This window comes from Microbulbifer sp. S227A (assembly GCF_049800935.1).
The window spans coordinates 514332-568183 of record NZ_JBNAFZ010000003.1 but is presented as its reverse complement, the minus strand read 5'-3'; the positions used below and the strand labels follow the sequence as shown (position 1 = coordinate 568183).

Below are 53852 nucleotides of genomic sequence, written 5' to 3'. Positions count from 1 at the left end.
TAAAGCAGTTCCAGTTTACGTAGAAGCATATCCGGCCTCGCAAAAGTAGTTCCAGCATTCTTGCGGGGTGTAGAGGTCACAGATTTCACTGAGGGCTTCGAACAACCCTGTGAATGAGCGCGCTCCAATGCGTCTCAGGTGGGCTTTGAGTTTCGAGAAGGCCATCTCGATTGGGTTCAGGTCCGGGCTGTAGGGCGGCAGAAAGAGGAACCAGCAGCCGTGTTCGCCCAGAAGCGCCTCGGCCTCCTTGTTGCGGTGCGTGGCCAGGTTGTCGAGGATGACGGCGGTGCCGGGTTCGATCTCGGGGATCAGCACGTCGCGGATGTAAGCGACAAAGGCGGGGCCGTCCATCGCCCCTTTAATGACCCATGGCGCGATCAGGTCGGATGGCCCCAGTCCGGCGATCAAGGTCTGGGTTCCCCATGACCCAAACGGCGCAGATGCCGTCAATCTCGTCCCGCGCAGGGAGCGCCCCCGGAGGCGTGTCAGGTTCGTTTTGACGGAGGTTTCGTCAAGAAAGACAACGCGTTCAGGCATCGCGCTGATCGCCGGAACACGATGGGCAAACCAATCCGCCCTTGCGCGTCTTACCTTTGCGCGCTTGCGTTCATCCGCAATGAGGCTCTTTTTTTGTACGAGTATCCCAGCCGCCTGAGCGCTTGATCGATACCAGAGACTGATGCGCTCACATCATGTGCATCGGCCAAGGCCCCCTGCAATTCCCTGAGCGTGATGTCCGGGTCCTGATGGATCAGCTCGATGAGAAAATCGAGGTGCGGAGCCAACCGCCCATGACCGGTATTGCGCGGGTTGTCGGCGGGTGTCAGGCGCAATCCGCGTTTGAGCCTTTGAGACAAACGCGAGGCGGAGGCCGCCGAAATCATCAGACGGCGCGCAATCTCGCGGCCCGTAAGGCCTTGAGCAAAGAGCACCTCAAAACGGGCACGAATATCGGCGGAAAGCGGGTTAGGCATGAACTGATCCTCCTGAACAGGATGAATCAGAAAACTCACCTCATGGGAACCCCCTTTGATTCAACAAAAGCTGGAACTGCTTTAGCCAAATTTAAACGGTGTCTTCGGTTTTGATGGGGGCACCCCGCCCAGCAGGACAAAAGGCGCTCAGCGGGCCGCTCAGCGCGTCACCCAAAAAGGAGGGGCAGCGCGTTTCTGCGCCGCCCCTTGAACTTGTCCTGATCCCTTCGGTCAGGCGACACGCGCCTTCATGGATTTCAGGTCCGTGATCACCCTGGGCGCGGTTTCCTTGCGAAGAAATCGCAGGCTGGAAGTTTTCCAGCAACGCTCAAGCCACTTGTTTAGCTCGTCTTCCCCGGCCCTGCCGCGCGTGTATTCCTGCCAGAGCGTCCGGATGAACTCGATCTGGCCAATGGTGGCCATGCCGGGCCGGTCGCCATAGCTGCGCCCCTTTGGCGTGACCGGATCAAAGCCCAAATAGGCGAAAAATGCCAGGAGCGCCTCAAAGCCATCCGTGTCCAGTTCGGTCAGGCTGGCCACCCCGCCGATCTGCACGAGGGCGGCGCGGTATTGCTCCTCGGTCAGCCGCTGTTTCGCCCTGGCGACAAAGACCAATTTTTGCTGATTACGCGTGATCTGCATGGTGTTCTCCTTTCCCTTCGTCTGTTGCGTCCTCGCCCTGCCCATCCGCGATGAAATGCAGGGCTTGTGCGGTGAAATACGCCACTGACGGGGCTTCCTGCCGATCAAAGCGATCATACGCAATTGCATCCACAATCCGCGCGGGCATGATAGAGCGCCCGCTGCAACTCCTCGACCCGGTTGTACTGGTCCTGACATTCCAGAGGGTCAACCTGAACGATGCAGCGGGTGCCAGGCTGAATAGTCATCGCACTTCCTCCCGGTTCCGCAATTCGTCCAATCTCGTAGACAACCGGTCAGCTGGGCTCTCACGCGACAGGGCACAACCGATCAGTTCAAGAACACAGGACAGATCGTCCGTGACGATCTCTTCGCTCGCCCGAGCCAGATAGCGGACAGCACCCGCCGCAAGCGCACCCCAGAGAACAACGTCCTGGACTTGATCACCCAAGTCAGACAGTTCGGCTTGTGACAAAACGATCATTGCAACCTTCCCTTTCGGCCTTCGGCATCGGTAATCTTGGCAGTTTCCAAGACCGAACGCAGGGCATTGCGAACCATTTCCGCTCGCATAGCGTCGTTTCTCAGCCCGGCCACAAGCTCGGCCAACTCCCGGCCGTCTTCGGGCGTCGCCTTGGCCTTCGAGAGCAGTTTCTCGATCTCCAGGGCGTAGTTGTATGCGATGGTCGGAAATTCACCGGCCCGCGCCAACCATTCCCGCGTGGTCTCGATCTCCGACGCCTTCATGGTGACAGTCACCTTCATTTCGCGATCCTGCCTCATCGGCCCGCCTTTCCCAATTCGAGGAATTCCATTGCGGCCTTTACGTCTTCAAGGCATGGCCTGGAACCGCCGGACATGTCATTTGCCGTGACCAGCACTTCCGATACATCACCCAACCCACCAAACCGCTTGGCCATTCGTGCAAGCTCCAATTTCCTGTAAGCGCCTTGTGTGCGTTTTGGGGGCAATTCCATTAGCGTTGCACCATGCATGGAGACTTGTGCCTGAAGCTGTGAAGCCTGCACGAACACGCAACAAGGTGTGGTTTTTGTCCTGACCATCCTGTAATGCAGACACGCTGAGAACCTCCTTGTGAGGGTTTCGGACACCCAAATTAGGAGGCAACCAAGGGGGTTGTCGTGACCGAGGATTTTGCAGAGCGCCTAAGGACGTTGCGAGAAGGTCAGGGACTGACCGTGCAAGAGATGGCTAATCGGACAGGCGTTCCGAAAAGGTCACTTGAAAAATATATGCTGCGAACCGAAGCAAATACGCCCGGCCTCGACGCGCTAGTGAAGCTATCAAAAGGGCTTTCGATATCACTTCATTGGTTAGTATTTGGCGGCAAATCGACTGGTCAAAACGCCGGAAGGCTCGTGAGGCAGAGCGCTCGCGCCGCATCGCTACAAGCCTTCCAGACGATTCTGGAAGAGTTCCAAAGCCAAGGTTCGGCCATCTTCTCCGAAGGTACAATACTTGGACTTTCGCCGGAGGAATGGGCGGCGGAGATCGGTTGGGACGCTGGGGAGCGGGCCGGAGCAATCACATCTCGGGGAACGTCAAACGACACCTTGCGCATCGCTGACATTACACTGGAACAGGGTCTGGCGAGTTCGCGATTGCGTGCGTCATTGTCCGATCAGAACTCCCCAAATCCGGAATTCAATCTGAACGAAAAGTCAGGCGGCTAAAGTAGTGCGTCACAATCTTAACTAATTGTCTGGCTCTTAATGTCGTGGGTGGTGCGGTGTCTGCCGCACGACGCTTTTCGATCCGCATTGATTTTATTGAAAAAAATCTCCGGAGCGTTTTCCTATTTTGGCAAAAAAGCCCACGAAAACGCCCCAAACTGTCAAAACCCCTGCAATTCGCCACCAACTAACCCATTGATTTTATTGATTCGGGTATTTTGCAGGGTGTCAAAACCAATTGTTCGCGCTCACTGGGGGCGCTGCCCCCGCCGCCCTGCGGGCGTCTCCCCCGGAGTATTTGACCAAAGATGAAGCCCCCCGGGGATGTGGGTGGCGGCGTGGGTCGGAGGGAAAAAAGGGGCCGATCCGATCTGGATCAGCCCCTTCAACGTTTGCGATCGGCCGGGACCGGCTGGATCAGCCCACCAGTTCGAGACCGGAGAAGAAATAGGCGATTTCGACCGCGGCGGTTTCGGGAGCGTCCGAACCGTGGACCGAGTTTTCACCCACCGACTCGGCGAATTCGGCGCGAATCGTGCCGGGGGCCGCGTCTGCCGGGTTGGTGGCGCCCATGATTTCGCGGTTCTTGGTGATGGCGCTTTCGCCTTCCAGGACCTGAACGACCACCGGGGCCGACGACATGAAGTCGCACAGCTCGTCGTAGAACGGGCGTTCCTTGTGGACTTCGTAGAACACGCCGGCCTGGGCCTTGGTCATGTGGATACGTTTCTGTGCGACGATGCGCAGACCGGCGTCTTCGAACTTGGCGTTGATCTTGCCGGTCAGGTTGCGGCGGGTGGCGTCGGGCTTGATGATCGAAAAGGTGCGTTCCAGTGCCATCGGGCATCTCCTTGCAATTCGGCCGCGCGAGCGTCGACCGGGTAATGGATGGCGCGCGCCTAGCATGGGCTGGCGGGTTTGAAAAGGCGCGTTGGCGGTCTGTGGCGCGCATTTTGGCGACTGTGGCCCGGGTGGCTTCAGCCCGCGTCGGGCAGCGGGTCGATCCGGTCGCACCGGCGGACATAGAGCGCCGCCAGCAGGCCCAGACCGCTGATCAGCGACATCAGGCCCAGCACCGCGAACGGGGCGTTGCCCGTGGTCACGATTGCGCCGGTGCTGCTGGTGAGGATGGCCCCGAGCCCGACCGCCAGCGCGCCGGACAGGCCCGATGCCGTTCCCGCCAGGTTTGGGCGTACCGATAGCAGTCCGGCGCTTGCATTAGCGATGGTGAGGCCGTTGCCAAAGCCAACCGCGACCGCAGCGCCGAAGAAGACCCACAGGCTGCCCTGGCCGAACAGGAACAGCGCGAGGCCGATCAATGGCCCGGCGGTTGCGGCGCTGCGCCCCCACAGGATCAGTGTCATCAACCCGGTGCGGGCCGCCATGCGCCCGGTGACGAAGTTTCCGGCCATGAATCCGGTGGTGATGATCCCGATTCCGAGGCCGAGCATCGCCGGGCTGAGATCGAACCAGGCGGAGGCGACCAGCGGGGCACCGGTGATAAAGGTGAAAAAACCGCCGACAGAGAAGGCGATGCAAAGGCTGTAGCCCCAGAAGCGGCGTGACTTCAGCAGGAACGGATAATCGTGCAGTTGCTGGCCGAACCGGGTCGTGCGGTTGCCATTGGTTTCGCCGAGATCGACCCACAGCAGGGCAAGGATCGCGATCCCAAGGAGGGAGAACAGGGCAAAGCCGGCGCGCCAGCCCCACAGCATGTGCAGCGCGCCGCCCAGCACCGGAGCCAGCATCGGGGCGAGCGCCATCGACATCGCGACATAGCCCATCAGGCTCGCGGCCTTGTTGGGGGGATGCATGTCGCGGATGATGGCGCGTGACAGGACCTGTCCCGACGCAATGGCCCCCTGCACCAGCCGGCAGACCAGGAACAGGCGGAACTCCTGCGCCAGCAGGCACCCGAGCGAGGCCAGCACAAAAATGCCCACCGACACGAGAAGCACCGGGCGGCGTCCGTACCGGTCGGAGAGTGGCCCGATCAGCAGCTGCACCACCGCGGTGATCGCGAGATAGCCCGAGATCGCAAGGTTCACATAGCCGTAGGACACTCCGAATTCCTCGGCCATCTGCGCCAGCGATGGCAGGATCATGTTCAGGGTGACCACCGACACCCCGGTCAGGATCACGAGGGTAAACAGGTGCGGGGGGCTTTGCGCGGGACGCATGTGGATCTCGGCATCATCTGGGGGCGGAACATTGCTGCGCTAACACGTCGCGGACAGGCTGGCCATAGGCTCCCGGCCTCTGCTATGAGCCGCGTCATGTTACGCATCAATGATATCACCTATGCGGTCGAGGGACGCCCGCTGTTCGAGGCGGCCAGCGCCACAATTCCATCTGGTCACAAGGTCGGCATGGTCGGACGCAACGGCGCTGGCAAGACCACGCTGTTCCGGTTGATCCGGGGCGAGCTGGTGCTGGAAAGCGGCTCGATCAGCCTGCCCGCACAGGCCCGCATCGGCGGTGTCGCGCAGGAAGTGCCGGGCAACGAGGTGTCGTTGCTGGACACGGTGCTGGCGGCCGATACCGAGCGCGCGGCGCTGTTGGCCGAGGCGGAAACCGCCACCGATCCCGGACGAATCGCCGAGGTTCAGACCCGGCTCACGGATATCGATGCCTGGTCCGCCGAGGCGCGGGCCTCGTCGATCCTGCGCGGGCTTGGTTTTGACAACCAGGAACAGCAGATGCCATGCAGCGCCTTTTCCGGTGGATGGCGGATGCGGGTGGCGCTGGCGGCGGTGCTGTTTTCCGAGCCCGATTATTTGCTGCTGGACGAACCGACCAACTATCTCGATCTGGAAGGGGCGCTGTGGCTGGAGAGCTACCTGGCGCGCTATCCGCATACGGTGATCATCATCAGCCACGACCGCGAATTGCTGAACCGGGCGGTGGGGGGGATCCTGCATCTCGAGAACCGCGGGCTGACCTATTATACCGGTAATTACGACCAGTTCGCCCGCCAGCGCGCCGCCAACCGCGCGGTGCAGGCGGCGGCGGCCAAGAAACAGGATGCGCGGCGGGCGCATCTGCAGGCCTTTGTCGATCGGTTCAAGGCCAAGGCGAGCAAGGCGAAACAGGCGCAGAGCCGGGTCAAGATGCTGGAAAAAATGGAAACCATCCGCGCGCCCGAAGATGCGGCCCGCACGGTGTTTTCCTTTCCCGAACCCGAGGAATTGTCACCGCCGATCATTGCCACCGAAGGCGTCAAGGTCGGCTATGGCGATACCGTGGTGCTGCGCAACCTGAACTTGCGCATCGACCAGGATGACCGCATCGCGTTGCTGGGCAAGAACGGCCAGGGCAAATCCACCCTTGCAAAAATGCTGAGCGACCGGTTGGCCCCGATGGAAGGCCGCATGAGCAGTTCCGGCAAGCTGCGCATCGGCTTTTTCGCCCAGCACCAGGTTGACGAGCTGCGGGTTGATGAAACGCCATTGCAACACCTGCTGCGCGAACGCCCCGCCGAGGGGCAATCCAGGTTGCGCGCCCGGCTGGCCGGATTCGGGTTGGGCGCGGATCAGGCGGATACAGAAGTCGGGCGCCTGTCGGGCGGGCAAAAGGCGCGCCTGTCGCTGCTTCTGGCCACCCTGCCCGCGCCGCATCTGCTGATCCTGGACGAACCGACCAACCATCTGGACATCGAGAGCCGCGAGGCGCTGGTCGAGGCGCTGACCGCCTATTCCGGCGCGGTGATCCTGGTCAGCCATGACATGCACCTGCTGTCATTGGTCGCGGATCGCCTGTGGCTGGTGTCCCAGGGCACCGTGACCCCCTATGAGGGCGATCTGGCGTCCTATCGCGACCTGCTCTTGGCGCGGGACAAGCCGGCGCGCCAAACCGCCGATGCCAAGCCCAAACCCAAGCGCCCGTCACGCGATGCCATCCTTGCGTTGCGCGCCGAGGCCCGCAAAAGCGAGGAACGGGTGCAGAAGCTGAACGTCATGCGCGACAAGCTTGCCGCGAAACTGGCCGATCCCGCCCTGTATGATGACGGCAAAAAAGGCGAGGCCGAAGTCTGGCAGCGCAAATATGCCGAAGTGATGGACGGGCTTGACCGCGCCGAGGCCCTGTGGTTGAGCGCGCTTGAAAAACTCGAACGGGCGGAGGCCTGAGCATGGATACCGCGTTTCTGATTACCGCCTTTGTCACGCTGTTTGTGGTGATCGACCCGATTGGCCTGGCACCGCTGTTCATTGCGATGACCCAGGACACCAGCGCGCAAAAGCGGCGGGCCATCGGCATTCGCGCCTGCGTGATCTCGATCGCCATCCTGACGGTGTTTGCCGCCTTTGGCGAAGCGGTTCTGAGCTTTATCGGCATCTCGATGCCCGCCTTTCGCGTCGCCGGGGGGATTTTGCTGTTTCTGACCGCGCTGGACATGCTGTTTGAACGGCGCACCAAGCGCCGCGAGGGACAGGCCGAGGAAGACGAAGGGCCCGACCCGTCGGTCTTTCCGCTGGCGATTCCGCTGATCGCCGGTCCGGGGTCGATTGCAACGGTGATCCTGCTGGCCGGGCAGAAACCGGGGTTCGAGGGGCTTGCCGTGGTGATCGGCATCATGATCGCCGTGGTCGCGCTGGTGTTTCTGCTATTCCTGCTCAGCGACGTGCTCGCCAGGGCGCTCGGCAAGACCGGGATCGTCGTTGTCACCCGCCTGCTGGGCATGTTGCTCGCGGCGCTGGCAACCCAGTTCGTGCTCGACGGGCTGCGCAATTTCGGCTTTGCCGCCTAGCAAGCGCGCGCAGGCTGCCTATATGCTGGGGGTGATCTGCGAAAGGTGTCCATGTCGTCGTTTGAAATTGGCAATGCGCTCTACCTGGTCCTGCTGCTGATCATGGTGCTGACCTGGTATGTCGCCCAGAACCGCCAGTCGCTGGGCCGTGTCGTACAGCAGGCATTGGCCTGGGGGTTGATCTTTGTCGGTGTCATCGCGGCCATCGGCGTCTGGGATGACATCCGCCAAACCCTGCGCCCGACACAAAGCGTCATCACCGCAACCGGGCAGATCGAAGTGCCGCGCGCGCCCGACGGGCATTATTATCTGACCTTGCGGATCAATGGTGAACCCATAGATTTCCTTGTCGATACCGGTGCCTCCGAAATGGTCCTGACCGCCGGCGATGCCGACCGGGTCGGGCTGTCCTTGGACGAGCTGGTCTTTTCAGGGCGTGCCATGACCGCAAATGGCGAGGTCCGCACCGCGCTCGCCCGGCTCGACAGCGTGGCGCTTGGCGACCATCGCGACCTTGATGTGACCGCATGGGTCAATGAGGGTGAAATGGAGCAATCCCTGCTGGGCATGGCCTATCTGCGCCGCTGGAGCCGGATCGAGATCAGTGACAACGCGCTGGTTCTGACCCGCTAACGCCATGCGGCGCACGTGAAAAATCGCCTTGGCCCGCGCCCGCAATGATGCATAGATGGTCCTGACGCTGACCAACGCCGGGGCGCGGCATGGAACATTACCTCGTCTACATCGCCTTGGCGATGCTGCTTTACTGCATGTACTCGGCCCGGATCGGGGCGCTTGGCATCACCATGCCCATGGTCAGCCTTGCCCTTGGCGTGCTGATCGGGAGCGGCGGGACCGCGCTCGATCTCGAAGCGGCCACCACTTTTCACCACCTGGCCGAGATCACCCTGGCGCTGCTGCTCTTTGCCGATGCCACCAGCCTGCGGCGCGACACGTTGAGAAAGATCGGCCAGCGCACACAGCGGATGCTGCTGATCGGCCTGCCCTTTGCCATTGCCATCGGCGCGCTCCTGAATTGGCTGATCCTGACCGACTGGCCCTTCTGGGAGGTCTGCCTGCTCGCCGCGCTGCTGGCCCCGACCGATGCAGCACTTGGACAATCCATCCGCTCCAATGACAGCATCCCGCAGGATTATCGCGACGCGATGAATGCCGAAAGCGGGCTGAATGACGGGCTGGCCCTGCCCTTCGTGATCTTTTTCGCCGGGCTGGCGGTGGGAGAGTCCGGGTCCGCCGTGGGCGACGGATCTCTGGTGATGCTTGTTGCCCGTGAAATCGGCATCGGCGCGGCGGTCGGGCTGCTCGGCGGGATTGTCATCGGCAGGCTGCGCAACCACGTGATGGAACGCGGCTTGATGGATCCGGAACTGGGCCAGGTCGCGGTTCTGGTGCTCGTCGGGTTCATATATTTTGCCGCCGAACATCTGCACGGCAACGCCTTTGTCGCGGTGTTCGTTGCGGGATTGGCCTATGCCAATTCGGTCAAGACATCGACCCTGCCGGCCCGGCACTTCCTCGAAGGCGATGGCCAGTTCCTTGCCATGCTCAGTTTCTTCTTCATTGGCGTGCTGTTCGTTCCCGAAGCCCTGGATTACCTAACCGGCGCCGGGCTGGTGGTGATCCTGCTGTCACTGCTGCTGGTGCGCCCAGTTGCCATCTGGCTGTCGCTGCTGGGCACCGCGACCGGCGCCAATGAACGGCTGTTCTATGGCTGGTTCGGACCGCGCGGGCTGGCCACCGCGTTGTTCGCGGTTTTTGTCGCCATGGATTTCGAAGGCATCGTGATGGTCCACCAGATCGTTGCGATCGCCATCACGGCGGTGCTGATCTCGGCCTTTGCGCATGGGTTCACCGCGAAATACGCATCGCCATTGTTCCGGCTCGACGGGCCCGGCGGCAAATAGCCCGCACACCTCTCAGCGTTCGGCCTTTTTCTCCCAACGGCCCGATTCTTCGGACCAATACTGCGCCGCGCAACCGGCCCCGGTCAGTGCCTTCCATTGATCGCGCGCCCGTTGCACCGCCGCCGGATCGTTGCCGTCAAACAGGATGCAGGCCCGCTCCAGATCGGTCACGTCCTGCGGCTCGATGTCGGCCCCGTCGATCGTCATCAGGCAATCGGGCGCATTCGCGGCCCCGCCGGTGGTCAGCAATATCGGCTGCTCCGCATCATGCGGCCCGCCGACGATCCCGTGTGGCAGAAATCCGTCATCCGGGCGCAACCAGAGCTGTTCATCCAGCCAGTTCATGCGCGTGCTGTCGGTGCCGCGCACGGCGACACGCCACCCGGCCTGCCGCGCCTTGCCCAGCAGCACCGGCAAGGTGTATTCCAGCGGCTGGCGCGTGAGGTGATAGAAATAGGCCGCCCCCATCACGTCACGGCCATCGGATCGTAATCGCCAAGAGTCCAGACATGCCCCTCGGGATCGCGCAGGGAAAAGCTGCTGCCGCCATAGGGTTGCGCCGCCAGCGGCATCACGATCTCGGCCCCGGCGGCCAGCGCGCGGTCATGACGCGCGGCGACATCCGCGACCACCGCATAGATCGACGTGGTGACAGCGCCCACCATGCCGGGCGCGACCAGCAACGCGTCAAACTCTCCGTCCCCCGGTGGGCCGAACATCATCAACCCGCTGCCCAGAGCGATCTGCGCATGGACGATCTGACCGGCCTCGTCGCGATGGACCGCGTGTTCCCGCAACCCGAGAACACCGGTCAGAAAGGCCAGCGCGGCCTCGCAATCACGGTAACGGGTGGCGGGGATGAGCATGGTCTCGGCGGCTCCTGATCACTCCGGGGTTTCGAACTTATCCTGCACCAGCCGGTTCAATGCCGCAACGCCCCAGCCGGTCGCGCCCTTGGGGGCAAAATCGGTCTCGGCCTTGACCGAGGCGACACCGGCAATGTCCAGGTGGATCCAGGGGGTCTCGTCCTTGACAAACCGCGCGAGGAACTGGGCCGCGGTGATCGACCCGGCGGGCCGCCCGCCGGTGTTCTTGATATCGGCGATACGCGACTTGATAAGTTCGTCATAGGATTTGCCCAGGGGCATCCGCCACGCGCCTTCGCCCTCTGCCGCGGCGGATTTGAGGAACGCGTTGCAGAGCGCGTCATCGTTGGAAAACACCCCGGCATTGTCATGGCCCAGCCCGATGATGATCGCCCCGGTCAGGGTGGCGAGATCGATCATGCCTGCCGGTTTGAACCGCTCCTGCGCGTACCACAGTACGTCGCAGAGAACCAGGCGACCCTCGGCATCGGTATTGATGACCTCGACCGTGGTGCCCTTCATCGAGGTGATGACATCGCCGGGCCGCGTGGCGGTGCCCGATGGCATGTTTTCCACCAGCCCGACCAGCCCGACCACATTGGCCCTGGCCTTGCGCAAGGCAAGCGCGCGCATGGTTCCGGCAACGACCCCCGCGCCGCCCATGTCCATGGTCATGTCTTCCATGCCACCTGCCGGTTTCAACGAGATGCCGCCCGTGTCAAACACCACGCCCTTGCCAACCAGCGCCAGCGGCGCATCGCCGTCCTTGCCACCGTCCCATTGCATCACCACGACCTTGGAGGGGCTGGCCGAGCCCTGTCCGACGCTGAGCAGGGTGCGCATCCCGAGTTCTTCGAGCGCGTCCTCTTCTAGGACCTCGACCTTGAGGCCAAGCGCCTGCATCTCGGCCAGACGATCGGCAAACTCGGTTGTGGTTAGCACATTCGCCGGCTCGTTCACCAGGTCGCGGGTCATATGCGCGCCCTCGGCCACCGCCAGCAGCGGCGCCGCGGCGGCAGAGATTTCGTCTGCCTTGCCGTGATGGATCGTCACCGCGCCGGCTTGCCCCGGCGTTTCGTCGTCAGTGGATTTGTGCCGGTCAAAGCGGTAATCGCGCAGCGCGATCCCAAGCGCGAGTTCCGCCGCCTTGGGGTTGCCGCCGGCCATCACGCAAAGGGGTTTGTCCCCCTTCAGCTTGGCCAGCGCCGCGCCGGCCTTGCGCAGCTCGATGGCGGGGGCCTTGCGATCGAGCACCAGAACATCCAGCGCCTCGGCCGCCATGCCCGTCGGCCAGGCCAGCGAAATCACCTGGCCCGACCTGACCTTGGAAAACCGCTCGCTCTCCACCAGCCGCGCCAGCGCCCCCTTGGTCAGCCGGTTGGCCCGCCGCGCCGCCGGGTCAAGCTTGCCATCCGGCGTCACGATAATTGCGACCCGCCCCTCGGCGGCCCCCATCACGTCGATATCGGTGGTTTCGAATGCAATCGGCGTCAATCGGCTCATCTTCGGACTCTCCCATCTGGTGTTGCGGCTACAGGTAACGCGGGTGGCACAGGTTGACCAGATAGCAGTTTCCGCCACCATCGAATTGCATTAGGGTCGCGCTCACGAATTTTGCAGTCGAGCTGGGAGAGCGCGGTGTCACGATACGACAGATACGTCCTGTCGCAGTACCTGGTGTTGTTCGGCTTTTTCTCGCTGATTCTGGTGGCGGTGTTCTGGATAAACCGGGCGGTGGTGTTGTTTGACCGTCTGATCGGCGACGGGCAATCGGCGCTGGTATTCTTTGAGTTCACGGCGCTGACCCTGCCCAACCTGATCCGCATGGTGTTGCCGATGGCGGCCTTTGCGGCATCGGTCTATGTTACCAACCGGCTGAATTCCGAGAGCGAATTGACGGTCATGCAGGCCACGGGATCAAGCCCCTGGCAACTGGCCCGCCCGGCGCTGGTCTTTGGGCTAATCACCGCCCTGATGATGAGCATCCTCACCCATGTCCTGTTGCCGGCCTCGACCAAGCAACTGGCGATCCGCGAGGCCGAGGTTGCCCGCAACGTCACCGCCCGGCTGTTGACCGAGGGCAGTTTCCTGCACCCTGCCGACGGCGTCACCTTTTACATCCGCCAGATCGATCCGGACGGGCGGCTGAACGACGTGTTCCTGTCGGATCAGCGCGATCCGGCGCAAAGCGTGACCTATACCGGGGCCGAGGCGTTTCTTGTCCGCGACGGCGCGCGCGCCAACCTGATCATGGTCGACGGCATGGCACAGCGGCTGGACACCGCATCCCAGACGCTATCGACCACGGTTTTCGCGGATTTCTCGTTTGATATCAGTTCGCTCATCAACAAGAGCGATAATCGCACCCGCAACATCCGCGCCATCCCGACGCTGGAGTTGATACGCGCGCCCGCGGACATCACCGAGAATGACGGTTACTCCCCCGGTCAGATCGCCGAAGAGCTGCACCTGCGCTTTGCCCGCGCGCTGATCTGTGTGGCGGTGACGCTGATCGGGTTCTCGACCCTGCTGCTGGGCGGGTTCTCGCGCTTTGGCGTCTGGCGGCAGGCGCTGCTGGCCTTTGTGCTGCTGGTCTTTCTCGAAGTGTTGCGCGGCGTGGTCTCCGATCCGGTTCTGGAAAATGCCAGCCGCTGGCCGCTCATCTACCTGCCCACCGGTGTCGGGCTGGCGGTCGCGGTGCTGTTCCTGCGGCTGGCCGCGCGGCCCCGCCTGCGGCGCATCCGCCCGAACCCCGCCCCCGAGGTCACGCCATGATCCTCGATCGGTATTTTGCCAAGCGCTTTCTCGTCAGCTTTGCGATGATCGGCGCGGTGTTCCTGACCCTGATCATGCTGATCGACCTGATCGAACAGCTGCGCAAGTTCGAAGGCGTCGAGGTCAGCTTTGGGCAATTGTTCCGCCTGATGTTGCTGAACGCGCCGGCGGCGATCAATGAAATCCTGCCATTACTGATGATCCTGTCGACCATCGTGCTGTTCATCGGCCTCGCGCGCAGCAGCGAGCTCGTGGTGACCCGCGCGGCGGGACGTTCCGGCATCCGGGCGCTTGCGGCCCCGGTCCTGATGGCAATGGTCATCGGCGGGCTTGCGGTCAGCACGCTGAACCCGATCGTCGCCGCGACCTCAAACCGATACCAGCAATTGTCCGACACCTACCGTACGGGCGGACCGTCGGCGCTGTCGCTCAGCGGCGAGGGGCTGTGGCTGCGCCAGGGGGCGTTTCAGGGGCAATCGGTGATTCACGCCACCGGCTATGGCGGCGGCGAAGACGCGCTGGTGCTGTTTGACGTGACCATCCTGACCTATGCGCGGAACGGCGGACCGGTGCGGCGGCTGCAAGCCAAGAGCGCCACCCTGACCAAGGACGAGTGGACCCTGGGAGACGTCAAGGTCTGGCCGCTGGTTGCCGGGCTGAACCCGGAATCCAACGCCGCCACCCATGACGTCCTGCGCATTCCCACCACCCTCACCGAAGAGCGGATTCGCGACAGTATCGGCAAGCCCACCGGCATTTCGATCTATGACCTGCCCGAGACCATCCGCGAACTGAAGCGCGCCGGGTTCTCGACCAAACGCCAGGAGGTCTGGTTGCAGGCCGAATTGGCGCGCCCCCTGTTCCTGGTGGCGATGGTGCTGGTGGGGGCGGCCTTTACCATGCGCCACACGCGCTTTGGCGGCACCGGCATCGCGGTGCTGGCCTCGGTCCTTCTGGGTTTCGGGCTGTACTTCGTGCGAAACTTTGCGCAAATACTTGGTGAGAATGGCCAGATCCCCGTAACGCTGGCCGCCTGGGCACCGCCGATCGCGTCGATTCTGCTCACCCTCGGGTTACTCTTGTACGCGGAAGACGGATGACGCAGACCATCGGCACCCTATTCAAAAGCCTCCTGCTGGCAACAGCGGTCTGGCCCGCCCTGCCCGCGCTGGCGCAGCAGGCCCCGGCCAGTGTCACCGAAGAGGCACGCCCCGCGATGCTGGTGGCGGACAGCGTGTTCATCACCCCCGACCGGCAGCTTGTCGCCGAGGGCAATGTCGAGGCCTTCCAGGGCACCATGCGGCTGCGGGCCAGGCGGATCACCTATGACCGCGAAACCGGCACCCTGTCGATCGAAGGGCCGATCCGCATCGATGACGGCGACGAAGCGGTGATTCTCGCCGATGCGGCGCAAATCGATTCGGATTTCCAGAACGGCCTGCTGACCGGCGCGCGCATGGTGCTGGACGAGCAGTTGCAGCTGGCCGCGCTTCAGATGAACCGGGTCAGCGGGCGCTATACGCAACTGTTCAAAACAGCCGTCACCTCGTGCCATGTCTGCGAGGACGGACGCCCGCCGCTCTGGCAGATCCGCGCACGCAAGGTGATTCACGACCAGACCGAGAAACAGCTCTATTTCGAGGATGCACAGTTTCGCATCCTTGACGTGCCGGTGATGTACCTGCCCCGGTTCCGCCTGCCCGATCCGACGCTTGACCGCGGGCGCGGCTTTCTGATCCCGTCGGTGCGCACCACGACACAGCTGAGCACCGGGATACGGCTGCCCTATTTCATCCCCTGGGGCGACTCGCGGGATATCACGCTCGCGCCCTATATTTCATCGCGCACCCGGACATTGGACTATCGCTATCGGCAGGCCTTCCGCCACGGCCGGATCAGCTTTGAGGGGGCCTATACCCGCGATGACATCCAGCCGGGCGATTCGCGCGGCTACCTGTTCGGCTATGGCAGCTTTGAACTGCCCCGCGATTTCGAACTCACCTTTGACCTGGCGCTGGTTTCGGACGATGCCTACCTGTCGGAATACGACCTGCCGGATCTCGACCGCCTACGCAGCGAAATCGCCCTGACCCGCGTAAAACGCGACAGCGCCTTTCAGATCGACCTGATCCACTATCAATCCCTGCGCGAGGATGACGACGAAACCACGCCGAGCCGGTTTGCCGACATATTCTATGAACGCCGGTATTTCCCCAAGGGGATCGGCGGCGAATTGTGGCTGAACTTTGAAGGGCACGGCCACGAGCGGGTCTCAAGCGTCGATATCGACGGGCGCGATGTGCTGCGCGCCACGGCGGGAATCAACTGGCGGCGCACCTGGATCGCCGGCAACGGGTTGCGCACGGATTGGCGCATGGGCGTGACCGGTGACATCTTCAAGATCTATCAGGACAGCACCTATCCCGACGACATCATCCGCACGACACCACATGCCGCGCTGACACTCAGCTATCCGATGAGCAAGAGCATGGGCAATGGCGTCACCCATTATCTCGGCCCGGTGGTTCAGCTTGGCTGGAGCGACGTGCATGGCGAAGACCCGCCCAATGACGAAAGCCGCTTCGTGGAATTCGACCAGGGCAACCTGCTGTCCCTGTCGCGCTTTCCCGCCCCCGACCGGCGCGAGGACGGGGCGGCGCTTGTCTATGGCCTGAACTGGTCGCGCTATGCACCGTCGGGCTGGCAGGCCTGGGCCACCATTGGCCAGGTGTTCCGCAAGACGGCGGATGACTCCTTTACCAATACGTCGGGCCTGTCGGGCACCTCGTCTTCGATCCTGCTGGCCGGTCAGCTCCGTCACGAAAACGGGCTGGTGCTTACCGGGCGGGGATTGCTCGACAACTCGCTCAGCATGAACAAGGCGGAATTCCGCGGCAGCTGGCGCAATCAGCGCGTGGACCTGGCGGGCACCTACCTGTGGCTGGGCACCGATCCGGAAGAGGACCGCGATGCGCCGCTCTCAGAGATCTGGTTCGATGGCACCTATGCGATCAATCCCAGCTGGTCGGCGGGGGCGACGGTGCGCTATGACATATCCGACAACCGTGCGACCCGCGCCGGATTGGGCGTGGTGTATCGCAATGAATGTGTAACGGTCGATCTTTCGATCAGTCGCGACTATACCTCGTCCTCGAGTATTGAGCCAGTGACCGATTTTGGCTTTAGTATCTCGCTACGCGGCTTTGCCGTCGACAGCGGAACCGAAAAATATAGGCGATCATGCAGTTGAACCTCACTTTCCGATTCTCGTCCGTGGCCCATGGGCTGCGCTCCGGTTTTCTCGCCGCGCTGGCCCTGTCGGCGACCACGGGCATCGCCGCCGCCCAGGGGCTGTTTGCTCCGGTGATCACGGTGAACGACCAGGTGATCACCCGCTATGAGCTCGAGCAGCGCGCCGAGTTTATCAGGCTTCTGGGGATCGCGGGCAATCCCGACCAATTGTCCCGCGAGGCGTTGATCGAGGATCGGCTGAAGCTGCAAGCCGCCAAATCCTACGATCTCGAGGTGACCCCCGAACAGGTGCAGGCCGGTATCGAAGAGCTGTCGTCGCGCACCGACCTGTCTCCGGAAGAATTCGTCAAGGCGCTGGAAGAGGGCGGCGTTTCGGTCGAGACCCTGCGCGACTTTGCCAAGGTCAACGTCGCCTGGCGCGAATTGATCCGTGGCCTGTTCCTGTCCCGCGCACGGCCCAGCGAAGCCGAGATCGACCGGGCCATCGGCAGCGGTGGCGGTGGCGGCGGGTTGCGTGTCCTGCTCTCGGAAATCGTGATCCCGGTCACGCCGCAGACCCAGGATCAGGTCGACGAACTGGCCGCGCAACTGGCGCAGATCAGTAGTTTTTCCGCCTTTTCCGAGGCCGCTGGAAAGTATTCGGCGACCCAGACCCGCACCAATGGCGGCCGCATGGACTGGGTCGAACTCAGCGCCCTGCCCCCCGGCCTGCGCCCGCTGATCCTCGACCTGACCCCCGGCGAGGTCAGCGATCCGATCCCCCTGTCCGAAGCGGTGGCCCTGTTTCAGATGCGCGATATCAAGGAAAGCGCCGTGTCCACACCGCGCTATTCCAAGATCGACTATGCGCTGTATTACCTGCCCGGCGGCCGGACCCCCGAGGCGCTTGGTCAGGCGGCGCGGATCGCCAATGACATCGACACCTGTGACGATCTCTATGGGATCGCCCGGAACCAGCCCCCGTCACAGCTGGAACGGCTGAGCCAGGCCCCCTCGGAGATCCCCCGCGATGTTGCTGTCGAGCTGGCCAAGCTGGACGAGGGAGAGGTCTCGACCGCGCTGACCCGTTCGAACGGTCAGACGCTCGTGCTGCTGATGATGTGCGGGCGCACCGCCCAGGCCAACGAAGAAGCCACCCGCGAGCAGGTCGCGCAATCGCTGGTCCAGCAGCGGCTGACGGCCTATGCCGACAGCTATCTCGACCAGCTTCAGGCCGACGCGATCATCGTCGAAAAATGACCGCGCCCATCGCGCTGACCTGTGGGGATCCCGCCGGGATCGGCCCGGAACTCGCCGTCAGGGCGTGGCGGATGCTTGGCCCGGACTGTGTGTTCTTCTGGATCGGCGACCCGCGCCATCTTCCTGCGGGCACCCCGATCATCGAGATTGACCGGGCCGAACAGGCCACCGCCGCCAGCGCCAAGGGGCTGCCGGTCCTGCCACACCGCTTTGCCGCCGCCGCGACCCCCGGACAGCCGAATCTGGCCAATGCCGCCGGGGTGATTGAGGTAATCGAACGCGCCGTGGCGCTGGTGACATCCGGCGCAGCCAGTGCAATCTGCACCGCGCCGATCAGCAAGAAGGTCCTGATCGACGGCGCGGCCTTTGCCTATCCCGGCCATACCGAATTCCTTGCCGCCCTCGCCGGGTGTGACCGTGTCGTGATGATGCTGGCAAGCGAACGCCTGCGTGTGGTGCCGGCCACCATTCACATCGCGCTGGCCGATGTGCCGGGCGCGCTGAGCCCCGAATTGCTGGGCGACACCATCCGGATCACGGCGGACGGGCTGCGCCAGCAATTCGGCATTGCCCATCCGCGCATCGCGGTGGCTGGCCTCAACCCCCATGCGGGGGAAGGCGGCGCGATGGGGCACGAAGAACTCGACTGGATCGCACCGTTGCTGCGCGACCTTGCCCAAGACGACATGACGCTTACCGGCCCCCACCCGGCGGACACGCTGTTTCACGCGACGGCGCGGGAACGCTATGACGCGGCGGTCGCGATGTATCACGACCAGGCACTGATCCCGATCAAGACGCTGGATTTCGATCTCGGGGTCAACATCACGCTCGGCCTGCCCTTTATCCGCACCTCGCCCGACCACGGCACGGCGTTTGACATCGCGGGACAGGACCGGGCAAATCCCGGCAGCCTGGTCGAGGCATTGAAAGCCGCGCGGACAATGGCGCGGCGATCGGCGGCGGCGGGCAGCGAGACGATCAGGGACAACGCGAAATGAGTGCCATCGACAACCTGCCCCCCCTGCGCGAGGTGATCGCCGCGCATCAGCTGTCGGCGCGCAAATCGCTGGGCCAGAACTTTCTGCTGGATCTCAACCTGACGGCCAAGATCGCACGGCAGGCCGGTGATCTGACGGGCTGCGATGTTCTGGAAATCGGGCCCGGCCCTGGCGGGCTGACCCGTGGCTTGCTGTCCGAAGGCGCGCGCCGGGTGCTTGCGGTGGAAAAGGACAGCCGCTGTATCCCCGCCCTGTCAGAGATCGCCGCGGCCTATCCCGGGCGGCTCGAGGTGCTCGAAGGCGATGCGCTCGAAATTGACCCGTTGGCCCACCTGACGCCGCCGATCCGGGTGGCGGCCAACCTGCCGTATAACGTGGGGACGGAACTGCTCGTGCGCTGGCTGACGCCGCCGCAATGGCCACCGTTCTGGCAAAGCCTGACGCTGATGTTCCAGCGTGAAGTGGCCGAGCGGATCGTGGCGCAGCCCGGCAGCAAGGCCTATGGCCGGCTGGCCATTCTCGCGCAATGGCGCGCCGAGGCCCGCATCGCCCTGAGCCTGCCCCCGGGTGCCTTTACCCCGCCCCCCAAGGTTTCAAGTGCGGTGGTCCACCTGACCGCCCTGCCCGAACCGCGTTACCCTGCCAGGGCAAAAACCCTGGAACGGGTCGTCGCCGCCGCGTTCAACCAGCGGCGCAAGATGCTGCGAGCCGCGCTGCGCGGGCTGGCCCCGGATATCGAAGATCGGCTGCTTTCGGTCGGTTTGCGCCCCACGGATCGGGCCGAACAGGTGCCGCTGGAAGGGTTCTGCGCGCTGGCGCGCGCGCTCGACGGCTGAGGATCGGGAGGAATCGCCCGCCGCGCAGGTTCGGCGCGGCGTATGGGCGCACTATTCGGCGGCTTCCGGGCTACTGCCGTCGGGCTTCTCCGCTGTCTCGGACTTGGCCTTGGACGTGGTCCTCTTGCTGGCGCTTGTGCTCTTCTTGGCCGGCGCATCCGCATCCTTTGGCGTTTCCGACTTGGTCGACGGTTTGCGCGTACGCGGCTTGCGGGCCGGTTTTTTCGGCTTGCTTTCGGGCGTTTCCACCAGGCCGCTCTCGTCGCTCTCGCCGTTGCTCAGGTCAAGCACATCCGGCTGCGGCGCGGCACCGGGATCGGGCTGCTGCTGCGGAGCCGCTTCGGGCTGGGGGGCCTGGGCCGCTGCTGCCGCCGCCTCGCGCTCCTGACGTTCGGCACGCTCGCGGTCGCGTTCCGCCTGTCGCTCGCGATTCTGGCGTTCCTGCTCTTCACGGCGGTTTTCCATTTCCCGCTGGGCCTCGCTCAGAAGGCGCAGGTAATGCTCGGCATGTTGCTGGAAATTCTCGGTTGCCACGCGATCATTGGACAGCTGCGCATCCCGCGCCAGCTGGTTGTATTTCTCGATGATCTGCTGTGGTGTACCGCGGACTTTGCCTTCCGGGCCGGAACTGTCGAAAACCCGGTTGATGACATTTCCACCACCTTGCGACCGATTGCGGTTGGACTTTGACCGCGAACGTGATTTGGACGATCTCATATGCTTAGTGTCAGCCTTGTACTCGCTGTCTTTTGATCCGCTTCACGCCTCGTGCGTTCAAGTAAAATACCGGATCACCGACTTTTTGGGCTTGGCGTTGCACGCGTGCTCGCAGAGCATCTGTCGGGGCAACACCCTTGAGTAACCATGTCCGGCTGTCGCAGACAAGTCTTTCCGAACATTTTTCGCGCAAATTTGCCTAAAACCGGGTTTTTCGGCCTCAGTTTACGGTTAACTCACGCGGCAGACGCCCGAATGACCCGTGGGCGACCATCAAGGTCATGAATCACGCCGGCCTCGTTCAACCCCGCACCAGTCAGCAGCGCAATCACCGCATCCGCCTGTGTCGGGCCAATCTCGAGCAGCAACCGTCCGCCCGGGCTCAGGTGGTGCGCCGCACGCGCGGCAATCACCCGATAGGCCCCCAGACCGTCGCCGCCATCGGTCAGCGCCATCTCGGGTTCATGCCGGCGCACCTCGTCCTGCAATCCGGGCATCTCGTCCCGCGCGATATAGGGCGGGTTCGACACGATCAGGTCAAACCGGCCGGTTACGGTCTCGAACCAGTCCGAACGCAGGATTTCGGCGCGAGATTGCACATTGTGCAGCACCGCGTTGGCGCTGGCCTGCAAACAGGCCGCCTCGCTCAGGTCCACCCCCAGCCCGGTGGCCTGTACCGTCTCGGCCAGCAGCGTCACCAGGATACAGCCCGACCCGACGCCGAGATCGAGAACCCGCGCAAAGGGCTCGGACAGCGCAGCCTCGATCAGCGTTTCGGTTTCCGGCCTTGGATCAAGCACTTCGCCGCTGACCTTAAAGCGCCTGCCATAGAATTCCCGTTCGCCAACCAGATGCGAGACCGGCACCCGGATGGCGCGCAGCGCGATCAGCTGATCATAGCGTTCGCCAATATCGGGGGCGAGATCCTCGGGCGCGATCAGGGTCACACGCGCCGCCTCGATACGCGCCGCATGGGCCAGCAGAACGCGCGCATCCCGTGCCGGTTCCGCAACCCCCGCGGCGCGCAGGCGGGCGGTTGCCGCCACCATGGCCTGTGCCGCGGTCGTCATGCGCCCATCTCGGCAAGCATCCGCGCCTGATCGTCGGTGGTCAGCGCGTCGATCACCTCGTCAAGATCGCCCTGCATCACCTGGTCAAGCTTGTAGAGCGTCAGGTTGATGCGGTGGTCCGTCATGCGGCCCTGCGGGAAGTTATAGGTACGGATGCGTTCCGACCGGTCGCCGCTGCCCACCTGTGCGGCGCGGTTGGCCGAGCGTTCGCTGTCAACCCGCTGGCGTTCCATGTCATAGAGCCGCGTCTTGAGCACCTGCATGGCGATCTCGCGGTTGCGGTGCTGGCTTTTCTCGGAACTGGTCACCACGATCCCGGTTGGCAGATGGGTGATACGCACGGCGGAGTCGGTGGTATTCACATGCTGCCCGCCCGCGCCGGAACTGCGCATGGTGTCGATGCGCAGGTCATTGGCGTCAATCTGGATGTCCACATCCTCGGCCTCGGGCAATACCGCCACGGTCGCCGCAGAGGTATGGATGCGCCCGCCGCTTTCGGTTGTCGGCACCCGCTGGACCCGGTGCACACCGCTTTCGTATTTCATGCGGGCGAATACGTTGGTTCCCTTGATATGCGCCACGACTTCCTTGATCCCGCCGAGTTCGGTGGCCTGTTCTTCGATGATGTCAAAGCCCCAGCCGCGCGTCTCGGCATAGCGTTGGTACATCCGCAGCAGGTCGGCGGCGAACAATGCCGCCTCATCCCCGCCCGTGCCCGGGCGGATCTCGAGCATCGCGGGCCGGGCATCGGCCTCATCGCGGGGCAGCAGGCTGAGTTGCAGCGCATGTTCCGCCTCGGGCAGACGGGCGCGCAACAGCGGCAATTCCTCTTCTGCCAGCTCTCTCATGTCCGGATCGGCCAGCATCGTCTCGGCCTCGGCCAGCTCGGCGCACAGGCGGCGATAGGCGTCGATCTGTTCGACCACGGGGCGCAGATCGGAATATTCCTTGGCCAGCGTGGCGATGTCGCCACCGCTCGAGCCATCGGCCATCGCGGCTTCAAGGAACTGAAACCGTTGCGTGATCTGTTCTAGGCGTTCTTCAGGGACCATCTGCGGGGTTTCTTATATCAGGGGTCTTTGGTCAAGGGGCAGCCTGTGATAGGATCCGTCCATGCGAGCTGTTTTCCTGCTGATCCTGCTTGCGGGCGCGTCTCCCGCTCTTGCCGATGTCACCGGACCGGGCGGCAAGGTGCAGGATTGCTATTGCACCGACAAGAGCGGCGCGCGGGTGGATCTGGGCGAAACCATATGTTTGCAGGTGGACGGGCGCATGTTCATGGCCCAGTGCCAGATGTCTCTGAACGTGCCGATGTGGCGCGAGGTCAGCGAAGGCTGTCTGTCATCACGGTTGCAGAGCATCGATCCAACCCTCGACACGGGCCCGGTTCACACCCAGATCTGATTTGCCGAACCGCGCGCGGCCATGGATTTCGAGCCGTTCCCCCACTTGCCGGGCGGTCGTGTAATCCGGAAACCCGAATACCACGGACCGGGTGACATAAGTGACCATCCCTTCGCCGACCGACCCGAACAGCGGCTTGGTATGGGTTGTCGCGCCAGCAATCCGGTCAAGCCGCGCCAGGCCATCGCCGCCGGTATCGACCACCCGGATCACCCCATTGGCAAAATCTGCGGCCCGCGGTGCGTCGGGCATCCGATGCCACTTGCCCGGATCGCTCGGGGCAAGCCGCACATAGCCCATCGCCACCACAACAAGCGTCACGCCCAGCCACAGGATCACCATCATGCGTCTCATTCCAATCTCTCGAACCCCGTGCCTCAGCGCCGGGTGACGCCGGGCAGCACGCAGAGCAGTTCGAACAACAGGTTCGCCCCTGTCAGCGCGGTGTTTCCCGATGCGTCATAGGGCGGCGAAACCTCCACTAGGTCACAGCCGACGATATTGAGACCCGCCAGCGACCAGATCAGTTCCATCGCCTGATGGGTGGACAAGCCGCCGATCTCGGGCGTGCCGGTCCCGGGCGCAAAGGACGGATCGAGGCTGTCGATATCATAGGTCACATAGGTCGGCCTGTCACCGATGTCGCGCCGGATCTCGTCGCCCAGGGTGCCGAGCGAACGGTGCCAGAGATCGCGCGCCAGGAACTGCTGAAAGCCCCAGCCCTGCGCCTCGACAAAATCCGAAGCCGCGTAACCGCTGCCACGCAGGCCGATCTGATAGGTCTTGTCAGGCTGGATCAACCCTTCCTCATAGGCGCGGCGGAAAACCGTGCCATGGGTCTCGCGCTCGCCGAACATCTCGTCATTCACATCCGCGTGGGCATCCACATGAACCAGCGCCACCGGGCCGTGTTTGCGTGCGATCGAACGCAGGATCGGCAAGCTGATCGAATGATCCCCGCCCATCGCAACCGGGATCACGTCATGCATGAGGATCTGATCGTAACTTTCTGATATTATTCTCAGACTATCGCTCAGAGAAAAGGTGTTTATGGCCAGATCCCCGATATCGGCGATTTGCAGGCTTTCGAACGGCGCCGCGCCGGTGGCCATGTTATAGGGGCGGATCATCGCGCTTTCCGAGCGGATTTGCTTGGGACCGAAACGGGTGCCCGACCGCCACGAGGTGCCGATATCCATGGGAACACCGAGCACCGCCACATCCAGCCCCGCGAACCGGTTCGCCGTCGGCAGGCGCATGAAAGTGTTCGGCCCCGAGAACCGGGCGAGATCATTGCCGCTGATCGGTTGGTTCTTGCCGCTCATGCCAGCTTGCTCCAGCCCAGCAGGCACAGGATCTCGGTCGCGATATGCGCCCCCGCGATGGCGGTGGCACCGGTGGTGTCAAATGGCGGGCTGACCTCGACCACGTCCCCGCCCTTGATGTTGATGCCGGCAATCTCGCGCAGGATCACCGCCGCCTGCGCACTGCTCAGCCCACCCCAGACCGGGGTGCCGGTGCCCGGTGCAAATGCCGGGTCAAGCGCGTCAATGTCAAAGCTGAGATAGGTGGGATGATCGCCCAGGATCGATTTGATCCGCGCCGCGACCGCCTTGGGGCCGATCTCGTGTACTTTGCGGGCGTCAATGATGTTCACCCCCAGCGTGTCGTCATTCACCGTGCGAATACCCACCTGGACCGAGCGCACCGGATCGACCAGACCGGATTTCACCGCCTTGTAGAACATGGTGCCATGATCGATCCGGCCCATGTCGTCATCGGGCCAGGTGTCGGTATGAGCGTCGAATTGCAACAGCGACATCGGGCCGTATTTCTCGGCATAGGCCTTGAGGATCGGAAAGCTGATATAGTGATCGCCCCCCAGCGTGACCGACGCCACATCGGCCGCAAGGATGCCCCGGATATGCGCCGTCAGCCGGTCCGGAAAGGCCGGGACATCCGCATAATCAAAGGCCAGGTCGCCATAATCGATGATCGCGAGATCGCTGAGCACGTCGATGGGCCAGCCATAGGGCGGATCAAAGGCCTGCAAGGTGCTGGCCTCGCGGATCGCGCGCGGGCCAAGCCGGGTGCCGGGCCGGTTGGTCACAGCCTGGTCAAACGGCACACCGGTCACCGCCACATCAACGCCGGCAAGGTCCTTGCCATAGCGCCGCCGCAGAAAAGACGTCGCGCCGCCAAAGGCATTCTCGAACGACAACCCGCGCAGATCATCGCGGGTAAAGGCCTGATCCACTTGCGATTTCGCGTCTTCCAGCGCCATTTACGCGGCCTCCGTCAGGCACAGGGGCTGGGCCCGCTCTACGAGCCGCGCAAAGAATGACGCCCCCACCGGCGCCACCGCATCGTTGAAATCATAGGCCGGATGATGCAGCCCGGCGCTGTCTCCCTGTCCGAGGAACAGGTAGGCTCCGGGCCGCTCTTGCAGCATATAGGCGAAATCCTCGGCCCCCATCTCGCGCCCGGCCTCGGCCACAACACGGCCATCGCCCGAGATTTCACGGGCAATATCCGCGGCAAAACCGGCCTTGTCAGGATCGTTGATCGTCGCCGGATAGCCAATCTCGTATCGCAGCACCGCCGTGACGCCATAGCTTGCCGCCTGCCCGGCGACGATGGTGGCCATGCGCTCTTGAACCATCTGCTGCACCCGCGGGTCAAAGGTGCGCACCGTACCGTTGATATAGGCGGTGTCGGGGATGACATTGTCGACCGTCCCGGCGTGAATCTGCGTCACCGAGACCACCAGATCATCCAGCGCGTAGTGGTTGCGGCTCACGATGGTCTGGATCGCCTGCGCGATGCCACAGGCCGCCATCACCGGGTCGCGGGATTCATGCGGCATCGCCCCATGCCCGCCGACACCCTGAATGTTGATATGGAACGTGTCCACCGCCGCCATCAGCGGTCCGGGCGTGGTGCAAAAACACCCCTCATCGAACCCCGGCGCATTGTGCAGCGCATAGACCTGGGAAATCCCGTAGCGATCCATGATACCGTCCTGCACCATGATCTCGGCACCGCCGCCGGACTCTTCCGCCGGCTGAAAAATCAGCGCGACCCGCCCCGCGAAATTGCGGGTTTCCGCCAGGTAACGCCCCGCCCCGAGCAGCATCGTGGTATGTCCGTCATGACCACAGGCATGCATCTTGCCCGCGTGGGTGCTGGCATAATCAAGCCCGGTTTCCTCGCTGATCGGCAAGGCGTCGAAATCCGCCCGCAGGCCGATGGTCGGCCCCGGTTCGCTGCCCTCGATCACCGCGACGATGCCGGTCTGCGCAATGCCGTCCTCGATCGAATCCACCCCGAATTCGCGCAGCCGTTCAACAATGTACGCAGCCGTCTTGGGGCAATCGAAACCCAGCTCCGGAATGCTGTGCAGGTGCCGCCGCCATTCTGTCATGTCGGCAGAGAAATCGGCGATGCGGTTGACGACGGGCATGGGCTGGACTCCTGTCTCACGGAATGGATGATGCATCTGACACAGGAACAAAGGCCGCCGCAATGCCCGATGACACGTTGATCCATGACCAGACCGCCGGAATAGAACGGTTGCTGGAAATCATGCGCCGCCTGCGCGATCCCAAGACCGGGTGCCCCTGGGATATCGAACAGGATTTCGCGTCAATCGCGCCCTATACGATCGAAGAAGCCTATGAGGTCGCCGACACGATCGACCGGGGCGCCTGGGACGAGATGCAGGGCGAACTGGGCGACCTGCTGCTTCAGACGGTCTATCACACGCAGATGGGCCAGGAGGCCGGGCATTTTGATTTTCAGTCGGTCGTGCGGGCGATCTCAGACAAGATGGTGGCGCGCCATCCGCATGTGTTTGGCGATGACTCGCGCGACAAATCCGCGGAACAGCAAACCGCCGACTGGGAGGCGATCAAGGCCGCCGAGCGTGCGGACAAGGCACAGCGGGGTGCGCTTGACGGGGTTGCCGTGGGGTTGCCCGCCCTGCTGCGGGCCTACAAGCTGCAAAAGCGCGCCGCCCGCGTGGGGTTCGACTGGCCCGATGCATCGCATGTGCTGGACAAGATCGCCGAGGAATGTGCCGAGTTGACCGAGGCGCGCGACACACAGGATGCCGGGCATGTGGAAGAAGAGTTCGGCGACCTGCTCTTTGTGATGGCCAATCTGGCCCGTCACCTGGGCATCGAACCCGAAGCCGCCCTGCGCCGCGCCAATGCCAAGTTCATCCGCCGTTTTCAGGGGGTCGAGGCCTTGCTGGCCGAGCGCGGCAAGACCCCGGCGGACAGTGATCTCGCCGAGATGGACGCGCTCTGGGACCTGGTCAAGACGCGCGAGCGGGCGGTACGAAACTGATCCCCGGCATATCCGCCAGCCGCAACAGGTCCGCATCATAGCGCGCCCCAAGCGCTTGCCGCTCGGCCTCGGGAAAAGCGGCAAACCCGGTCTTGCCCACCCTGCCCGCATGGTCCTGCACGATCTTCTGCCAGGCCCTGCGCGGCAAGGTCTCTCCGGCCCTGTAACGGACCTGCAAGGCCTCAAGTGCCGCGTCGGTCGCGCTCTGGTTCACCGTGCGCCCCGGTTCCGACAGCGCCGCCGCGTCAAGCCCCGGAACCAGCCGCGCCAGCAATGCGCAACTGCTGCCCCGTGCTTCGTAGGGCAGAACCGTCAACCGCAGCGGCCCCAGGGTTTCGCGCATTTCCGCGATCAATTCCGGCCAGCCCCGGTCCATCGCCATGAAATGCGGCACGATCTCGGAAAACGGCGCAACCGCGTTGTCTTCGGCCCGCTTGCGATAGGCGGACACGTAGAGATCCGCATAAGAGCGCACCACGTAGAGCAGATGATCCGGCGGCCCATCCAGCGCCCGCGCCAGCGACAGCAACCGCTTGCGCGCGGCGGGAAAGAACTGGCCATGATAGAAATGCAGCATCGGCCCCGGAATATTCTCTTCCGACAGGATCAGCCCGCGATCCTCCGCCGGGCTGAGTCCGGTCAGCACCGCACGTGTCTGCTGCGCGAATTGCGGGATGCGCTTGTCACCGTGGCGGCGGCGCGGCAGCGGCAAACGCAGCCTGCCCCCCGGCACCCCGTCCCGCCCCGGATAGGCGATGTCAAAGCCGTGACGGTCCAGAACCGCGCGGTTTTCGTGCAGGCAGAGCTGGAAGGAACTGGTGCCGGTGCGGTGCGCGCCCGCGTGGATCAGGACAGGTTTGGTCATGGGCGCGAATTTGGGCGAACCCGCGCCGGCGTGCAATCGGCTTCTGGACAAATTCCGGTGGCCTTGTCACTCTCGCCCTTCGAGCAAATGCATGAGGCTGACATGGGCGCGCGCAAGATCATCATCGACACGGACCCCGGACAGGACGACGCCGTTGCGATCCTGCTTGCGCTGGCCAGCCCGGAGGAAATCGAGGTCATGGGGCTCACCGCTGTTGCGGGCAACGTGCCCTTGTCCCTGACCGCCAGGAATGCCCGAATCGTCTGTGAACTGGCCGGGCGGCCCGATGTCGCGGTTCATGCGGGCTGTGACCGTCCCCTCGGCCGCCGCCTCGTGACCGCCGAGCATGTGCATGGCGAAACCGGGTTGAACGGCCCGGTGCTGCCCGATCCGACAATGCCCTTGCAACAGGAACACGGGGTCGATTTCATCATCCGCGCCTTGCGTGAACAAGAGCCGGGCACGGTCACGCTCTGCCCGCTGGGACCACTCACCAATATCGCCATGGCGCTGGTCAAGGCCCCCGACATTGCCGACCGCATCGCGGAAATCGTGCTCATGGGCGGGGCCTATTTCGAGGTCGGCAACATCACCCCGGCGGCCGAGTTCAACATCTATGTCGACCCGCAGGCCGCTGATATCGTGTTCAAATCCGGTGCTCCGATCACTGTGATGCCGCTGGATGTCACGCACAAGGCGCTGGTCACACGGCAACGCAACGACGCGTTTCGCGCCATTGGCACCCCGGTTGGCACCGCGGTGGCCGAGATGACTGATTTCTTTGAACGCTTTGACAAGGAAAAATACGCCAGCGAGGGCGCGCCGCTGCACGACCCCTGTGTCACGGCCTATCTGATCCGGCCCGATCTGTTCACCGGTCGCCATGTGAATGTCGAGATCGAGACCTGTTCCGAGCTGACAATTGGCATGACCGTCGCCGATTGGTGGGGCGTCACCGACCGCGCGCCCAATGCGATGTTCATGGGGGATGTGGACGCTGACGGTTTTTTTGATCTCCTGACCGAACGCCTTGCGCGGCTGTGAGCCGCGCAGGTCCTGAAACGCCGCCAGCACAGAATTGAAAGCAGGCCCATGAGCGCATCTCTCCACCTTGCCAAGCCCGATGACCTGGACCGTCTGACCACGCTTGTCGCGGCCTTTCACGCGGAACAGGGGATCGAGCAATCCGACGCCGCCCGGTGTGCCGGGCTTGCGCCGCTGCTGGACGGCATCCCGCACGGCGCCGCCTATCTGATCGGCCCGGCCCGCGCCCCCATCGGCTATGTGATCATCACCTTTGGCTGGTCCGTGGAATTCGGCGGCATGGACGGGTTCATCGACGAAATTTACCTGCGCCCGCCGGTGCGCCGGCGCGGCATTGCGACCGAGGTGCTGATCAGCCTGCCCAAGGCGCTGGCCGAAGCCGGCGTCAAGGGGCTGCATCTTGAGGTCGACCGCGAGGACGAAAGCGCGCAAAAACTCTATGCCCGCGCCGGTTTCCGGGCGCGCGCGCGCTACATGCTGATGTCGCGGCATTTGTGATCCCGGGCAGATCCGGACGGCAAATTCTGCTATCCTGTGGGCCAAACGCGGCCGCGCCGCGTCAACCGACAGGAGGAAACCTCATGCCAAAAGGATATCTCGTCGCGCATATACGGGTCCACGACAAGGACAGGTTCGCAGAGTTCAGTTCGATGTCCGGCCCTGCCATCGCCGATCATGGCGGCCGTGTCCTGGTTCGCAACCCAACGATCGATCACCGTGAGGGGGCCGCGCAAGGCAGATGCATCGTGATCGAGTTCGACAGTATCGAGCAGGCCCGCAAATTCTATGACAGCGACGCCTACACGGCGGCGCGCGCGATACGTGAATTGGCGGCAGAAACCGATTTGTTGCTGGTCGAAGGGGTCTAGGCCAGCGCGATCCGGAACGCCCCCGCTCAGAGCTTCATTTCGAAAAACACCAGAATCCCCTCGGCGATCTCGGGAATGGGTTGATAGGCGTCGCGGCGCACAAAGCCGAGGTCGTCATATAGCCCCTGCGCGGCGGTCAGCAGCCGGCCGGTATCCATCAGGATGCGCCGAAATCCCATGTCGCGGCAATCGTCGATCAATTGCAGCATCAAGGCCCGCCCGGCCCCGGTCCCGCGCGCCTCGGGGGCGACATAGACCCGCTTGATCTCGGCATCGCCCGGCGCAATCGTCTGGATGGCACCGCACCCCAGCGGCACGCCATCGACCTTCAAGAGTCGCATCTGTCCGTGCGGCGGGCGGTTCTCGGCTTCTGCCCTGTCCAGTACCGCGCGGTACTTGTCCCGGGGGTAAAACGCGAGAACGACCTGCCGATCCGGGTCCGGCAGGTCGAGAAGCACGTCCCGATAATCCCAGGCCAGCCGCCGGAACGCCGCCATGTCATCGGCACCTTGCGGCGTGACGATCTCGACCGGCCCGGTCACCGCATCAGCCGCGCAGGATCGAGCGGCCCGCGTATTCGGCGACTTCGCCCAGGGCTTCCTCGATACGGATCAGCTGGTTGTACTTGGCCAACCGGTCCGAACGGGCCAGCGACCCGGTCTTGATCTGCCCGCAATTGGTGGCAACGGCGAGGTCGGCAATGGTGGCATCCTCGGTCTCGCCCGAGCGGTGGCTCATCACGTTGGTATAGCGCGCGCGATGCGCCATATCGACGGCACGCAGGGTCTCGGTCAGGCTGCCGATCTGGTTGACCTTGACCAGCATCGAGTTGGCGCAGCCCCTCGCAATGCCCTCGGCCAGCCGCGCCGGGTTGGTCACGAACAGGTCATCCCCCACCAACTGCACCTTGTCGCCAAGCGCCTCGGTCAGCGCCTTCCAGCCGTCCCAGTCGTCCTCGCCCATGCCATCTTCGATCGAGATGATCGGATAGTCCTTGACCAGCGCCGCCAGGTAATCGGCATTCTCTTCGCTGCTCAGGGTCTTGCCCTCGCCCGCCAGAACGTATTTGCCATCCTTGAAATACTCGGTCGCCGCGCAATCCAGCGCCAGATAGATGTCTTCACCCGGCTTGAAACCGGCCTTTTCGATGGATTTCAGCACGAAATCGAGCGCCTCGCGGGTGCTCCCGAGTTCCGGGGCAAAGCCGCCTTCATCGCCCAGCCCGGTGGACATGCCCGCCGCCGACAGCTCTTTTTTCAGCGTGTGGAACACTTCCGAGCCCATGCGCACCGCTTCGCGGATATTGCTCGCGCTGACCGGCATGATCATGAATTCCTGGATGTCGATCGGGTTGTCGGCATGTTCGCCGCCATTGATGATATTCATCATCGGCACCGGCAACATGCGCGCCGAAGTCCCGCCGACATAGCGGAACAGCGGCTGCGTGGTGAAATCCGCCGCCGCCTTGGCCACTGCGAGGCTGACGCCAAGGATGGCGTTCGCACCCAGGCGGCCCTTGTTCTCGGTCCCGTCCAGCTCGATCATCGCGGTGTCGATGGCCACCTGTTCGGTGGCGTCAAAGCCCACCAGCTCCTCGGCGATCTCGCCATTCACCGCCGCAACCGCTTCGAGCACGCCCTTGCCCATGTAACGCGACTTGTCACCGTCGCGCCGCTCGACCGCCTCGTAGGCACCGGTCGAGGCCCCCGACGGAACCGCCGCGCGTCCCATGGTGCCGTCTTCCAGAATGACGTCCACTTCGACGGTCGGGTTGCCCCGGCTGTCCAGGATCTCGCGGGCATGGATGTCGATAATCGTGCTCATGTCGGTCTGTCCCTCAGATAGATTTGGGCGTTTCATACCCTCGCGTTGTCGCAAGGGAAAGAGACCTTTGCCGCACCAGGCGCAGTTTGCGTTCACGCCAGAGCGTGTAAATGCCCGATCCGACGATGATCGTCGCCCCGATCAGCATCGGCATATCCGGGGTTTCATGGAACACCGCCATGCCGATCACCAGCGCAAAGATCAGGCGGCTATAGCGGAACGGCGTCACAAACGACACCTCGCCGATCCGCATCGCCGCGACGATGGCATAATAGGACGCAACCCCCATCACCACCGCGCCAAGGATTAGCCCCCAATGGGACGCCTCGGGCATGACCAGCCCACGCGGGCTGTAGAAGGACAGCAGCAACGCCGCCGGGATCAGCGTCATGAAGGCAAGAAAGCTGAGCTGGAAGGACGAGGTGGCGCGCGGCACGTTGCGCGTGGCCAGATCCCGCAGGGCCAGCCCGACCACACCCATCACCGCAAAGAGCGACAGTGGATCGAACGCGTCCATGCCGGGCCGGATGATCAGCAGTACCCCGACAAACCCGGCGAGGATCGCGCTCCAGCGCCGCCAGCCGACCGGTTCATGAAAGAACAGCGCCGCACCCAGCGTCACCGCCAGCGGCGTCGCCTGAAGGATCGCCGAGGCCGAGGACAGCGGAGTCAGCGCAATCGCCGTGACAAACCCCACCGTGCCGATCAACTCGCCAAGATTGCGCACCAGCACTGTCCGGCTCAGGGCGGCGCGTGGAAACAGGATCTCGCGGCGCAACAAGGTCAGCGTGCCAAAGACACAGGCCCCGCCCACCCCGAGAATGCCGATAATCTGCCAGGTCGGGAACACGCCGGCCAGCAGCTTGACAAACATGTCCTCGACCGCAAAGCCAAGCATCGCCAGCGTCATCAACGCCGCACCGCGCAGATTTTCCATCGGTTTCTCTTTCGGGAATCAGGGTTGTCCCTTGGCTGTGTCCGAAATTGGCCGCTTGCGCAAGGTCGGGTTGCACAGGGCGCATGGCAGACTTGCAAAACCGGCGCAGGATTGTGGCGGGTCCGGCGGGCTGCTAGGCAGGCCCATATGCCTGCCACCCTGCCCCTGACCCAAGCCGGAACCACGCTGCTCACCCTTCTCGTCGGGATGAGCGGTGCCGCGATTGCCTATGCGGTGTCGCTTCCCGCCTGGGTGCTGCTCGGGCCGGCGCTGGCCTCCAGCCTGGCAAGCCTGTCAGGGCTCAGGCTCGCCATTGCACCGCCGGTGCGCGACAGTTGTTTCATCGTGCTGGGCATCGCGATCGGGGCCGGTTTCGATCCCGGCACCGGCGGCGCGCTGATGCGTTGGCCCCTCGCCTTTGTCGTATTGGCGGTGGCGCTGCTGGTGACGATGCTGTTGTGCCGCGCGTTGCTCTGTCGGGGTTTTGGCTTTGACAGGCGCAGCGCGACGCTCGCCGCCGCGCCTGGCCACCTGAGCTTTGTCCTGGGCCTTGCAACCGATCTCGGGATCGACGTGGCCCGGATCACCGTGGTGCAATCGATCCGGCTGTTGTTCCTGACCATCTCGGTGCCATTCATCGCCGTGGCGATGGGATACGAATTCAGCGACCTTGTCCTGTCGGGCGATGCACCGCTCACCATCGGCCCGCTTGCCGGACTGGTGATTGCGGCCATCGTCCTGGGAATCGTCTTCAGACGGTTGCGTTTTCCCGCGCCGTTGCTGCTGGCGGCGATGGTGGTATCCGCCCTCGGACATGTCACCGAACAGACGTCGGGCGCGGTGCCGGAATTTCTGCTTGCGCCGGCCTTCCTGGTCCTGGGCACGATGATCGGAACCCGGTTCTCGGGCATGTCGCGCCGGGCTTTCCTGGGTTCGCTGCTCGCGGGGTTGGGCACAACGCTGGTGTCGGTCACGGTGACGACGCTGGCCGCCATCCCGGTTGCGGTGGCGCTTGGGATGCCCACCGCGCATGTGTTGGCCGCCTTTGCGCCCGGCGGCCTTGAAACCATGATCGCCCTTGGCGCGACAATGGCCGCCAGCCCCGGTTTCGTCGCCGCCTGTCACGTGGCGCGGCTGCTGATCCTGATCGTGCTGATCCCGCTGCTGCTCGGACGGCGCGCGCCCGCCTAACCCTTGCGGATCGGCACCCCGTAGAGTTCGAGCTTGTGGCCCCGCAGCTCATACCCCAGCTTGGCCGCGATCTTTTCCTGCAAGGCTTCGATCTCGGGATCGACAAATTCGATCACATCGCCCGAATTCATGTCGATCAGGTGATCATGATGATCCCGCTCGGCATCTTCGTAGCGCGCGCGCCCATCGCCGAATTCGAGCCGGTCAAGAATACCCGCCTCTTCGAACAGCTTGACCGTCCGGTAAACCGTGGCAATGGAAATCCCCGCATCCAGCGCGCTGGCCCGCGCATAGAGTTCTTCGACATCCGGGTGATCCGTGCTGTCCTGCAACACCTGCGCGATGGTCCGCCGCTGTCCGGTCATGCGCAGGCCCTTGGCTTCGCAACGGGCAATGATCGTGTCTGTCATGTCTGTCCTTCTCGGCGCGGGCGTCGCGGCGGGTTTAGAACATCCCGGAGGACAGGAAAAGGGCAAGCCGCACCGGTTTACGCGCCGGGATGCGCCGCCGTCCCGCCCCTGCGACAGCCTTGCGGGTTGACAGAGGGCGCGGAAATGCCCATGTGCCCTGCAAGCGCTATCTTCTGCCGCGTGAGCAGGAAAGATCGAGAGCGGACCATAACCGCCCGGCCGGGATACGGCCCGAATGCAAGATAGCGATACCGTGTTCCCAAGATCACGCGTGGGGCCAAACGCGCCGGACCAGTCCGTTTGCGGCATGCTGCCGTCGGGCCAAGAGGGTCGGCGCTCCCCATCTGGCCGCAAGGACGGCCAGGCAAACGGCCTGCATCCTGCGGGTCCGAAAGGATATGAATTGAGCGATTTTGACATGATGGGCCTGCCCGCCAAGCTGGTGGCACGCCTTGCCGATATGGGCATCAACGAACCGACCCCGATCCAGAAACAGGCGATCCCGCACGCATTGAACGGGCGCGACGTGATGGGGCTGGCGCAGACCGGCACCGGAAAGACGGCGGCCTTTGGCCTGCCGCTGGTGACACGGATGCTGGAATTCGGCAAGAAACCCGAGAAATACACCGTGCGCGGCCTCGTGCTTGCGCCGACCCGCGAACTGGCCGGGCAGATCGCCCAGAACCTGCGGGCCATGTGCGAGAACACCCCGCTCAAGGTCGGGGTGGTGGTCGGTGGCCAGTCGATCAACGCCCAGATGTCGCGGCTTGAGCGGGGCACCGACCTGCTGGTGGCGACCCCGGGGCGGTTGCTCGACCTGATGGACCGGCGCGCGCTCAAGCTTGAGACCTGCCGTTTCCTGGTGCTGGATGAAGCCGACCAGATGCTGGACATGGGTTTCATCCACGCATTGCGCAAGATCGCGGCGATGCTGCCCAAGGAACGGCAGACCATGCTGTTCTCGGCCACCATGTCCAAGCAGATGAACGAAATCGCGCAAAGCTATCTCGATCGCCCGATCCGCGTGGAAGTGACCCCGCCGGGCAAGGCCGCCGACAAGGTGACACAAGAGGTGCATTTCATCGCCAAGGCGGAAAAGGCCAACCTGCTTATCGAACTGCTGGCCAAGCACGAGGACGAACGCGCGCTGGTGTTCGGACGCACCAAGCACGGCTCGGAAAAGCTGATGAAACTGCTCGACAAGCGGGGCTTTGCCACGGCATCGATCCACGGCAACAAAAGCCAGGGCCAGCGCGACCGCGCCATCGCCGCGTTCAAGGCCGGCGACATCAAGGTGCTGGTTGCAACCGACGTGGCGGCGCGCGGGCTGGATATTCCCGACGTGAAGCATGTCTATAATTATGACCTGCCCAATGTGCCCGACAATTACGTGCACCGCATCGGCCGCACCGCACGGGCCGGCAAGGACGGCTCGGCCGTTGCCTTTTGCGCCCCTGACGAGATGGGCGAATTCAAGGCCATCCAGAAAACCATGGGCATCACCATCCCCGTGGCCTCGGGCCGCCCGTGGGAACCGATCGAGGAAGAGCGCAAGCCCAATCGTGGCGGTGGTGGTGGCCGGGGCGGTCCGCGCCGCCAGGGCGGTGGCGATGCCGAAGCCAAACCCGGAACCGGCCAGCGCCGGCGTCGTCGGCCCAACCGCCGCAAGAGCAGCGGTCAGAAATCCGCCGCCTGACACGCGGCCTGCCGACCGGGGCAGCCCCCCGGTCGCTCAGGGCGTCGGCCACCTAGCCCGCGCACCAGCCGGTCGAGAACAATCGCCTCCGGTGCCGGGATTGCTCGGCAAGCCGCGTTTCCGCGCCGCCTTGCCCCCATCCCGCGCCGGCGCGCGTGGCCTCTGAAGGTCTGCGCATCACGGACCAGCTGACGCGCCTTGTCCCGCCCCTGGCTGGCCGGTCGAGCAAGTCGCGGGCCGATTCCTTGTCGAGACCCGGCCCATCGCCGTCCACCCCGTCAAACAGGCCGCGGAACCGGGCAAACCCGACCGCGTCCTTGGTCCGCGTGACAACCAGGGCCACGGGTCAGGAATAGAGCGGCTGAACTCCCATTTGCAGGTGCAGCGCGTTCACCGCCTGCTGGTTCAGGCCAAGCGCACGCGCGAGGCTGTCGAGATATTCGGCCTCGGATTGACGATCCAGCCGGATCGACATCAGCGACATGGAATAGACCTGCGCCTTGAGCGGAGCGGGCGTGTCGGCCGCCAGCCCTTCCACGTCGATCGGCGCGGCAAGCTGGGTGCGTACAAAGCTGATATCCTCGGCATCCGCATCCGCCCCCACGGTTTCCATAATCTTGGCCTGCTCGTCCGGGTCGATCTCGCCATCCGCCTTGGCCGCCTGGATCATCGCCCGCAGCATCAGGCCCGCCGCCTCCTCGGCCTGCGGCACGGTCTGCGAGGTCTTGAACTGGTCGATCATCGCGCCCGCGCCCTGTCCGCTCATCGCGGCAGCACCGCCCAGGGCCGCGAGAACCCCGGCGAGCCCCGGCCCGCTTTCCGGCGTGCTTGAGAGCAGCCCGCCCTTCGGTTCGCCCGACGCGGGCGCACCGCCGGTCAGCGCCGACAGATCGAACCCGGCCTGTGACGCCATGTTCGCGATCATCTCCTGCATGTTCCCCATGCCGCCGCCCTTGGTCATCTGGGCGATCATGTCCTGAACGCCGCCCATTCCGGCACCGCCCCCCATCTGGGCCATCATGTCCTGCATGTTGCCCATGCCCGGAGCCTGGTCGGCCTGTGCATCATCCGGCGCGATTTGGGCTCCTCCGAACAGCGCGCCGATGCCACCGCCACCCGACATCTTGTCAACGCCCCGCGCCGCCGCGTACCCGATTGCCAGCTTTGCCAGTGTTCCCATCAGACTCATGTCGGTCTCTCCCAGTTGATTCAAATTGCCAAAACTACGGCTCTTACCGTGACACAAGTTTACGCCCTGTGAAGGGGAAATATTCACAATTTTCCGCCTCGGGCGCGTGGGCGCGTCACTCGGCGGCCAGATCCACCCAGATCGGCAGGTGATCCGACGCGATATGCGCCGGTCGCGCATCATGCACCCCATGCCGGGCGGCAACCAGCCCCGGTCCGAGCGCGATCCTGTCCAGCGGCCCCACCGGGCGCGGTGACGGAAAGCTCGGGCGTGGCGGCAGAAAGCGCATGTTCGGCGCGTATTGATCGAGAACCGGCAGGCGTGACCATTCGTTGAAATCGCCCGCCCAGACCGTCGGCATCACGTCCAGTTCGCCGGTGACGGCGGCGAGATGCTGAACCTGCCGGCGGCGATACTGGCCGATCAACCCCAGATGCACCCCCATCACCCGAAGCGGCCCCAACGGCGTTTCAAACTCGGCCCGCACCGCGCCGCGCGGCTCCAGACCCGGCAGGGAGATCTGCCCCATCGCCGCAAGCCTGATCCGATTGCCCCGCCAGATGATCGCGTTGCCATGCCACCCCAGCGACCCCGCCCCGCCCAGGTCGGCAACCTGCCACCCCGCTTCGTTCAGCACGAAATGCGGCAGGGCGGCGGGCCGGGGCGGCAAACGCTTGTCTGCCTCTTGCAGCACCACGATCTCGGCCCCCAGCCCCTCCAGCACCTGCAGAATGCGTCGGGGTTGCCGGCGCAGGTCGAGCCCCACGCATTTCTGGATGTTGTAGCTCGCCAATCTCAATTGGGCGGGGTCGGAAATCTCTGGTGTCATGCGGGTCCGGGCAGCTGGCTTGCCCCCCTGTCTTGCGGGTTGTCGCCACAAACCGCAAGCCCGCGCCGCGAAGGATGCTTGACATGTGAAGAAACCGCCCGTTCTTTGGGCCCATGGATCAAAAGCGCGGCATGGACGGGTTCGGCGCGGCGGCCCTTGTCGGCTTTGCGGCGATACTCGCGTTCAACCAGGTGGTCATCAAGGTTACCGGCGGCGGGTTTGGCCCGGTATTTCAGGCGGGTTTGCGTTCGGTCGGGGCCACGCTGTTCCTGTTGATCTGGATGCGGGTGCGCGGGCATAAGATACCCCCGCCATCGGGAACCCTGTTCTGGGGGCTCTTGTCCGCGTTGGTTTTTTCTTTCGAATTCATATGTATATACACCGCCCTTGATCTGACCAGCGTGTCGCGCGCCTCGATCCTGTTCTATTCCATGCCGGTTTGGGTGGCGCTTGGCGGGCATTTCCTGCTGCCTGGCGAACGTCTCACCACGATCCGCATGGCGGGCCTTGCGCTCGCGCTTGGCGGCGTGGCCCTGGCCGTCGCCGACCGCAGCAGCGGCGCGGCGAGCCTTGCCGGCGACCTGCTCGCACTTGGGGCGGCACTAGGCTGGGCGGCGATTGCGCTGATGGTTCGGGTGACGCCGATGCAACGGATGCGCCCGGAAGCGCAGCTGCTCTGCCAGGTGGCCGTGTCCGCCGTGGTGTTGCTGGCGCTTGCGCCGCTGTTTGGCCCCCTGATCCGCGAGCCACGGGCCATTCACTACGCCGGGTTGGCGTTTCAGGCCTTTGTCGTTGTCGGGCTGGGCTATCTCATGTGGTTCTGGCTGATGACCATCTACCAAGCCAACAGCGTCGCGTCGTTTTCGTTCCTGTCGCCGGTGCTGGCGGTGCTCTTCGGCTGGTTGATCCTTGGTGAAACCATCGGGCCACAGATCTGGGGTGCGCTGGCCCTGGTGGCGCTCGGCATCACGCTGATCAACCGCCGCTAGGTTCCACAAAAGGTCGCGGGCACCACTTCCTCTGGCCTCGGCGCGCGCGCCAGGTCGGCGGCGTCCGGTTGGTCATCATAGGGCCGCGCCAGAACCGTGTTCAAGCGATGGAACGGCGCATAATCCCCCTCGACCGCCGCCGCGATCATCTGTTCGATCCGGTGATTGCGCGGAATGAAGGCCGGGTTGGCGCGGCGCATCACTGCCTGCGGGTCCGGTTCGGAACGCAACCTGTCCTGCCATCCCGTCTGCCAGCTGTCGAACGCGGCGGGATCGGTGAACTGATCGCGCGCACCCTTGCCCGCCAGGGCCCGGAAGGTATTGGTGAAATCGGCCTGGTTCTCGGCCATCCGCAGCAGCAGGTCGGTGATCAGCCCGGCATCCTCTGCGCGCGCGTTGGCAAGGCCGATCTTGGCACCGAACCCCGCAAGCCAGTTCTGGCGAATCAAATCGGGCATGGCGTGGACGATCTGGGTAGCTTCTTCGACCATGGCCTCGCGGTCGTCATATTGCTGGATCAGCGCGGTGGCCAGCTGGGCGAGGTTCCAGACCGCGATATCCGGCTGGTTGGAATAGGCATAGCGCCCCATGCGGTCGATCGAGCTGAAAACCGTGGCGGAATCATAGACATCCATAAAGGCGCAGGGGCCGTAATCGATGGTTTCCCCCGAGATCGATGAATTGTCGGTGTTCATCACCCCATGGATGAACCCGACACCCATCCAGCGCGCGATCAGCCGGGCCTGCGCATCCCGCACCGCCGTCAAGAGCCCCATCGGCCCCTTGGCATCGGGATAATGGCGCGTGATGGCATAGTCGGTCAGGCGTTTCAGGCTGTTGATGTCGCCGCGAGCGGCAAAGATCTGAAAGGTGCCGACCCGCAGATGGCTCCCTGCCACGCGCGTCAGGACCGCTCCGGGCATCGCCCCTTCGCGATAGACCGGCTCGCCGGTTTCGACAGCAGCCAGCGCCCTGGTCGTGGGCACGCCAAGCGCGTGCATGGCTTCGCTGACCACGTATTCGCGCAACACCGGACCAAGCCAGGCCCGCCCGTCACCGCCACGGGAATAGGCGGTGCGCCCCGATCCCTTGAGCTGGATGTCGCGCCGCATCCCGTCGGTACCCACGGTTTCGCCCAACAGCACCGCCCGCCCATCGCCAAGCTGGGGATTGTACTGGCCGAACTGGTGGCCGGAATAGAGCTGAGAGATCGGCGTCGCGCCCTCGGGCAAGCGGTTGCCGGCAAAGACCTGCGCCATGTCCCCGGTCTCGCCCGGATCGATTCCCATCAAGCGGGCAAGATCGGCATTGAACGCGATCAGCTTTGGCGCCGCCACCGGGCTTGGCGGTTGCGCGGAAAAGAATGCGGGCGGCAGGCGCGCATAGCTGTTGTCAAACGGGATGCTCAGGGTCATGTCTCATACATAACAACCCGCGACACGATTGCCAGAGACCACGCGCATGACCGCTGACGAGATCATCACCCAACTGGGCCTCGCCCCGCATCCCGAGGGCGGCTGGTATCGCGAAACATGGGCTGCGCCGACTCCGGGCCGGCCCGTGGGCACCTGCATCTATTTCCTGTTGCAACAAGGCGAGCGCAGCCACTGGCACAAGGTCGATGCCACCGAGATCTGGCTGTTTCATGCGGGCGCGCCGCTGCTCCTGTCGATCAGCCCGGATGCCGGGGGACCCGCGCGGGATCACGTGCTGACACCTGATCTCACCACGGGTGCGCCGCAATGCATCGTGCCAGCGCATCACTGGCAATCGGCGCGCAGCAGCGGCGCGTATACCCTGGTCAGTTGCACGGTCTGCCCCGGCTTCCAATTTGACGGCTTCACGCTCGCGCCGCCGGATTTCGACATTCCCCGCGCCTGACCCGGCTCGCCAGCCCGGGCGCAACACGGCAGGATCGGAACATGACCCATACCGCATTGCTCAGACGGCTGAGCGCCGAGGACAAGGCCGCCCTGACCCGACGATCAGACACCGCCGGGCTGCGTCACCTGCTGCTGTATCTGGGGGTGCTGGCGCTCTGCACGACGGGCCTGGCGCTGCGCGTTCCGTTCTGGCCACTGTTGCTGCTGCCGCAGGGGCTCATGCTGGTGTTTCTTTTCACGCTCAGCCATGAATGCACGCACCAGACGCCGTTTCGTTCACGATGGCTGAACGAAATCGTCGGTCACCTGATCGCCCCGCTCATTGCCCTGCCCTTTGTCTGGTTCCGCTATTTCCACCTGGCGCACCACAAGTTCACCAATGACCCGCTGCGCGATCCGGAACTGGCCCATGGCCCGCGGCCGGGCACCCGGCGTGCGTGGTTGATCTATCTCAGCGGCTGGGGCTATTGGTCGGGCATGGCGCGCACGCTCTGGGCCAATGCCCTAGGCCGCCTCGACGCGCCCTACCTGCCGCCCCGCCGGCACAAGACCATGCGGCGCGAAGCCCGGATCATCCTCGCGCTCTACCTGTTTGCCGCGCTCAGCCTGACGCAAACCACCCTGCTGCTCTGGCTGTGGATCATCCCGTTGCTGATTGGCCAGCCCGCCCTGCGGCTCTACCTGCTGGCAGAACACGGGATGTGCCCGCCAGTGGCCGACATGCTGGAAAACTCGCGCACCACCTTCACCAACCGGCTGGTGCGGTTCCTGGCGTGGAACATGCCATATCATGCGGAACATCACAGTTTTCCGGCGGTTCCGTTTCATCAACTCCCGGCGCTGCACTGGTTCACGCGGGCGCATCTGCGCGCGACCTCGGATGGCTATACCGAGTTTACCCAGGCATATTTGCGAACCCTGGATCGCTGACCCGGCCGCCACAGACCGGATGGCGCACCCCGGTGGTTGCCGGGCACGATGTCGGCAATCCCCGCGCCACCCGCACCGCCAGATAGGCAAAGGCCTGCGCTTCGAGCATGTCGCCATCAAGCCCCACCGCTTCGACCGGATCAACCGGGTAATCCAGCCGATCGCGCAGCATCGACATCACGACCGGGTTCAACCGGCCCCCGCCCGTCACCAGCAGCCGCCCTGGCGCGCGCGGGCAATGCTGTACCCCGCGCGCGACCGCGGCGACACAAATCGCCGTCAGTGTCGCAACCGCATCGGCATCAGCGAGATCACGCACCAGATCCGTTAAGTCACCAAAATCGTTTCTGTCCAATGATTTCGGCGGAACTCTTGAGAAATAAGATGAGGAAAGAAGACGATCAATTACCTCCTCATCGACCGCCCCGCGCCCCGCCAATTCGCCGTCACGGTCCATCGCCACGCCCAGACGAGCCTGCATCAGGTCATTGATCGGCGCGTTTGCCGGGCCGGTGTCAAAGGCCAGCAACGCGCCCGCCTCATCGGGCCGTCCGAATGCCGGGTCCACATAGGTCAGGTTGCCGACGCCACCCAGGTTGAGAAACCCGACCGGGGCGCGCGCAGCGATCTTGCGGGCACAGGCGAAATGATAAAACGGCGCGAGCGGAGCCCCTTCTCCGCCCTGCGCCACATCGTCGCTGCGAAAATCCCAGACCACGGGAACGCCCAGAACATCGCCCAATGCCGCGCCATCCCCGGCCTGCAACGTTCCACGCCCACGCGGGTCATGCGCCAGCGTCTGGCCGTGAAACCCGATGATGTCGACCGGCTCGAACCCCGCGATCACCTCGCGATGCGCCGCCTCGACAATGCGCGCGGCGGCCACGACCTCGGCCCCCTCCCAACGCCCCAAGGCGGCGCGCAGAACGGCTTGTTCCTCGCTGGAATAGGGTCTGTACCGGCCGGGTCCAAAGGCGCTCACGCCATGGCCGTCAGTCTCGATCACCGCCGCGTCCACGCCATCCAGAGAGGTGCCCGACATCAGCCCGAGGGCCCGTACCGTGCCTGTTGCGATGTTGGCCTTATGCATGGCCTTTTCCTTTGCTCAACTGCCGCCTATACACTGCCCCGCAACATCAACCCGAGGCAAGACATGACCTACCATCCCAAATCGGATTTCATCGCCACGATGATCGAGCGCGGCTTTCTCGCCGACTGCACCGATTATCAGGGCCTTGACGACGCCATGATCGCGGGGGTGGTTCCGACCTATATCGGGTATGATGCCACGGCCAAGTCGTTGCACGTGGGGCATCTGCTGAACATCATGATGCTGCGCTGGCTGCAAAAGACCGGCCACAAGCCGATCACGCTCATGGGCGGCGGCACCACCAAGGTGGGCGATCCGTCGTTCCGTTCGGATGAACGCCCGCTGCTCGGCCCCGAACAGATCGACGAGAACATCGCCGGCATGAAACAAGTCTTTGCCAAGTACCTGACCTATGGCGACGGACCGACCGATGCCCTGATGCTGAACAATGCGGAATGGCTGGATGGGCTGAACTATCTCGACTTCCTGCGCGATATCGGGCGGCATTTCTCGGTCAACCGGATGCTGTCATTTGAATCGGTGAAATCGCGGCTGGATCGCGAGCAATCGCTGTCGTTTCTCGAATTCAACTACATGATCCTGCAAGCCTATGACTTCCTTGAGCTCAACCGGCGCTATGGCTGTCTGTTGCAGATGGGCGGCAGCGATCAATGGGGCAATATCGTCAACGGCATCGACCTGACCCGCAGGGTGCTGGATCACGAGATCTACGGGCTGACCTCGCCGCTGCTGACCACCAGCGATGGGCGCAAGATGGGCAAGAGCCAGGGGGGCGCGATCTGGCTGAATGCCGATATGCTGTCGCCCTACGAGTTCTGGCAATTCTGGCGCAACACCACCGACGCCGATGTCGGGCGGTTCCTCAAGCTCTATACCGAGCTTGCGGTCGATGAATGCGAGCGGCTGGGGGCCCTGGCCGGGTCCGAGATCAACGAAGCCAAGATCCGGCTGGCCAACGAGGTCACCGCCCTGTGCCACGGGGCCGACGCCGCCCGGGCCGCCGAAGCCACGGCGCGCGAAGTCTTTGAAAGAGGCGGCGTTGGCGACGACCTGCCAACGCTGATCCTGACGCAGGACGATCTGCCGATCTCGGTCGTTCAGGCCATCATGCGCGCGGGGCTGGCGAAATCCGGCAAGGACGCCAAGCGCCTGATCGCCGAGAACGGTGCGCGGCTCGATGATGCGCCGCTGACCGATGCCGGGCTCATGCTGGATGCTGCGGCGCTGACGAATCCGGTCAAGCTCAGCGCCGGCAAGAAACGTCACGCGCTGGTCCAGTTGGCAGAGTGATCGTCAGAGCAGCAGCCAGTCCACGAGGCTGAGCACCGCGAAGACCGGCACCGACAGGATGCTGGCCAAGAGCAGCGCCGCCGCCCGTGTCGGGCGCGTGGAGGGGCATGTGACGCCCTGTACGGTATCTGGTGGCTTGCGCATCCAGGCATTAACCCGGCATTAGGTTTATGCCGGGTTAATGCAGCCCATGTTTGACAACGCTCCGTCACAGGGCGCCCGCCCCCGCCCCTTGCAGCAACATCCGAATTTCGCCGCCGCCCTGCGCGCCTGCGGTCAGGATCCATTGCTGCTGCACCATCCGGTTCCGGCAGTGATCCTGCGCCAGCGTCTTGGCGGTCGCCTTCCCGTGGCCATGTTGGCGCGGGCAGAGCCCGTGTTGATGCGGGGCATGACCCGCGATTGGCTCGCGGATTCCGGGCTCGCGCGCACGCCGCTCATCCTGTCGCCCGATGCCCCCTGTGCAACCCAGCTCGCGCGGTTGGGAGCGGTCCCGGTGATGACCCCCGCATGGGTGGCCGAGATCGACCTGACACAGGCAAAGCACGACCGTCGCGCCCGCCTGCACCAGAAATGGCGCAACCGGCTAACCCGTGCCGAGGCCAACAAACGCTTGAAACTCGTGGTGGATACGGGTGCCCCATCGGCGGAGCATTGGCTGTTCACGGCGGATCGGACGTTGCAGCACCGGCGCGGGTTTCGCAACTGGCCCGAGGCACTGACCCTGGCTTATGCGCGGGAAAACCCCGGCCAAACGGTGCTATTCACGGCAAAGGACGGGCGCGAAGAAGTGGCCGCGATGCTGTTCCTGCGCCATGGCCGCGCCGCCACCTATCATATCGGGCACAGCACCCCCGCCGGGCGCGCGGTTTCGGCACATGCGCTGATCCTGTGGCGGGCGGCGTGCTGGTTTGCCGAACAGGGGGTCGCGCGGCTGGACCTTGGTCAGATCGACACGCAGCACGCCGCCGGTCTCGCCCGGTTCAAGTTGGGCAGCGGCGCAGCCCCCCGTCCGCTCGGCGGAACATGGCTCTGGTGGCCGCCGCTTGGCCGGTCGCTGGGATGGCTCGCGGCCTGTGATCGCCGCCGGATGCAGCCGGTGCCGCGCTGAGTGCTGGACATCACGCCTCGCCCGCGATTAACTGAACATACGTTCAAATTAGGGGGAGATGTCCATGAAACTGTCGAGCACGGCCGCAATCATCACCGGCGGCGCATCCGGTCTTGGCGAGGCCACCGCCCGCCATTTCGCCGATCAGGGTGCGCAGGTCACCATCCTGGACCGCGATACCGCGCGCGGACCAACCGTCGCCACGGAAATCGGCGGGCATTTTGCCGAGACCGACGTGACGGACGAAGACTCGGTCGCCGCCGCGATTGCCCTTGCAAAGACCAGGATGGGAAGGATCACCGCCTGCATCAACTGCGCGGGAATCGCCTTTGGCATCAAGACCGTGGGCAAGGACGGGCCGCACCCGCTGGACGCGTTCAGGCGCACGCTGGACATCAACCTTGCCGGCACGTTCAACGTCGCCCGGCTTGCCGCTGTCGAAATCGCCCGGAACGATCCGGAACCCGATGGCGCGCGCGGGGTCATCATCAACACGGCTTCGATCGCGGCCTTTGACGGGCAAAAGGGACAGGCCGCCTATTCCGCGTCCAAGGGTGGGGTTGTCGGGCTGACGCTGCCGATGGCGCGGGACCTGGCCAGCAGCGGCATCCGGGTCATGACCATCGCGCCGGGTATTTTCATGACGCCGATGCTCGCCGGGTTGCCCGAAGAGGTACAGCAACAACTGGCTGCTGATGTGCCCAACCCGGCGCGGCTGGGCGATCCGTCGGAATACGGGCAATTGGCGGGTTTTATCGTCGAGGCGGGATATCTCAACGGCGAGGTGATCCGCATCGACGGCGCGTTGCGGATGCGCTAGTTTCCCGCCTTTTCCTCGAGGGTCAGCCACTCTTCCTCGGCGGCGGCAAGCTTGGCCTGCCGCGCCACCAGAGCCTCGGTTGCCTTCTGAAACTTGGCCGGCTCGCGGGTGTAAAGCTCCGGGTCGGCCATGAGCCCTTCGAGCTTGGCGATCTCTGCCTCCAACCGGGCGATTTCGTCGGGCAATGCCTCCAGACGGTGTTTCTCGGTAAACGAGAGACCGGATTTGGGCGCGGAGGGCTTTTCGCTCTTGGGCTTGGCGGGTTTCGGCTTGCTGCTGGCGGGTTCGGACACCGGGACCTTGCGCTGTGAAACATAATCGCTCCACCCGCCGGCATAAAGCGTCGCCCGCCCCTGCCCCTCCATTGCAACGGTCGCCGTCGCAACCCGGTCAAGAAAATCGCGGTCGTGGCTCACCAGAAGCACGGTGCCATCGTAGTCGTCCAGCAATTCCTGCAACAGGTCGAGCGTTTCCACGTCAAGATCGTTGGTCGGCTCGTCCATCACCAACAGGTTGCTTTGACGGGCCATCAACCGGGCCAGCAAAAGCCGCGCCTTTTCGCCGCCGGACAGGGATCGCACCGGCGCACGGGCCTGCGCCTCGTCGAACAGGAAATCCTTGAGATAGCCGACCACATGGCGCGGCGCCCCGCGCACCATCACCTGATCGGCACGTCCGGACACCCGCATCTCGGCATCACCGGTCAGGCTGTCCCAGAGGGTCATATCGGGATCAAGCTGTGCACGGGCCTGGTCGAACACCGCGATGTCAAGATTGGTGCCTAGTTTGACCTGCCCCGAATCGGGTGTGATCTCGCCCAGCAACATCTTGAGCAGGGTCGTTTTGCCCGCGCCGTTTGGCCCGACAAAGGCGATGCGGTCGCCGCGCTGAACCGTGATCGAGAAATTGCGGATGATCTCGGTATCGCCAAAGGACTTTGCGATGCCCTCGGCCTCGATCACCTTCTTGCCGGATTTTTCGCCCGACGCCAGCGCCAGGTCGGCCGTGCCCTGCCGCCGCACCTGGCCTGCCCGTTCGGCCCGCAACGCCTGAAGTGCGCGCACCCGCCCCTGGTTGCGTTTGCGCCGTGCGCTGATGCCTTCGACCGCCCACCTGGCCTCGGATTTGATCAGCCGGTTCAGCTTGTGGCGCTGCATGTCCTCTTCTTCCCAGACAGTGTCACGCCACGCCTCGAACGCCTCGAACCCCTTGTCCTGCCGGCGCACCGCCCCCCGATCGATCCACAGCGTGGCCCGCGACAGGGCGCGCAGAAAGGCGCGGTCGTGACTGATCAGGACATAAGCGGCGCGGGTCGCCGACAATTCGCGCTCGAGCCAGTGGATCGCCTCGATATCCAGGTGGTTGGTCGGTTCGTCCAGCAACATCAGATCGGGCGCTTCGCCCATCAGCTTGGCCAGCGCCGCGCGCCGTCTTTCGCCCCCCGACGCGGTCTCGACCGGACGATCCGGGTTGAATTTCAGCCCCTCGCCCGCCCGCTCGATCCGGTACATCTCGCCGGGTTCCAGCCCGCTTGCCGCGTAATCGCCCAGCGTGGCAAAGCCCGCCAGATCCGGGTCCTGCTCCATGTAGCCCACCGAGGATCCCGGCGTCACAACCACGCTGCCGCCATCCGGTTCGACAAGGCCGGCCATGACTTTCATCAAGGTGGATTTTCCCGATCCGTTGCGCCCGACAAGCGCCAGACGGTCACCGGGCTGAACAACCAGGTCGAGATTTGCAAAGACCGGATCCCCGCCAAAGCCGAGGGAAATTCCGGAGAGTTGAAGCAGGGGTATACGGGCCATGGCCGCCAGCTAAACCGCCCCGCACCAACCGTCAACGCTCGTGGTGGAACTTTCGGCTCGCGGCACTGCGCTTTAGCGCGCCAACGCCCGCAACAGCCGTTTGCGGCCTTCGGGGATGGCGGCGATGTCCAGCCCGGTAAAGACATGCAGCGTGTTCATCTGCCGGTCGATCACCGCGCGGTCGCTGACCCGCCCGCCCATCGCGAGATAGCTGCGCAACAGCGGCGGCATTTGTGCCAGCGCGCGATTGCCGTCCCGCGCCGGAGTGCAATTCTCGGCATAGCCGAAGGTCGCGGGCGCAATGGTGACAAGCTGCCAGGCCTCGGGTGCGAGATGGCGCGCGGCCAATTCGGCAAAGGCGTCGCCATACCGCCCGGGATCGGTGCCGGCAAATGAGGTACAGCCGATCAACATCCGCGCACCCGCCTCGTCGACAAAGGCCGTCAGCGCCCCCCAAGCGATGCGCAGGATATCGGCATCGCGCAAGCCCGGTTCGACACAAAACCGCCCCATCTCGACCAATGGCCCGTGTTCCTCGAAAAGTTTCGCAAAATCATAATATTGCGCGCAATAGCTGTGACCAAGGTCGGCCGGTGCCGCCATCAGGTTGAGGCGAAAACAACAGCACAGCGCCCCGCTGCGTGCCTCTTCGATCAACATATGCAGACAGCTGTCGTCATAGGGATCGGCATCCGGAGTGGCGAGACCGAACCCCCTTTGCCGCAATGCCCGCGCGGCGGCGATGTCGTCGGGTGAACTGGCCCGGCGAACGATATAGCGGCCCTGCGCCTGAATCGGGGTCTGCTGAAGCATGGCGGACTCGTATGACACTCGGGCGAATCGTAGGACCGCAATGTCACAGGATCAAGGCAGAAGCCCCGGGGCCCGCCGCTTTATTCGTCGATCACCGCGCCGGGATTGAAGTTGCCGATATTGCCAAGAAGCTGGCGCAGGAATGTCGCGTTGCCGACGCTGGCTTCGGTCACGCGCCGGTTCAGCACGATGACCTGGCCATCTTCGAGACCATAGCGCTCGATATTCTGGACCACGCCGGATTGGGTAAAGCTGATTGCGACCAGCTGCCGTTCAACCACCCTGGGTTCGCTTGCGCCGTAATGGCGCAGACGCGAGCTGACGTAGTAATAGCCGCTCTCGTTCAACACGCCCGAGACCGAGGGAATGCCGATTGCCTCGGCAACCGTGTCGCGCGTATCGACCCCGACCGTCACCTTGGCAAGGTCCTCTTCGGTGGGCACATAGCCATGATCGCGATAGATCGCCGTGCACCCGGCAACCGCAAGCCCCGCCACGACCAGAACGGCCGCGCGCAATGTCGGTTTGATACACGATGATTTGCCGAACATGGCTGCCCTCTTGCCTTGGCGTGATACGCCTTTTATCCCGATTACAGAAACCGGACGGATGGTTCAAGAAACGAAAGTCGCACGATGCCCGATACGACATCCCTGCGGGTCGCCGACCTGCCCCAGAACACGCCCACCACCTTTGAGTTGCGCCCCGACCCGGCGGCGCAAAAGGCGCTGGCGGATGAGCTTGGCCTGAGCGGCCTGCGCAAACTTCGCTTTGCCGGACAGGTCGCCGCACAGGGAGCGCGCGACTGGGAATTGACCGGTACGCTGGGCGCGACGGTGGTACAGCCCTGCGTGGTCACGCTCGAACCGGTGACGACGCGCATCGACGTGGATGTTCGCCGGCTTTATGTCGCGGATCTGCCCGAGGTGACCGGCGATGAAGTCGAAATGCCCGAGGATGACAGTGTCGAACGGCTCGCCGCCGTGATTGATCCCGGTGCGGTGATGGCCGAGGCGCTGGCGCTGGCGCTGCCGCTCTACCCACGCAAGGCGGGGACCGAAGCGACCAACGCGGTGTTTGCCCAAAAGGGAATCAAGCCCATGAGCGATGACGACGCGCGCCCGTTTGCCGGGCTTGCAGAGTTGCGCGATGCCCTGAAAAAGGATAGCTAGCCGCCGACGACACCGGGAACCGGCCGGGCATGTGGAAAAATTGCTTGCACCCGCAGAAAATCGCAGTATTTTCGCGCGCTCACCGGATTTAGGGTTGGACATCGTACGGGCCTCGGCCTAAACGCACGGCACGCCGGTCAGAACGATACGCGAAACAAGAAATGCAACACGGCCACGGATCGTCCGCCGGCCCCTATCAGACAAAGGTTGAGACATGGCTGTCCAACAGAACAAAGTATCCAAGTCGCGCCGCAACAATCGTCGTGCGCACGATGCACTGGTTGCTGCAAACCCGAACGAATGCCCGAACTGCGGCGAGCTCAAGCGCCCGCACCATGTTTGCGCGTCCTGCGGTCACTATGACGACAAGGAAATCGTCGCGCTGACCGAAGAGATCGATCTGGACGAAGACGCCGCGTAAACCGGACAGGCCACCCCTGAATGACGGCCCAGCCCGACCAGAACCCGACACACGCCAACCGTATCATCATTTCGGTTGACGCCATGGGTGGAGACAAGGGCCCCGGGGCCGTTGTTGCCGGCATCGCCAAATCCGCGGACAAGAACCCGGAAATCGGGTTCATTCTGCACGGGCCGGAAGCAGAGCTTCGCCCGCTTGTGGACAAGCGCGCCGTTCTCAGGGATCGGGTCGAATTCCGCGACACGGCAGATGTCGTGACGATGGAAGACAAGCCGCGCGACGTGATGCGCAACGGCAAGGGCACCTCCATGTGGTCGGCGCTCGAGTCGATGCGCAATGGCGAGGCGGCGGGTGTGGTATCCTGTGGCAACACCGGCGCGCTGATGGCACTCAGCGTGATCCGGCTTCGCAAGCTGCCGGGCGTGAACCGTCCGGCAATCGCGATTCTGTTTCCCTCGCTCAACCGGCATGGCTTTACCCTGATGCTGGACGCCGGTGCCGATATCCGCGCGGACGAGCAGGACCTTTTGCAATATGCCCTGATGGGTGCATCCTACGCACGCAACGGCCTTGAACTCGACAAGCCACGCGTGGGCCTGCTCAATGTCGGCACCGAGGAACACAAGGGCCGCACCGAGCTCAGGGACGCGCACGGGCTGATTTCCCGTTTTGCCGATCAGGCGAATTTCGACTTTGTCGGCTTTGTCGAAGGCAGCGACATTCCCGGCGATGTCGCCGATGTCATCGTCACCGACGGGTTTACCGGCAACGTCGCGATCAAGACCGGCGAAGGCACCGCGCGGCTGATTGCATCGCTGTTGCGCGAGGCGTTCAAATATTCGCTCCTGTCGCGGCTGGCATCGGTGCTCGCGATCACCTCGCTCGGGCGGCTGAAGAAACGAATCGACCCCCGGCGCGTCAATGGCGGCGTGTTTCTCGGGCTGAACGGAACGGTGATCAAATCACATGGCAGCGCCGATGCAACCGGGGTCTCCGCCGCGGTCAAGCTGGCCTTCCAGCTCGCCAAGACCGGTTTCTCGGAAAAACTGGCCGCCCGGGTTGCATCCACCGTTGTGCTTGCCCAAGATATATCGGAACCGACCGACGGGACGGCGGAACAACAAGAAGATAAAGGCCAGGCATGACTTTGCGCGCAGTCGCTATTGGAATTGGACACTACCTGCCGGACCGCGTGGTCCCGAACTCCGAGTTCGAAGCCACTCTTGACACATCGGACGAATGGATTCGCTCGCGTTCGGGCATCGAACGCCGGCATTTTGCCGCCGAGGGCGAAACCACCTCGAACCTCGCCACCAAGGCCGCAACCGCCGCGTTGCAGGATGCCGGGATCACCGCCGCCGACGTGGACGCGATCATCGTCGCCACATCGACCGCCGATCTCACCTTTCCGTCCGCCGCAACCATGGTGCAATCCGAACTTGGCATGCGGCATGGCTTTGCCTTTGACGTGCAGGCGGTCTGTGCCGGCTTTGTCTATGCGCTGAGCACGGCAAACGCGCTGATCGTGTCGGGCCAGGCGCGGCGGGTTCTGGTCATTGGTGCCGAAACCTTCAGCCGGATCATGGACTGGACCGACCGGGCCACCTGTGTGCTGTTTGGCGACGGCGCGGGTGCGCTGGTGCTCGAAGCGCAGGATGGCAATGGCAGCACCCAGGACAGGGGCATCCTTGCAACCGATTTGCATTCCGACGGGCAATTCAAGGATTTGCTCTATGTCGACGGCGGGGTTTCGACCCAGACCACCGGGCATTTGCGCATGCAGGGCAACCAGGTGTTCCGCCACGCGGTCGAAAAGCTGGCGGCTACCGCGGAAGCGGCGCTGGACAAGGCCGGACTGTCATCGGACGCCGTTGACTGGATCGTGCCGCATCAGGCCAATATCCGCATCATCCAGGGCACCGCGCGCAAGATGGGGCTCGACATGGAAAAGGTCGTGGTGACGGTGCAGGATCACGGCAACACTTCGGCGGCATCGATTCCCCTCGCCCTGTCGGTGGGAAAACAACGCGGCCAGATCAAACCCGGCGATGTCATCGTGACCGAGGCCATTGGCGGCGGTCTGGCCTGGGGCGCCGTGGTATTGCGCTGGTAGGACCCCGCGCGATCACGCCTTTGACGCCACTTGCAAATCATTGATATTGACAGCGAATTTGCCTCGGTCCTATGCTGCGTTCCAACATTAGGGGGTGATTATGGGCGAAAAGACTCTGACGCGGATGGACCTGAGTGAAGCTGTGTTCCGAGAAGTCGGCCTTTCACGAAACGAAAGTGCGCAGCTTGTCGAGAGCATGCTCGAGCACATGTCCGACGCCCTCGTTCGCGGCGAACAGGTCAAAATCTCGTCTTTCGGCACCTTCAGCGTGCGTGACAAATCGGCCCGGATCGGACGCAATCCCAAAACCGGCGAGGAAGTTCCGATTCAACCACGCCGTGTTCTGACCTTTCGTCCGTCGCATCTGATGAAAGACCGGGTTGCCGCAGGCAACAAGAAATCCTGATCCGGGGATAGGTGAATGACCAAGTCGCCTGACGCATTTCGCACGATCAGCGAAGTGGCGGACTGGCTGGGTATCCAGGCCCATGTCCTGCGCTTTTGGGAAAGCAAGTTCAGCCATGTGAAACCGGTCAAGCGCGCCGGCGGGCGGCGGTATTACCGGCCCTCTGACATGCAGTTGATCGGCGGGATCAAGCACCTGCTCTACGAGGATGGGCTGACCATCAAGGGCGTTCAGAAAGTCCTGCGCGAGCAAGGTGTTAGCTATGTGGCCAACCTGTCTCCTTCACTGACGGAGACGGCTGAAACGATTGCCCGGGCACCGGATGCGGAGGTCCCACCCGCGGAGATTTCCGCGCCGGAACCGGCGGCCCCGCAACAGCCCGAACCCCGGCCAGCCCCCGTCGAGACCACGGAACAGCCCGAGGACCCCGTGCAGGCGGATGATGATGTCGCGCCGCCCGAAACCGAGATCCCGCCCGAAGAGCCGGACGAGCCGCCGCAGGTCGCAGAGACCGGGCAGGAAGAGCTGCCCCTGCCCGAGTTCATCCATCGCCGCGCGGCCCCCGACATGACCGAGCAGGCCGAATCCGAAGCCAGCGCCGCTCAACCCGCAGAGGCATCGAGCACCGCCCCCCCGGATGAT

Annotated in this window: 62 protein-coding genes (1 of these 62 only partly in view); 30 read left to right on the top strand and 32 right to left on the bottom strand. The window is 63.8% G+C overall.

Going from position 1 to position 53852, the window contains the following annotated elements; translation table 11 throughout:
• Window positions 1-15: 15 nt before the first annotated feature.
• The 6 genes from ACP15R_RS10580 to ACP15R_RS10555 all read right to left on the bottom strand — a co-directional run bounded on the left by ACP15R_RS10580 (window position 16) and on the right by ACP15R_RS10555 (window position 2536).
• Window positions 16-974, bottom strand: a protein-coding gene (locus tag ACP15R_RS10580) for an IS630 family transposase (protein WP_424985805.1) whose coding sequence is annotated in 2 segments (ribosomal slippage) — window positions 16-630 and window positions 633-974 — 957 coding nt in all. Because the reading frame shifts where the segments join, the coding sequence is not laid out codon by codon here.
• 231 nt (window positions 975-1205) lie between these two features.
• Window positions 1206-1616: a regulatory protein GemA gene (locus ACP15R_RS10575; protein WP_424986369.1), complete on the bottom strand. Its 411-nt coding sequence runs from the start codon at window positions 1614-1616 to the stop codon at window positions 1206-1208.
• Between the two features lie 113 nt (window positions 1617-1729).
• Window positions 1730-1864, bottom strand: coding sequence for a hypothetical protein (locus ACP15R_RS10570; protein WP_424986368.1), 135 nt, complete (start codon window positions 1862-1864; stop codon window positions 1730-1732).
• Window positions 1861-2100 (bottom strand): hypothetical protein, encoded by a 240-nt coding sequence (locus tag ACP15R_RS10565; protein WP_424986367.1) that lies wholly within the window; start codon window positions 2098-2100, stop codon window positions 1861-1863. Before ACP15R_RS10565 ends, ACP15R_RS10570 begins: the two co-directional genes overlap by 4 nt.
• Window positions 2097-2381: a hypothetical protein gene (locus ACP15R_RS10560; RefSeq protein ID WP_424986366.1), complete on the bottom strand. Its 285-nt coding sequence runs from the start codon at window positions 2379-2381 to the stop codon at window positions 2097-2099. The genes ACP15R_RS10565 and ACP15R_RS10560 overlap by 4 nt, the downstream gene beginning before the upstream one ends.
• Window positions 2382-2395: 14 nt before the next feature.
• A complete protein-coding gene (locus tag ACP15R_RS10555; protein ID WP_424986365.1) occupies window positions 2396-2536 on the bottom strand; it encodes a hypothetical protein in 141 nt (46 codons plus the stop codon).
• Window positions 2537-2758: 222 nt separating this feature from the next.
• Between ACP15R_RS10555 and ACP15R_RS10550 the strand changes: the two genes are divergently transcribed.
• Window positions 2759-3310, top strand: coding sequence for a helix-turn-helix domain-containing protein (locus ACP15R_RS10550; protein ID WP_424986364.1), 552 nt, complete (start codon window positions 2759-2761; stop codon window positions 3308-3310).
• A gap of 417 nt (window positions 3311-3727) precedes the next feature.
• Here the strand turns inward: ACP15R_RS10550 and ndk are convergent, their stop codons facing one another.
• Window positions 3728-4150, bottom strand: coding sequence for a nucleoside-diphosphate kinase (ndk, locus tag ACP15R_RS10545; protein ID WP_424986363.1), 423 nt, complete (start codon window positions 4148-4150; stop codon window positions 3728-3730).
• Window positions 4151-4287: 137 nt separating this feature from the next.
• Window positions 4288-5490 (bottom strand): multidrug effflux MFS transporter, encoded by a 1203-nt coding sequence (locus ACP15R_RS10540; protein WP_424986362.1) that lies wholly within the window; start codon window positions 5488-5490, stop codon window positions 4288-4290.
• Window positions 5491-5586: 96 nt separating this feature from the next.
• On the opposite strand from ACP15R_RS10540, the gene ACP15R_RS10535 reads away from it, so the two are divergent.
• The 4 genes from ACP15R_RS10535 (at window position 5587) to ACP15R_RS10520 (ending at window position 9982) form a co-directional block, all read left to right on the top strand.
• Window positions 5587-7437: an ABC-F family ATP-binding cassette domain-containing protein gene (locus ACP15R_RS10535; protein ID WP_424986361.1), complete on the top strand. Its 1851-nt coding sequence runs from the start codon at window positions 5587-5589 to the stop codon at window positions 7435-7437.
• Window positions 7438-7439: 2 nt separating this feature from the next.
• The gene (locus ACP15R_RS10530; RefSeq protein ID WP_424986360.1) at window positions 7440-8057 is read left to right on the top strand and encodes a MarC family protein; all 618 of its coding nucleotides are present in this window, start codon (window positions 7440-7442) and stop codon (window positions 8055-8057) included.
• 51 nt (window positions 8058-8108) lie between these two features.
• Window positions 8109-8690, top strand: a complete 582-nt coding sequence (locus ACP15R_RS10525) for a retropepsin-like aspartic protease family protein (protein ID WP_424986359.1) — start codon at window positions 8109-8111, stop codon at window positions 8688-8690.
• Window positions 8691-8779: 89 nt separating this feature from the next.
• Window positions 8780-9982, top strand: a complete 1203-nt coding sequence (locus ACP15R_RS10520; RefSeq protein WP_424986358.1) for a cation:proton antiporter — start codon at window positions 8780-8782, stop codon at window positions 9980-9982.
• Window positions 9983-9994: 12 nt separating this feature from the next.
• Here the strand turns inward: ACP15R_RS10520 and ACP15R_RS10515 are convergent, their stop codons facing one another.
• The 3 genes from ACP15R_RS10515 to ACP15R_RS10505 are packed head-to-tail and all read right to left on the bottom strand — an operon-like array spanning window position 9995 to window position 12351.
• On the bottom strand, window positions 9995-10450 hold the full coding sequence (locus ACP15R_RS10515; RefSeq protein ID WP_424986357.1) for a DNA polymerase III subunit chi: 456 nt from the start codon (window positions 10448-10450) through the stop codon (window positions 9995-9997).
• A complete protein-coding gene (locus ACP15R_RS10510; protein WP_424986356.1) occupies window positions 10450-10848 on the bottom strand; it encodes a VOC family protein in 399 nt (132 codons plus the stop codon). The genes ACP15R_RS10515 and ACP15R_RS10510 overlap by 1 nt, the downstream gene beginning before the upstream one ends.
• Before the next feature lie 18 nt (window positions 10849-10866).
• On the bottom strand, window positions 10867-12351 hold the full coding sequence (locus tag ACP15R_RS10505) for a leucyl aminopeptidase (protein ID WP_424986355.1): 1485 nt from the start codon (window positions 12349-12351) through the stop codon (window positions 10867-10869).
• A gap of 135 nt (window positions 12352-12486) precedes the next feature.
• Here ACP15R_RS10505 and lptF point away from each other — a divergent pair, with 135 nt between their 5' ends.
• The 6 genes from lptF to rsmA are packed head-to-tail and all read left to right on the top strand — an operon-like array spanning window position 12487 to window position 19951.
• Window positions 12487-13623 (top strand): LPS export ABC transporter permease LptF, encoded by a 1137-nt coding sequence (gene lptF / locus ACP15R_RS10500; RefSeq protein WP_424986354.1) that lies wholly within the window; start codon window positions 12487-12489, stop codon window positions 13621-13623.
• The gene (lptG, locus tag ACP15R_RS10495; RefSeq protein WP_424986353.1) at window positions 13620-14723 is read left to right on the top strand and encodes an LPS export ABC transporter permease LptG; all 1104 of its coding nucleotides are present in this window, start codon (window positions 13620-13622) and stop codon (window positions 14721-14723) included. Before lptF ends, lptG begins: the two co-directional genes overlap by 4 nt.
• Window positions 14720-16873, top strand: a complete 2154-nt coding sequence (locus ACP15R_RS10490; RefSeq protein ID WP_424986352.1) for an LPS-assembly protein LptD — start codon at window positions 14720-14722, stop codon at window positions 16871-16873. Before lptG ends, ACP15R_RS10490 begins: the two co-directional genes overlap by 4 nt.
• Window positions 16864-18114 (top strand): peptidylprolyl isomerase, encoded by a 1251-nt coding sequence (locus ACP15R_RS10485; protein ID WP_424986350.1) that lies wholly within the window; start codon window positions 16864-16866, stop codon window positions 18112-18114. Before ACP15R_RS10490 ends, ACP15R_RS10485 begins: the two co-directional genes overlap by 10 nt.
• Window positions 18111-19115, top strand: coding sequence for a 4-hydroxythreonine-4-phosphate dehydrogenase PdxA (pdxA, locus tag ACP15R_RS10480; protein WP_424986349.1), 1005 nt, complete (start codon window positions 18111-18113; stop codon window positions 19113-19115). The genes ACP15R_RS10485 and pdxA overlap by 4 nt, the downstream gene beginning before the upstream one ends.
• The gene (rsmA, locus tag ACP15R_RS10475; protein ID WP_424986348.1) at window positions 19112-19951 is read left to right on the top strand and encodes a 16S rRNA (adenine(1518)-N(6)/adenine(1519)-N(6))-dimethyltransferase RsmA; all 840 of its coding nucleotides are present in this window, start codon (window positions 19112-19114) and stop codon (window positions 19949-19951) included. Before pdxA ends, rsmA begins: the two co-directional genes overlap by 4 nt.
• A gap of 51 nt (window positions 19952-20002) precedes the next feature.
• On the opposite strand, the gene ACP15R_RS10470 is transcribed toward rsmA, so the two are convergent.
• The 3 genes from ACP15R_RS10470 to prfA form a co-directional block, all read right to left on the bottom strand.
• Window positions 20003-20668, bottom strand: a complete 666-nt coding sequence (locus ACP15R_RS10470; RefSeq protein ID WP_424986347.1) for a DUF4167 domain-containing protein — start codon at window positions 20666-20668, stop codon at window positions 20003-20005.
• A gap of 236 nt (window positions 20669-20904) precedes the next feature.
• Window positions 20905-21738, bottom strand: coding sequence for a peptide chain release factor N(5)-glutamine methyltransferase (gene prmC / locus ACP15R_RS10465; RefSeq protein ID WP_424986346.1), 834 nt, complete (start codon window positions 21736-21738; stop codon window positions 20905-20907).
• Window positions 21735-22790, bottom strand: a complete 1056-nt coding sequence (gene prfA, locus ACP15R_RS10460; RefSeq protein ID WP_424986345.1) for a peptide chain release factor 1 — start codon at window positions 22788-22790, stop codon at window positions 21735-21737. The genes prmC and prfA overlap by 4 nt, the downstream gene beginning before the upstream one ends.
• A 61-nt stretch (window positions 22791-22851) precedes the next feature.
• On the opposite strand from prfA, the gene ACP15R_RS10455 reads away from it, so the two are divergent.
• Entirely contained in the window at window positions 22852-23142 is a 291-nt protein-coding gene (locus ACP15R_RS10455) for a hypothetical protein (protein WP_424986344.1), read from the top strand.
• Here ACP15R_RS10455 and ACP15R_RS10450 read toward each other — a convergent pair.
• From ACP15R_RS10450 to ACP15R_RS10435, 4 genes are read right to left on the bottom strand one after another with little or no spacing between them, the layout of a single operon-like run.
• Window positions 23083-23496 carry a DUF1499 domain-containing protein gene (locus ACP15R_RS10450; protein WP_424986343.1) on the bottom strand — a complete coding sequence of 138 codons (414 nt, stop codon included), beginning with the start codon at window positions 23494-23496 and terminating at the stop codon, window positions 23083-23085. The two genes, ACP15R_RS10455 and ACP15R_RS10450, sit on opposite strands and share 60 nt — an antisense overlap.
• A gap of 23 nt (window positions 23497-23519) precedes the next feature.
• Window positions 23520-24467 carry an agmatinase gene (speB, locus tag ACP15R_RS10445; RefSeq protein ID WP_424986342.1) on the bottom strand — a complete coding sequence of 316 codons (948 nt, stop codon included), beginning with the start codon at window positions 24465-24467 and terminating at the stop codon, window positions 23520-23522.
• Window positions 24464-25426, bottom strand: coding sequence for an agmatinase (gene speB, locus ACP15R_RS10440; RefSeq protein ID WP_424986341.1), 963 nt, complete (start codon window positions 25424-25426; stop codon window positions 24464-24466). The genes speB (ACP15R_RS10445) and speB (ACP15R_RS10440) overlap by 4 nt, the downstream gene beginning before the upstream one ends.
• Window positions 25427-26605: a M20 aminoacylase family protein gene (locus ACP15R_RS10435; RefSeq protein ID WP_424986340.1), complete on the bottom strand. Its 1179-nt coding sequence runs from the start codon at window positions 26603-26605 to the stop codon at window positions 25427-25429.
• A gap of 62 nt (window positions 26606-26667) precedes the next feature.
• On the opposite strand from ACP15R_RS10435, the gene mazG reads away from it, so the two are divergent.
• Entirely contained in the window at window positions 26668-27492 is an 825-nt protein-coding gene (mazG, locus tag ACP15R_RS10430; protein ID WP_424986339.1) for a nucleoside triphosphate pyrophosphohydrolase, read from the top strand.
• On the opposite strand, the gene ACP15R_RS10425 is transcribed toward mazG, so the two are convergent.
• The gene (locus ACP15R_RS10425; RefSeq protein ID WP_424986338.1) at window positions 27461-28357 is read right to left on the bottom strand and encodes a hypothetical protein; all 897 of its coding nucleotides are present in this window, start codon (window positions 28355-28357) and stop codon (window positions 27461-27463) included. The genes mazG and ACP15R_RS10425 overlap by 32 nt on opposite strands.
• A 102-nt stretch (window positions 28358-28459) precedes the next feature.
• On the opposite strand from ACP15R_RS10425, the gene ACP15R_RS10420 reads away from it, so the two are divergent.
• The 3 genes from ACP15R_RS10420 to ACP15R_RS10410 all read left to right on the top strand — a co-directional run bounded on the left by ACP15R_RS10420 (window position 28460) and on the right by ACP15R_RS10410 (window position 30270).
• Window positions 28460-29401, top strand: coding sequence for a nucleoside hydrolase (locus tag ACP15R_RS10420; protein ID WP_424986337.1), 942 nt, complete (start codon window positions 28460-28462; stop codon window positions 29399-29401).
• Between the two features lie 48 nt (window positions 29402-29449).
• Window positions 29450-29899: a GNAT family N-acetyltransferase gene (locus tag ACP15R_RS10415; RefSeq protein WP_424986336.1), complete on the top strand. Its 450-nt coding sequence runs from the start codon at window positions 29450-29452 to the stop codon at window positions 29897-29899.
• An 83-nt stretch (window positions 29900-29982) separates the two neighbouring features.
• Window positions 29983-30270: a DUF1330 domain-containing protein gene (locus tag ACP15R_RS10410; RefSeq protein ID WP_424986335.1), complete on the top strand. Its 288-nt coding sequence runs from the start codon at window positions 29983-29985 to the stop codon at window positions 30268-30270.
• 26 nt (window positions 30271-30296) lie between these two features.
• Here ACP15R_RS10410 and ACP15R_RS10405 read toward each other — a convergent pair whose 3' ends face one another.
• From ACP15R_RS10405 to ACP15R_RS10395, 3 genes are read right to left on the bottom strand one after another with little or no spacing between them, the layout of a single operon-like run.
• Complete coding sequence (locus ACP15R_RS10405; RefSeq protein ID WP_424986334.1) at window positions 30297-30812, bottom strand: GNAT family N-acetyltransferase; 516 nt, start codon at window positions 30810-30812, stop codon at window positions 30297-30299.
• Between the two features lie 4 nt (window positions 30813-30816).
• A complete protein-coding gene (gene eno / locus ACP15R_RS10400; protein ID WP_424986333.1) occupies window positions 30817-32094 on the bottom strand; it encodes a phosphopyruvate hydratase in 1278 nt (425 codons plus the stop codon).
• A 13-nt stretch (window positions 32095-32107) separates the two neighbouring features.
• Entirely contained in the window at window positions 32108-33031 is a 924-nt protein-coding gene (locus tag ACP15R_RS10395) for a DMT family transporter (RefSeq protein ID WP_424986332.1), read from the bottom strand.
• A 147-nt stretch (window positions 33032-33178) separates the two neighbouring features.
• Between ACP15R_RS10395 and ACP15R_RS10390 the strand changes: the two genes are divergently transcribed.
• A complete protein-coding gene (locus ACP15R_RS10390; RefSeq protein WP_424986331.1) occupies window positions 33179-34222 on the top strand; it encodes an AbrB family transcriptional regulator in 1044 nt (347 codons plus the stop codon).
• Here ACP15R_RS10390 and ACP15R_RS10385 read toward each other — a convergent pair.
• A complete protein-coding gene (locus ACP15R_RS10385; RefSeq protein WP_424986330.1) occupies window positions 34219-34632 on the bottom strand; it encodes a Fur family transcriptional regulator in 414 nt (137 codons plus the stop codon). The genes ACP15R_RS10390 and ACP15R_RS10385 overlap by 4 nt on opposite strands.
• Window positions 34633-35035: 403 nt before the next feature.
• Here ACP15R_RS10385 and ACP15R_RS10380 point away from each other — a divergent pair, with 403 nt between their 5' ends.
• Complete coding sequence (locus tag ACP15R_RS10380; RefSeq protein WP_424986329.1) at window positions 35036-36328, top strand: DEAD/DEAH box helicase; 1293 nt, start codon at window positions 35036-35038, stop codon at window positions 36326-36328.
• 52 nt (window positions 36329-36380) lie between these two features.
• On the opposite strand, the gene ACP15R_RS10375 is transcribed toward ACP15R_RS10380, so the two are convergent.
• The 3 genes from ACP15R_RS10375 to ACP15R_RS10365 form a co-directional block, all read right to left on the bottom strand.
• A complete protein-coding gene (locus tag ACP15R_RS10375; RefSeq protein ID WP_424986328.1) occupies window positions 36381-36671 on the bottom strand; it encodes a hypothetical protein in 291 nt (96 codons plus the stop codon).
• A gap of 3 nt (window positions 36672-36674) precedes the next feature.
• The gene (locus ACP15R_RS10370) at window positions 36675-37517 is read right to left on the bottom strand and encodes a DUF533 domain-containing protein (protein ID WP_424986327.1); all 843 of its coding nucleotides are present in this window, start codon (window positions 37515-37517) and stop codon (window positions 36675-36677) included.
• Between the two features lie 115 nt (window positions 37518-37632).
• Entirely contained in the window at window positions 37633-38346 is a 714-nt protein-coding gene (locus ACP15R_RS10365) for an endonuclease/exonuclease/phosphatase family protein (protein WP_424986326.1), read from the bottom strand.
• Between the two features lie 113 nt (window positions 38347-38459).
• Here ACP15R_RS10365 and ACP15R_RS10360 point away from each other — a divergent pair, with 113 nt between their 5' ends.
• The gene (locus tag ACP15R_RS10360; protein ID WP_424986325.1) at window positions 38460-39335 is read left to right on the top strand and encodes a DMT family transporter; all 876 of its coding nucleotides are present in this window, start codon (window positions 38460-38462) and stop codon (window positions 39333-39335) included.
• Here the strand turns inward: ACP15R_RS10360 and ACP15R_RS10355 are convergent.
• Window positions 39332-40750 (bottom strand): protein adenylyltransferase SelO, encoded by a 1419-nt coding sequence (locus ACP15R_RS10355; RefSeq protein ID WP_424986324.1) that lies wholly within the window; start codon window positions 40748-40750, stop codon window positions 39332-39334. The two genes, ACP15R_RS10360 and ACP15R_RS10355, sit on opposite strands and share 4 nt — an antisense overlap.
• A gap of 46 nt (window positions 40751-40796) precedes the next feature.
• Here ACP15R_RS10355 and ACP15R_RS10350 point away from each other — a divergent pair, with 46 nt between their 5' ends.
• Together ACP15R_RS10350 and ACP15R_RS10345 are read left to right on the top strand one after the other, a co-directional pair.
• Window positions 40797-41216, top strand: a complete 420-nt coding sequence (locus ACP15R_RS10350; RefSeq protein WP_424986323.1) for a cupin domain-containing protein — start codon at window positions 40797-40799, stop codon at window positions 41214-41216.
• Between the two features lie 41 nt (window positions 41217-41257).
• Window positions 41258-42148, top strand: a complete 891-nt coding sequence (locus ACP15R_RS10345; RefSeq protein ID WP_424986322.1) for a fatty acid desaturase — start codon at window positions 41258-41260, stop codon at window positions 42146-42148.
• On the opposite strand, the gene ACP15R_RS10340 is transcribed toward ACP15R_RS10345, so the two are convergent.
• Window positions 42114-43238 carry an anhydro-N-acetylmuramic acid kinase gene (locus tag ACP15R_RS10340; protein WP_424986321.1) on the bottom strand — a complete coding sequence of 375 codons (1125 nt, stop codon included), beginning with the start codon at window positions 43236-43238 and terminating at the stop codon, window positions 42114-42116. The two genes, ACP15R_RS10345 and ACP15R_RS10340, sit on opposite strands and share 35 nt — an antisense overlap.
• Before the next feature lie 63 nt (window positions 43239-43301).
• Here ACP15R_RS10340 and tyrS point away from each other — a divergent pair, with 63 nt between their 5' ends.
• Window positions 43302-44549 (top strand): tyrosine--tRNA ligase, encoded by a 1248-nt coding sequence (gene tyrS, locus ACP15R_RS10335; protein ID WP_424986320.1) that lies wholly within the window; start codon window positions 43302-43304, stop codon window positions 44547-44549.
• Window positions 44550-44552: 3 nt separating this feature from the next.
• Here the strand turns inward: tyrS and ACP15R_RS10330 are convergent, their stop codons facing one another.
• A complete protein-coding gene (locus tag ACP15R_RS10330) occupies window positions 44553-44693 on the bottom strand; it encodes a hypothetical protein (RefSeq protein ID WP_424986319.1) in 141 nt (46 codons plus the stop codon).
• Between the two features lie 46 nt (window positions 44694-44739).
• Here ACP15R_RS10330 and ACP15R_RS10325 point away from each other — a divergent pair, with 46 nt between their 5' ends.
• Both ACP15R_RS10325 and ACP15R_RS10320 read left to right on the top strand, forming a co-directional pair.
• Window positions 44740-45660: a GNAT family N-acetyltransferase gene (locus ACP15R_RS10325; protein WP_424986318.1), complete on the top strand. Its 921-nt coding sequence runs from the start codon at window positions 44740-44742 to the stop codon at window positions 45658-45660.
• 64 nt (window positions 45661-45724) lie between these two features.
• Entirely contained in the window at window positions 45725-46480 is a 756-nt protein-coding gene (locus ACP15R_RS10320; protein WP_424986317.1) for an SDR family NAD(P)-dependent oxidoreductase, read from the top strand.
• On the opposite strand, the gene ACP15R_RS10315 is transcribed toward ACP15R_RS10320, so the two are convergent.
• From ACP15R_RS10315 to ACP15R_RS10305, 3 genes are all read right to left on the bottom strand, one after another.
• Window positions 46477-48285 carry an ABC-F family ATP-binding cassette domain-containing protein gene (locus ACP15R_RS10315; protein ID WP_424986316.1) on the bottom strand — a complete coding sequence of 603 codons (1809 nt, stop codon included), beginning with the start codon at window positions 48283-48285 and terminating at the stop codon, window positions 46477-46479. The two genes, ACP15R_RS10320 and ACP15R_RS10315, sit on opposite strands and share 4 nt — an antisense overlap.
• Before the next feature lie 72 nt (window positions 48286-48357).
• The gene (locus ACP15R_RS10310; RefSeq protein ID WP_424986315.1) at window positions 48358-49098 is read right to left on the bottom strand and encodes a GNAT family N-acetyltransferase; all 741 of its coding nucleotides are present in this window, start codon (window positions 49096-49098) and stop codon (window positions 48358-48360) included.
• Window positions 49099-49178: 80 nt separating this feature from the next.
• Window positions 49179-49649, bottom strand: a complete 471-nt coding sequence (locus ACP15R_RS10305; protein WP_424986314.1) for an outer membrane protein assembly factor BamE — start codon at window positions 49647-49649, stop codon at window positions 49179-49181.
• 84 nt (window positions 49650-49733) lie between these two features.
• Between ACP15R_RS10305 and ACP15R_RS10300 the strand changes: the two genes are divergently transcribed.
• From ACP15R_RS10300 to ACP15R_RS10275, 6 genes are all read left to right on the top strand, one after another.
• Entirely contained in the window at window positions 49734-50270 is a 537-nt protein-coding gene (locus ACP15R_RS10300) for a YceD family protein (protein ID WP_424986313.1), read from the top strand.
• Window positions 50271-50484: 214 nt separating this feature from the next.
• The gene (rpmF, locus tag ACP15R_RS10295; RefSeq protein WP_369956457.1) at window positions 50485-50691 is read left to right on the top strand and encodes a 50S ribosomal protein L32; all 207 of its coding nucleotides are present in this window, start codon (window positions 50485-50487) and stop codon (window positions 50689-50691) included.
• Window positions 50692-50711: 20 nt separating this feature from the next.
• Entirely contained in the window at window positions 50712-51836 is a 1125-nt protein-coding gene (plsX, locus tag ACP15R_RS10290) for a phosphate acyltransferase PlsX (protein ID WP_424986312.1), read from the top strand.
• Complete coding sequence (locus ACP15R_RS10285) at window positions 51833-52804, top strand: beta-ketoacyl-ACP synthase III (protein WP_424986311.1); 972 nt, start codon at window positions 51833-51835, stop codon at window positions 52802-52804. The genes plsX and ACP15R_RS10285 overlap by 4 nt, the downstream gene beginning before the upstream one ends.
• A 100-nt stretch (window positions 52805-52904) precedes the next feature.
• Complete coding sequence (ihfA, locus tag ACP15R_RS10280) at window positions 52905-53210, top strand: integration host factor subunit alpha (protein WP_369956454.1); 306 nt, start codon at window positions 52905-52907, stop codon at window positions 53208-53210.
• Between the two features lie 15 nt (window positions 53211-53225).
• A protein-coding gene (locus tag ACP15R_RS10275) for a MerR family transcriptional regulator (protein ID WP_424986310.1) crosses the window boundary here: on the top strand, window positions 53226-53852 show its 5' portion. 201 nt of this gene lie beyond the right edge of the window; the window shows 627 of its 828 coding nt (coding positions 1-627); it begins with the start codon at window positions 53226-53228; its stop codon lies beyond the right edge, outside the window.

Bases quoted from the DNA above. Each gene is read 5' to 3' on its own strand.
- ACP15R_RS10575 (WP_424986369.1), bottom strand. From the start codon at position 1,616: ATGCAGATCACGCGTAATCAGCAAAAATTGGTCTTTGTCGCCAGGGCG.
- ACP15R_RS10570 (WP_424986368.1), bottom strand. From the start codon at position 1,864: ATGACTATTCAGCCTGGCACCCGCTGCATCGTTCAGGTTGACCCTCTG.
- ACP15R_RS10565 (WP_424986367.1), bottom strand. From the start codon at position 2,100: ATGATCGTTTTGTCACAAGCCGAACTGTCTGACTTGGGTGATCAAGTC.
- ACP15R_RS10560 (WP_424986366.1), bottom strand. From the start codon at position 2,381: ATGAAGGTGACTGTCACCATGAAGGCGTCGGAGATCGAGACCACGCGG.
- ACP15R_RS10555 (WP_424986365.1), bottom strand. From the start codon at position 2,536: ATGGCCAAGCGGTTTGGTGGGTTGGGTGATGTATCGGAAGTGCTGGTC.
- ndk (WP_424986363.1), bottom strand. From the start codon at position 4,150: ATGGCACTGGAACGCACCTTTTCGATCATCAAGCCCGACGCCACCCGC.
- ACP15R_RS10540 (WP_424986362.1), bottom strand. From the start codon at position 5,490: ATGCGTCCCGCGCAAAGCCCCCCGCACCTGTTTACCCTCGTGATCCTG.
- ACP15R_RS10535 (WP_424986361.1), top strand. From the start codon at position 5,587: ATGTTACGCATCAATGATATCACCTATGCGGTCGAGGGACGCCCGCTG.
- ACP15R_RS10530 (WP_424986360.1), top strand. From the start codon at position 7,440: ATGGATACCGCGTTTCTGATTACCGCCTTTGTCACGCTGTTTGTGGTG.
- ACP15R_RS10525 (WP_424986359.1), top strand. From the start codon at position 8,109: ATGTCGTCGTTTGAAATTGGCAATGCGCTCTACCTGGTCCTGCTGCTG.
- ACP15R_RS10520 (WP_424986358.1), top strand. From the start codon at position 8,780: ATGGAACATTACCTCGTCTACATCGCCTTGGCGATGCTGCTTTACTGC.
- ACP15R_RS10515 (WP_424986357.1), bottom strand. From the start codon at position 10,450: ATGGGGGCGGCCTATTTCTATCACCTCACGCGCCAGCCGCTGGAATAC.
- ACP15R_RS10510 (WP_424986356.1), bottom strand. From the start codon at position 10,848: ATGCTCATCCCCGCCACCCGTTACCGTGATTGCGAGGCCGCGCTGGCC.
- ACP15R_RS10505 (WP_424986355.1), bottom strand. From the start codon at position 12,351: ATGAGCCGATTGACGCCGATTGCATTCGAAACCACCGATATCGACGTG.
- lptG (WP_424986353.1), top strand. From the start codon at position 13,620: ATGATCCTCGATCGGTATTTTGCCAAGCGCTTTCTCGTCAGCTTTGCG.
- ACP15R_RS10490 (WP_424986352.1), top strand. From the start codon at position 14,720: ATGACGCAGACCATCGGCACCCTATTCAAAAGCCTCCTGCTGGCAACA.
- ACP15R_RS10485 (WP_424986350.1), top strand. From the start codon at position 16,864: ATGCAGTTGAACCTCACTTTCCGATTCTCGTCCGTGGCCCATGGGCTG.
- pdxA (WP_424986349.1), top strand. From the start codon at position 18,111: ATGACCGCGCCCATCGCGCTGACCTGTGGGGATCCCGCCGGGATCGGC.
- rsmA (WP_424986348.1), top strand. From the start codon at position 19,112: ATGAGTGCCATCGACAACCTGCCCCCCCTGCGCGAGGTGATCGCCGCG.
- ACP15R_RS10470 (WP_424986347.1), bottom strand. From the start codon at position 20,668: ATGAGATCGTCCAAATCACGTTCGCGGTCAAAGTCCAACCGCAATCGG.
- prmC (WP_424986346.1), bottom strand. From the start codon at position 21,738: ATGACGACCGCGGCACAGGCCATGGTGGCGGCAACCGCCCGCCTGCGC.
- prfA (WP_424986345.1), bottom strand. From the start codon at position 22,790: ATGGTCCCTGAAGAACGCCTAGAACAGATCACGCAACGGTTTCAGTTC.
- ACP15R_RS10455 (WP_424986344.1), top strand. From the start codon at position 22,852: ATGCGAGCTGTTTTCCTGCTGATCCTGCTTGCGGGCGCGTCTCCCGCT.
- ACP15R_RS10450 (WP_424986343.1), bottom strand. From the start codon at position 23,496: ATGAGACGCATGATGGTGATCCTGTGGCTGGGCGTGACGCTTGTTGTG.
- speB (WP_424986342.1), bottom strand. From the start codon at position 24,467: ATGAGCGGCAAGAACCAACCGATCAGCGGCAATGATCTCGCCCGGTTC.
- speB (WP_424986341.1), bottom strand. From the start codon at position 25,426: ATGGCGCTGGAAGACGCGAAATCGCAAGTGGATCAGGCCTTTACCCGC.
- ACP15R_RS10435 (WP_424986340.1), bottom strand. From the start codon at position 26,605: ATGCCCGTCGTCAACCGCATCGCCGATTTCTCTGCCGACATGACAGAA.
- mazG (WP_424986339.1), top strand. From the start codon at position 26,668: ATGCCCGATGACACGTTGATCCATGACCAGACCGCCGGAATAGAACGG.
- ACP15R_RS10425 (WP_424986338.1), bottom strand. From the start codon at position 28,357: ATGACCAAACCTGTCCTGATCCACGCGGGCGCGCACCGCACCGGCACC.
- ACP15R_RS10420 (WP_424986337.1), top strand. From the start codon at position 28,460: ATGGGCGCGCGCAAGATCATCATCGACACGGACCCCGGACAGGACGAC.
- ACP15R_RS10415 (WP_424986336.1), top strand. From the start codon at position 29,450: ATGAGCGCATCTCTCCACCTTGCCAAGCCCGATGACCTGGACCGTCTG.
- ACP15R_RS10410 (WP_424986335.1), top strand. From the start codon at position 29,983: ATGCCAAAAGGATATCTCGTCGCGCATATACGGGTCCACGACAAGGAC.
- eno (WP_424986333.1), bottom strand. From the start codon at position 32,094: ATGAGCACGATTATCGACATCCATGCCCGCGAGATCCTGGACAGCCGG.
- ACP15R_RS10395 (WP_424986332.1), bottom strand. From the start codon at position 33,031: ATGGAAAATCTGCGCGGTGCGGCGTTGATGACGCTGGCGATGCTTGGC.
- ACP15R_RS10390 (WP_424986331.1), top strand. From the start codon at position 33,179: ATGCCTGCCACCCTGCCCCTGACCCAAGCCGGAACCACGCTGCTCACC.
- ACP15R_RS10385 (WP_424986330.1), bottom strand. From the start codon at position 34,632: ATGACAGACACGATCATTGCCCGTTGCGAAGCCAAGGGCCTGCGCATG.
- ACP15R_RS10370 (WP_424986327.1), bottom strand. From the start codon at position 37,517: ATGAGTCTGATGGGAACACTGGCAAAGCTGGCAATCGGGTACGCGGCG.
- ACP15R_RS10365 (WP_424986326.1), bottom strand. From the start codon at position 38,346: ATGACACCAGAGATTTCCGACCCCGCCCAATTGAGATTGGCGAGCTAC.
- ACP15R_RS10360 (WP_424986325.1), top strand. From the start codon at position 38,460: ATGGATCAAAAGCGCGGCATGGACGGGTTCGGCGCGGCGGCCCTTGTC.
- ACP15R_RS10355 (WP_424986324.1), bottom strand. From the start codon at position 40,750: ATGACCCTGAGCATCCCGTTTGACAACAGCTATGCGCGCCTGCCGCCC.
- ACP15R_RS10350 (WP_424986323.1), top strand. From the start codon at position 40,797: ATGACCGCTGACGAGATCATCACCCAACTGGGCCTCGCCCCGCATCCC.
- ACP15R_RS10345 (WP_424986322.1), top strand. From the start codon at position 41,258: ATGACCCATACCGCATTGCTCAGACGGCTGAGCGCCGAGGACAAGGCC.
- ACP15R_RS10340 (WP_424986321.1), bottom strand. From the start codon at position 43,238: ATGCATAAGGCCAACATCGCAACAGGCACGGTACGGGCCCTCGGGCTG.
- tyrS (WP_424986320.1), top strand. From the start codon at position 43,302: ATGACCTACCATCCCAAATCGGATTTCATCGCCACGATGATCGAGCGC.
- ACP15R_RS10330 (WP_424986319.1), bottom strand. From the start codon at position 44,693: ATGCGCAAGCCACCAGATACCGTACAGGGCGTCACATGCCCCTCCACG.
- ACP15R_RS10325 (WP_424986318.1), top strand. From the start codon at position 44,740: ATGTTTGACAACGCTCCGTCACAGGGCGCCCGCCCCCGCCCCTTGCAG.
- ACP15R_RS10320 (WP_424986317.1), top strand. From the start codon at position 45,725: ATGAAACTGTCGAGCACGGCCGCAATCATCACCGGCGGCGCATCCGGT.
- ACP15R_RS10315 (WP_424986316.1), bottom strand. From the start codon at position 48,285: ATGGCCCGTATACCCCTGCTTCAACTCTCCGGAATTTCCCTCGGCTTT.
- ACP15R_RS10310 (WP_424986315.1), bottom strand. From the start codon at position 49,098: ATGCTTCAGCAGACCCCGATTCAGGCGCAGGGCCGCTATATCGTTCGC.
- ACP15R_RS10305 (WP_424986314.1), bottom strand. From the start codon at position 49,649: ATGTTCGGCAAATCATCGTGTATCAAACCGACATTGCGCGCGGCCGTT.
- ACP15R_RS10300 (WP_424986313.1), top strand. From the start codon at position 49,734: ATGCCCGATACGACATCCCTGCGGGTCGCCGACCTGCCCCAGAACACG.
- rpmF (WP_369956457.1), top strand. From the start codon at position 50,485: ATGGCTGTCCAACAGAACAAAGTATCCAAGTCGCGCCGCAACAATCGT.
- plsX (WP_424986312.1), top strand. From the start codon at position 50,712: ATGACGGCCCAGCCCGACCAGAACCCGACACACGCCAACCGTATCATC.
- ACP15R_RS10285 (WP_424986311.1), top strand. From the start codon at position 51,833: ATGACTTTGCGCGCAGTCGCTATTGGAATTGGACACTACCTGCCGGAC.
- ihfA (WP_369956454.1), top strand. From the start codon at position 52,905: ATGGGCGAAAAGACTCTGACGCGGATGGACCTGAGTGAAGCTGTGTTC.